Source organism: Nitrincola alkalisediminis (assembly GCF_009821115.1).
GTDB classification, from domain to species: domain Bacteria; phylum Pseudomonadota; class Gammaproteobacteria; order Pseudomonadales; family Balneatricaceae; genus Nitrincola; species Nitrincola alkalisediminis.
In genome coordinates this window covers 1-57,671 of record NZ_VYTY01000004.1, presented here as the reverse complement: position 1 = coordinate 57,671, position 57,671 = coordinate 1, and the positions used below count along the sequence as shown (strand labels likewise).

The following is a 57,671-nucleotide window of genomic DNA, read 5'->3' as shown; positions in this document are numbered from 1 at the left end:
TAGAGACGAACGATTGCTCATCCAAATGCCACTGACGAGGAGGGCCTAAGTGCTCTGCCGAAATTAAGCCCGCGACTTCGCCATCGATAAAGATTCCAGCATCAATTAAAGAGCTAATCCCCAGTTTTTTGGTGTAAAGATCACTCCATTCCAGAAGCCGCACATCCTTCTGTGTATTATCAATCGAGATCACTTCAGCTGACTTTAAGATTTTGAAATAACGAGGGATGTTCTCCCTTAGAATCACTTGCCCATCTGAGAACGATTCATCTTGTGCATGATAAGCCACGATGCAATGCAAATCATGATTATTTAAGATCCAAAAACTCGTTCGGTCCACCTCCAGCGCCTCTGATAAGGTTCGGAGCAAAAAACGAACAGCATCCGTCATATCTCCGTCAATCAGATTGGAGTTTAAGGCTAACTTCGCAATTGCAACGCGCTGCGCTTTGGCACGCGTTTCACTTTGTCTCATGACCAGATCGGCCTGAAGCCGTAACTGTACATTGACCAATAACTTTGCAAACAGAGCTAATAGCTCTTGCTCATCTCGACCCAACACAACCGAGTTTTTATTAACAATATCAAGTCCCACATACCCCAAACATTCGTGCCCATTCATGAGTGGCACGTTGATCAGGCTTTGAATACCCTGAGACTCCAACAACATACGCAGATGGCTCTCCGGTAAGGACTGTACATCACCAACAAATAAGGGTTCACCACGAAGATGGCACTCCAACCAATGACTGACATGATCCAGCGGTATGTTTTGAAGCCCGTTTATCTCTGATGAGACGCCAGCAGCACACCACTCATAGGTGTTACTGCTGGTTTGATTGTCAAAATCATAGTCGAACACATATGCACGATCGGCTTTAAAAAATACCCCAATGCGCTCAAGCGCATTATTAATGACTGCGTCACATTCATGAATAGGAAAGTTGATGAAGGATTGAGCCAAACCCAATATCAATACCCTATATTGAGACTGACGCTGAATCATTTGCATGGCGCGGCGACTTTCGAGTGCCGACCCCAAAATCCCCGCTAAAATTCGTAAAGCAAGTCGATCCGCCAAGCCCCAAGACCTATGCTGTGTGATACCGGCAAGGCCTATAAAGCCTGTTATATTCCCTTCGCTGCCGTACATCACCACATCAAGAAAGGAGGAAATACCCAACCGTGGAAACAAGTCTCGCTCTTGCGTTGCATGTGAGGGCAAAAGCTGAACATCGCCAACACTGACATACCCCTGCTTAAAGATCGTTTCTTTCCACCAGGGGACATCCTGGACATAAAAAAAGCGCAGCTCATTGCTGGGTAACGACAACCCCTCAGTTATCCAATTGTGCGTGTTTTCAATCTGCGTTAAGTCCTGACTAAACTCGAACATATAGGCTCGATCGACTTTAAACAGCGCTGCCACATCCTTAAGACATGCATTAATCGCAGCATCAAACTCTCCCTTTTCTTTTGCAATAGACAGAGCGGCCGCCGTCCTCGTCGCAATTTTTTGGAATTTAAGTTGACGCTTTATACTGAGAATCGACATGGAAGCTCACTTATGCATACGATAGTGTTTGCTCATCTTGATGCGTTTGAATCCTAGACTTTCTATAAAGCCAATCTACTCTTTTTTAAGCTAAGGCTAAAGACTCACCTTCTTAACAAAAGTCGTAGATCGCTGCATCTATTTATCTGCTCCCTACTGAAAATTTTGTTATGATGCTGTTTTTTTGTGTGGGATACCCTTCTATGTCAAAGATACTTGTCACTGGCACAGCCGGATTCGTCGGTGCGGCGGTTTCACTCAGACTGCTCAACCTTGGCCATCATGTGACAGGCATTGACAATCTCAACGACTATTACGATCCAACACTCAAGCACGCGCGTTTAACTCAACTCACCCCGTACTCGGCATTCCAATTTCAATGTCTAGATATTTCAGACCGAACAGGAATGAGTGAGCTTTTTCGCAACAGCGAATTCGATCTTGTCATCCATCTAGCGGCTCAAGCAGGTGTTCGTTACTCAATCGACAACCCTATGGCCTACATCGACAGCAATGTCGTCGGAACCATGACTGTTTTAGAAGGCTGTCGACACTCGGGTGTGAAACACCTCGTCTATGCAACCTCAAGCTCCGTCTATGGCAACAACACAAAAATGCCCTTCTCAACCGATGACCGTGTGGATACACCCATTTCCCTCTATGCGGCCACCAAAAAATCCAATGAGCTTATGGCCTACACCTATGCTCATCTGTATCAACTGCCCGTGACTGGACTGCGCTTTTTCACCGTGTATGGCCCTTGGGGCCGTCCTGATATGGCACCGATGAAGTTTGCAAAAGCCATCTACTCAGGCCAAGCCATTGATGTATACAACCACGGGGATATGCAGCGCGACTTCACTTACGTCGATGATATTGCTGAAGGCGTCATCCAAGTGCTTGATAAGCCACCCGTTGGTACAGAGCAATCCCCCCCATATCAATTGTTTAATATCGGTAATGGGCAACCTGTGCACTTAATGAAATTCATTGAGTGTCTGGAAGATGCGATTGGCAAAAAAGCGATCAAAAATCTAATGCCGATGCAACCGGGTGATGTACCTGCCACATGGGCCGACACCTCGGCCTTATTTGAGCTCACCGGATACTCACCGAATACCTCTGTTGAACAGGGAGTGAATGCCTTTATTGCTTGGTATAAAGAGTATTACAAGCACTGAAACGCTCCTCCACTGCATCTTGAGTGTTGATGAGTCAGAGCTTATGCTTGCACCATGAACAACAACATCCTCTTTCCAGTGATTTTAGCGGGTGGTCAAGGCACCCGTCTTTGGCCACTTTCCCGTATGGGTTATGCTAAGCAGTTTCTTCATTTAACATCCTCCCCACTGAGCATGCTGCAAAGCACTATCGCCCGTTTAGACAGCATCAATACGCAGCAGCCTTTGCTTATCTGCAACGAAGAACACCGCTTTATCGCTGCCGAGCAATTGCGCCAGCTCGGTCTTAAGCAGGCCAAGATCATCCTTGAACCCGTTGGCAGAAATACCGCGCCCGCTATTGCTTTGGCAGCACTACATGTCATAGCTCAAGGACAGGATCCTATCCTACTGATATTGGCAGCGGATCATTTGATTCAAAATACAGCTGAGTTTCAACAAGTCATCATCCGTGCCTTGCCGCTTGCTGAGGATGGAAAGCTAGTAACCTTCGGCATAGTACCAACCCATCCCGAGACAGGCTATGGCTATATTCAAAAAGGGCAGGCACTTGGGAGTGGTTTTAGGGTCAGTCGTTTTGTTGAAAAACCTGATCTCAGCACTGCTAAAGATTACGTTGAATCCGGTGAGTATTGCTGGAACAGTGGTATGTTTATGTTTCGAGCCAGTCGCTATCTGGATGCACTAGCCAAGTCGCGCCCCGATATTTTTAACGCTTGCCAAGCGGCCATGACGAATATTTCCTCTGATTTGGATTTTATTCGTGTACAAGCCAAAGCCTTTGCTGCCTGCCCTGAAGACTCCATCGATTATGCGGTCATGGAAAAGACACGAGATGCGGTCATGGTACCGCTAGATGCTGGTTGGAGCGATATCGGCTCTTGGTCAGCCCTTTGGGAAGTAAGCGATAAAGATGCAGAGGGCAATCATTTTAGTGGTGATGTCGTCGCTTTACATACACACAACACACTCGTTAAAGGCGACAAGCGTCTAATCGCCACACTGGGTCTGAAGAATTTAGTTATTATCGATACCCAAGATGCGCTGTTAGTTGCGCATAAGGATCAGGTGCAAGACGTTAAAAAAATCGTTGAGCGTTTAAAGGCCGAGGGTCGTACTGAACACCTAAATCACCGTGAAGTCTATCGCCCTTGGGGCGTTTACGATGCCATCGACCATGGCGAGCGTTATCAAGTCAAACGCATTACGGTGAAGCCCGGTGCAAAACTATCGGTGCAAATGCACCATCACCGCGCCGAACATTGGATCATAGTCAGTGGAACAGCCAAGGTAACGAAGGGTGATAAAACCTACCTAGTGACTGAGAACGAATCAACCTATATCCCCATCGGCCAAGTACACGCACTGGAAAACCCTGGAGTGATCCCTCTGGAGTTAATTGAAGTGCAGTCAGGTTCGTATTTAGGTGAAGATGATATTGTGCGCTTTGAGGATCGTTATGGTCGCGCTTGACGTGTTAATAAGCCAAGGCTCCTACTCTCAACCCAGAGATTGCTTCTTAAAATTTAATCGCGCCCGACAAAACAATCCATACGACGTTGTTTAAATTGACGACACAGTTCTGCTGCCTGACGAGCCTCATCCATCGAGCCAATTTGAACACGATACACCACTCGCCCTGTCGCTGAACTAAATTCCATCACATAGGCTCTCAGCTGCTCCAGCAGATCCTGATGCTCCGTTTGAATCCTTTGAGCCATACGTTCGGCATCCTCGCGCTGTGCAAGCGCAGCCACTTGAACATAGTGTCTTGGTCCTCCCACAGGAATGCTCAACCGCATCGGTGGGTATTCAGGCATGCCGCCTTGCGGATTTGCCTCAAATGATGAGGGCGGCATAGGCTTCATCTGGGTTTGTAAAATAGCGTGGCGTTCTTTCACTTGCACAAGCGCCTCGGCCGATAAATTGCTTTCTAGCTGATCCTGAGTCAGCCGTGCTTTCATGTCCCCTGAGCTGGCAGCGACAAACACCCAAGCAGCCCCCTCAATTGGATCCATCAACACAGGGCCTTTAAAATAGAGTGCTGCTAAACGCATTTGGGCCTCTGTGTCGCCCAAATACGCGGCACGTAACCACCAATCATGAGCCTGCTGGGTGCGCGGTGAATCTGGAAAGGCAAAATAATAGAGCGTCGCCAGGTTTTTCTGGGCCGATAGATGACCTAATTCAGCTGCTTTTCCATAAAAAAATTCGGCCAGTTCTAAATCAGGCTCGATGCCTATTCCGGTTCGATAGTATTGACCAAGATTAAAATAGGCGTCTGGATCGTTTTCATCAGCGGCACGGTACCACTCTTGCAGCTGACTCATGAGCTGCTGGGTGAGCACTTGATCCTCTTCAGACACGGAGGCAGAATGCCCCTCTCCCTGAACACTGCTTGCCAGGAATGAAAGCGCGCATAAAACTCCGACAATATTCGCCCACTTTAAAGACAATCCCATCATCCCACCCAATTTGTCTATAATTTAACCAGCGGTAGCCTACAAGGCTCGGCTCGGCTATAATTCGCGATCCTGATTTTAACCTCTTTTTGCAACACAGGTGACACATGGCTAAAAAGCTGTTTATCAAGACACACGGTTGTCAGATGAACGAGTACGACTCATCACGCATGGCAGACCTTCTCGGTGAAAGTCATGCACTGGAACTGACTGACTCGCCTGATGATGCCGATGTATTATTACTCAACACCTGCTCCATCCGCGAAAAGGCTCAGGAAAAAGTATTCCACCAATTGGGTCGTTGGCGCAAGCTTAAAGAGCAGCGCCCGGATCTTATTATTGGTGTGGGCGGCTGCGTTGCCAGCCAAGAAGGCTCAGCGATTCGTGATCGCGCGCCCTATGTCGATATGATTTTCGGCCCACAAACGCTGCATCGCTTGCCTGAGATGATTAATGAATCCAAAAAAGGCATCGTCGGCATCGTTGATGTTAGCTTTCCTGAGATTGAAAAATTTGACCATCTGCCCGCACCCAAAGTAGAAGGTGCCGAAGCCTTTGTGTCGGTCATGGAAGGCTGCAGTAAATACTGTACGTTCTGTGTAGTTCCCTATACACGCGGCGAAGAAGTTAGCCGTCCACTGGCCGATGTGCTCAGAGAGTGTGAGGAGCTGGCAGAACAAGGCGTGCGTGAAGTTAACCTGCTCGGTCAAAATGTGAATGCCTACCGGGGTGCCACCAACGATGGCACCGACGCCGATTTGGCTGAGTTGATTCGCCGTGTGGCCGCCATCGACGGCATCGACCGCATTCGCTTCACGACCTCTCACCCTGTCGAGTTCAGTGAAAGCTTAATTCAAGCCTATGCGGATGTCCCTGAACTGGTTAGCCACCTTCACCTGCCTGTCCAAAGTGGCTCGGATCGAATTTTGATGGCCATGAAGCGCGGGCATACCGTCTTGGAATACAAGTCTAAACTGCGCCGTATTCGCAAACTACGACCCGAGATCAGCTTTTCATCGGACTTTATTATCGGTTTCCCAGGCGAATCAGACACTGACTTCGAAGCCACAATGAATTTAATCCAAGACATAGGCTTTGATAGTTCATTCAGTTTCATCTACAGCCGTCGTCCTGGCACGCCTGCTGCCGATCTACCCGACAATGTCACCGATGAAACAAAAAAACTAAGACTGAATATTCTTCAAGATCGTATTACCCAGCAAGCCATGCAGATCAGTCGTCGCATGGTCGGGAATGTCGAGCGTATTCTCGTCAATGGCTATTCTAAGAAAGATCCTGGCCAGCTATCGGGACGCACGGAGAATAACCGAGTGGTTAACTTCCGCTGCGACGATCCCAACTTAATAGGCCATTTCGCTGATGTTCGTATTGTGCAGGCGTATGCAAACTCTTTGGTTGGCGAACTCGTATCGTCTGAACTTGATCAAACGCATTAATGCTTCGCCAGCTACTTTAGGATGATAACTTGTCAAACCAACAACCTGTAAACTTTGCGCTTGAACCTGACAACCCAGCCGCTCTTGCCAGTCTTTGTGGTCAGATGAATGAGCATCTTAAGCTGATTGAAGAGCGCTTGGGCATTGAAGTGCTCAATCGTGGCAACAAATTCCAATTGATAGGCAATAGCCTCGTCAGCCGTCAAGTCAAACCCCTGATTCAGGACCTGTATCAACAGGCGTGTAAAGGGAAAGAATTAAGCCCTGACGATATCCATCTAGGACTTCAACAAACTGGCCTCGAACAGCAACTGCCGTCCTCTGGGGTAGGTGATCGCGACTACACCATCCGTACACGCAAGATGCAGATTCGCCCGCGCAGTGAAAACCAACAACGATACGTGCGCTCAATCCAAACCCTCGATATAAATTTTGGAATTGGGCCGGCAGGAACTGGCAAAACCTATCTCGCCGTTGCCTGTGCAGTTGAAGCCTTAGAGCGCGAAGAAGTCAGCCGTATTTTATTGGTTCGTCCTGCCGTTGAAGCAGGCGAAAAACTGGGCTTTCTCCCCGGTGATTTATCGCAAAAAGTTGACCCTTATTTGCGCCCACTCTACGATGCGCTCTACGAAATGCTTGGAATTGAAAAAGTGGCCAAGCTCATTGAGAAGAACGTGATTGAGATAGCACCGTTAGCCTACATGCGTGGACGGACACTCAATGGCTCTTTTGTGATTTTAGATGAAAGCCAAAACACCACTCGCGAACAAATGAAAATGTTTTTGACGCGTATCGGTTTTGGCTCGACAGCCGTCATTACCGGTGATGTGACTCAAATTGACTTGCCCAAAGGCACCCGTTCAGGATTGGTGCATGCGATTGAAGTGCTCAAAGGCGTTGAGGGTATAGGCTTTTCACACTTCACCGCGCGTGACGTGGTACGCCATCCGCTCGTCCAACACATTGTTGTCGCCTATGATCGTTTTGAGAAACTTGAAGCGGAAAGAAGCTCACGCAAACACGAGAACCACTCATGAGTTACTTTGTCGATGTTTTATATGAAACAGACCCTAAAAACCTTCCCACGGAAGCGGACTTCGAACGCTGGCTAAAGCTCGCGATGACAGGCCGACGCTTACGAGCAGAAGTCTGCATCCGCATTGTCACAGAAGACGAAAGCCGAGAACTTAACCACACATGGCGTGGAAAAGACGCTTCGACCAACGTTTTGTCTTTTCCTTTTGAAGCGCCACCGGGCATACCCACTGATTTAATTGGTGATTTAGCCATCTGCGCAGATGTCGTTGCCCGCGAAGCCCAAGAGCAAAACAAACCCTTATTGCACCATTGGGCGCACATGGTGATTCATGGCCTCTTGCATCTTATCGGATTCGATCATATAAATGACACTGACGCCGAAGAGATGGAAGCACTGGAAATCAATCTTCTTGCTCAGCTCGGTATTTCAAATCCATACTTATCCGCTTAAGAGGACATTATGAGCGAAGAACGATCGGGATCTGCCACTAAAGGCTGGCTCGGCAAGCTAGCCCAGGCTTTTTCTGATGAACCCCCTACCCGGGAAGCCTTAATTCAAGGTTTATATGATGCGGCTGAGGCTGGCGTACTTGATAACGATGCCTTGAATATTATTGAAGGGGCCATGCAGGTTTCGGATATGAAAGTCCGAGATGCCATGGTTCCTCGCTCTCAAGTCACAATGGTGCAAATTAACCAAGCGCCTCGGGAATTTTTACCCATCATTATCGAGACCGCTCACTCACGCTTTCCCGTCTGTGGTGAAAATCCCGACGAAGTCATCGGCATTTTATTAGCCAAAGATCTGCTTAACTTTATGCTGGATGGCAATCTCGACAACTTCAGCCTACAAGACTGCATACGCCCTGCCGTCTTTGTCCCCGAAGGCAAGCGTCTGAATGTACTATTACGTGAGTTCCGTGGTGCACGAAACCATATGGCCGTCGTGGTTGATGAGTATGGTGGCGTCTCTGGGTTAATCACAATCGAAGATGTCTTGGAACAAATTGTGGGTGAAATTGAAGACGAGCATGACGATGACGATGACGAAGGCAATATCAAAGCACTGGATGAACAGAGCTACCTTGTCAAAGCCTTAACCACCATCGAAGACTTCAACGATCACTTTAACAGTCATTTTTCAGATGACGAGTTCGATACCATTGGCGGCTTAGTCACCCAACGCTTTGGTCGCTTGCCACAAAAAGGGGAACAAGTGAGCTTTGAGCACTTTAATTTCACCGTTTTATCGGCTGACAACCGTCGTATACGCTTATTACAGGTTGAACAATCATAGGCATCCGTTTGAATCTACGTCGTCTACTTCGCCCAGCGGTCAGTCTTAGTGCAGGCCTGACGGCTACCTTGGCGTTTGCACCCTTCAATATGCCTTTATTTGCACTATTAAGCCCAGCTTTGTTTTACCTGAGCATCGCTGGCATTAGCGCGAAACGGGCCATTTGGATTGGTTGGTGTTACGGCCTAGGCTTTTTTGGCGCGGGCGTCTCTTGGGTATACGTCAGCATTCATACCTATGGTTACGCCCCCGTTCCCCTTGCTGTATTGCTCACCAGCCTTTTTGTCATGGCATTAGCCACACTCTTCGCACTGCAAGGCTGGTGTTTTACGCGTTTTTATCGAATCCCACGCTATGCATGGCTAGGCTTTGTAGGTGTATGGATCATCTTTGAATGGCTGCGCAGTTGGCTATTCACAGGTTTCCCATGGCTCTATTTAGGCTATGCTTGGATCGATACCCCCTTAAGCTCTTTAGCCGCTATTCTCGGTGTTTGGGGACTCTCATTACTCTCGCTTCTCTTTGCTGTCGGGATTACGGAGGCCATACGCAGCCAACGCCCAGGGCCCGGAATCATCGCACTCACGTTACCCCTTTTAACGCTGCTCCTACCCAATGAGTGGACCACTCCCGAAGCTAAACCACCGCTTCGTGTCGCTTTAGTTCAGCCCAATATTTCCCAGCACGATAAATGGGATGGAGATAATCTGCCGCACATTCTTAATCAACAAATTGAATTAAGCATGCCGCACAAGGATGTCGATTTAATTGTTTGGCCCGAAACCGCCATCCCTTCGCTATATTTTCAAGCAGCCCCGTACGTCCAACCTTTTTTTGACTATTTAGACAGTAACGACACAACCTTGATGAGCGGCTTTCCTTTCATGACGGGCAATCCACATGATGAAAGCTTGATGATGTTTCACAATAGTTTGGGTATTTTTAGTGGCAGTTCAGGGGTTTACCATAAACAGCGCCTAGTGCCATTCGGGGAGTATGTGCCGTTTGAAAATCAACTCAGAGGGTTGATTACGTTTTTCGACTTACCCATGTCTGAATTTAGCCTGCCTCACGAAACCCAACTCACTCTACCCGTTAAGGATTGGGCCATTGCACCGCTGATTTGCTACGAAATTGCCTACCCTGAATTAACTCGCATCTCGGCACTTAACAGCCAGCTCCTCCTGACCGTTTCAAATGATGCATGGTTTGGTGACTCACTGGCAGCGTATCAACACTTACAAATTGCGCGGATGCGCGCCATCGAAAATGGCCGCTGGCTGTTGCGCGGGACCAATGATGGGATTACTGCCGTCATTCGATCCGACGGCAGCATTGAAGCACAAATACCGCGCAAGGTTGCCAAGGTATTAACCGCCGAGGTTCCCGCGATGCAGGGCAAAACACCCTATCAACACTTGGGTGTATGGCCGACTCTGTTATTCGCTCTCCTGCTCATGACGCTGGGCTGGCGGCCATGGCAGCGAATCTCGGACAAATATCACCGCACCACAGGCTGAACAGGGTTGAAGACTGCTGCTTTGAATCAGCACTTGCTCTTCATTGCAATTCAAACAGCGCAATCGACCCGGTACTGTCACTTCACCGGCTAAATACTCCGTTTCAGAATGGGAAAGCTGCTCACGCAGCAACTCATGCTGCACCCGAGTTTGATCCGCCAATTCCCATAAACGCTTGACCATGGTTTGCTCAAGGGCATTTAAATCAAAGTTCAACCACGCGGCTATGCCCTCGCCCGTTTCGTGCGCATAATAGCCGATTTGCTTGAGGTCGCGTTCAATATAGGCGCTGAGTAAATCTATCTCATCACGCGTCATTTCCTCAGCCGCCATCTCCAATTCGATTGCGTCACGGATCGTGGCCTGAACTGACTCCCATGTTTGATAGCCTGCTTCGTCGAGTTGATGACGTATGCGATCTAGGACACGGTCGTAGATACGCGACATTTTTGCAGCACTATCGCTTGTTTTTTTAAGTGGGTCGCTCATAAAGTCTCCTTCACCTGCAAGGTGATGTGATTAAGCCCTGTTTGCATCTCTGCATATATTGTATGCTATGCCGCATTGACTCATCTTTCCAATTAATCTGACATCGAGCCCTACGCGTTTATCCATAACAGCCTGTGCCGACGTCAAACAAGAGATCTGATCAGACACAATGAACGAGCACTATCAGCCACAGGCCATTGAACCGAATGCCCAGCAGTACTGGGAAGATAACCAAAGTTTCAAAGCCGTAGATGACACATCGCGCGAAAAATTTTATTGCTTGTCCATGTTCCCCTACCCCAGCGGCCGACTCCATATGGGACATGTTCGTAATTACACCATAGGTGATGTGGTCTCTCGTTACCAACGTATGCAGGGAAAAAATGTACTGCAACCGATGGGCTGGGATGCCTTTGGCTTACCGGCTGAGAATGCGGCGATCAACAATAAAGTGGCGCCCGCAAAATGGACCTATGAAAACATCGACTACATGCGCAATCAGCTCAAGCAAATGGGCTTTGGTTACGACTGGTCTCGTGAACTGGCCACCTGCCATCCCGAGTATTATCGTTGGGAGCAATGGTTCTTTACACGTTTGTTGAAGAAAGGTTTGGTTTACAAACGCGAATCAGAGGTGAACTGGGATCCCGTTGACCAAACCGTACTGGCCAATGAGCAAGTCATTGATGGTCGTGGATGGCGTTCTGGTGCTCTGGTCGAGCGTAAGAAAATTCCGCAATGGTTCTTAAAAATCACTGACTATGCGGATCAGCTTTTGGATGACTTGGACAAGCTTGAACACTGGCCTGAGCAAGTCAAAACCATGCAGCGTAACTGGATTGGGCGTTCAAAAGGCGCTGAAGTGTCGTTTAAAGTTGACAACTACGGCGATCTTCAAGTGTTTACAACACGCCCCGATACGCTGATGGGCGTAACCTACCTGGCGGTGGCCGCACAACACCCACTGGCGTTAAAAGCAGCAGAGACCTCTGCCGAAATAGCCGCTTTTATTGATGACTGCAAAAATGTCAAAGTGGCTGAAGCCGACATGGCTACCATGGAAAAGAAAGGCATCGATTTAGGAATTGAGGCGACTCACCCACTGACAGGTAAAAAAGTCCCTGTTTGGACGGCGAACTTTGTATTGATGGACTACGGCTCTGGTGCCGTCATGTCCGTACCTGCACATGATCAGCGTGACTGGGAGTTTGCCAAAAAGTATGGACTGCCGATCAAGCAAGTCATTGAACCGATCGACAATAACCTCATCGTCGATCTTGATAAAGAAGCCTTCACAGAAAAAGGCAGCTTAATCAACTCCGGCGATTTTGATGATTTGGACTTTGACCTTGCCTTTAAGGCCATCACCAATGAGTTGAGCAAACGCGGCCGTGGTCAGGTCACCATTAACTATCGCTTACGCGATTGGGGTGTGTCACGCCAGCGTTACTGGGGTGCTCCTATTCCGGTCATTAACTGTGCAAGCTGCGGCCCTGTGCCAGTTCCAGAAGATCAACTGCCCGTTGTTCTGCCTGAAGACGTTGAGTTTGATGGAGTTGGCTCTCCGATCAAAAAGCTCGCTAGTTTCATTGAAACCACCTGTCCTTGTTGCGGTGGCCCTGCTGAGCGCGAAACCGACACCTTCGACACCTTCATGGAGTCAAGTTGGTACTTTGCTCGCTTCGCCAGTCGCAACAAAGCCGATGGCATGCTAGACCCTGAACAATCGCGTTACTGGTTGCCCGTTGATCAGTACATTGGGGGTATTGAACACGCGATTCTGCATTTACTCTACTCACGCTTCTTCCATAAGCTGATGCGTGATGAAGGCCTTGTCGATTCAGATGAACCCTTCACTCGTCTACTCTGCCAAGGCATGGTGCTTGCCGAAACCTATTACCGTGAAGACGAGCGCGGTGGCCAGGTCTGGATTTCACCCACTGACGTGATCACGGAAACAGACGACAAGGGCCGCATTATCAGCGCCCGCCATAAGGATGATGGTGAGCCCGTTTTGGTCTCCGGCATGTCAAAAATGTCCAAGTCCAAGAACAACGGCATAGATCCACAAGTGATGATTGATCGCTACGGTGCCGATACCGTTCGCCTTTTCATGATGTTCGCGGCACCGCCAGAGCAATCATTGGAATGGTCAGATTCAGCCGTTGAGGGCGCTCACCGTTTCTTGCGTCGTCTTTGGAAGCAAGTGTACGACCATCTAAACCAGGGTCTTCCAACGGTTCAGCTGAACAGCGAAGCACTCACGGACGATCAACGCGAATTGCGCCGTAAAGTGCATGAAACCATTCGCAAAGTGACCGATGATATTGAACGTCGTCAGACGTTCAACACGGCCATTGCCGCCATCATGGAGCTGTCGAATGCGATGTCACGTTTCGATGACACCTCTGATCAAGGCCGTGCTGTGATGCAGGAAGCACTTGAGGCCGCCGTGGTACTCTTGTCACCGATCGTGCCTCATATCACCCATGAGCTTTGGACGCTGTTAGGCCATCAAGATGCTGTCGTAGCCGCAGCTTGGCCCGTGGCGGATGAAACCGCGATGACGCGCACAAAGGTTGAGATCGTGGTTCAAGTGAATGGTAAGGTTCGCGCTCGCATAGAAGTCGCTGCCGATGCTGACGAAGATACCCTTCTACACTTAGCCTTAGCGCAAGAGAATGTGAAAAAGCACATAGAAGGCAAAATGATCCGTAAGAAAATTGCAGTGCCGAATAAACTACTCAACATAGTGGTCGGCTAGGAGTTTTAATCATGGCGATGTCCTTGCGCATACGCCACTGGTGTTTTCTGTGCCTGCTGACTTTGATGGTCAGCGGGTGCGGTTTTCATTTACGTGGTTCGTATAGTGTTTCTGATGAGCTGTCACACGTCAGCATTGTGTCTGAATCCGTCAGTCCAGCGATGGTTCGAGCGGTCACTCAAGCGATGACGTTAAATGGCGTCGAGGTGCTGCCAGAGGCCGACATCCAGCTACTGCTCAAAAACCAGTCGGACATACGACGGACCGTGTCTCTAACACGTTTGGCCCGTTCGTCTGAGTATGAGCTAAGAACGGTGATCCATTTAAGTGTGGTTGATCGTGACGGCAATGAATTACTGCCAGAGCGCACCCTTTATGCTGAGCGCGTTTACAGTATTGACCCCGACAACATCACCGCGACAGAAACGCAGGAAATCATCCTTAAAGAGCAAATCAGACGTGAACTGGCCCAGCAAATTATGCGTCAGTACATTCGTTTAAAAAGCTCGTGAGCGGACACTCAACAAGTGACTCTTAAAAGCGACTTGCACGCATGAAACTGCGCCCAACAGACCTTCCGGCCAAACTGAGCTCAAATCCGGTGTTCCCTGTATACCTTGTATATGGGGATGAACCCTTGCTGTCTTTAGAAAGTTGCGATTACATTCGTCGTTTTCTGTCCCAGAAAGGCTTCTCTGAACGAGAGGTCTTTCACGTCGATGGGAACTTCAGCTGGGAAGGCACGCTGCAAAGCACCAATGCGCTCTCGCTGTTTTCTGAACAAAAAATTCTTGAGATACGCTTAGGCGAATCCAAAATCAACAAAGCAGATAGCCAGCACCTACAAGCCTACCTAGACAATCCAGCACCGGATACTACACTTTTATTAGTGGCAGATAAGCTAGATGCAGGCAGTAAAAAAAGTGCATGGTACAGCACGATTGATAAACGGGGCTTGATGGTCGAAATCTGGCCACTTGAGCCACAACAATTATCAGGATGGCTGATTCAACGAGGCAATGCGATTGGTCTACACCTCGACACGGAAGCCGCACAGCTTTTATCGGATCGGGTTGAAGGCAACTTACTTGCGGCTCGTCAAGAACTGGATAAGTTACGACTTCTTTGCTCAGATGGCCACATATCGGCTGAGCAAATTTTAGAAGCCGTCTCCGATAGCTCACGTTATGATGTATTTGCGTTGATGGATGCCGCGCTTATGCGACAACCTGTGCGTTGTCAGAAAATATTGCAGGTTATTCGGCAAGAAGGCGTTGAAGCCCCAGTGGTGCTCTGGGCCATCACGCGCGAAATCCGAACGCTCTATTCGTTAATACAAGGTTTATCGCGCGGTCTATCTGCGGATACACTCTGCCAAAAAGAAAAGGTCTGGGGTAAGCGTAAAGGTCCTGTTCTCAAAGCCTGTCAGCGATTACACCTAGACGATTTAGAAAAAATGCTTTCACAAGCGGCCTTGGCAGACCATGCGATAAAAGGACAAGGGCAACATGACCCTTGGTTGATTATGGCACAACTCGTATTGGCTCTGGCGGGAGCAGCCCTTCCGTTAGTCGCATTGGAGGCCTGAATGCGCATACGTATTCGACATCTACTCCTCACCCTCATCAGCCTTGCAGGGTTAGCGGGCTGCAGCGATGCAAACAATCCTGCCAAAATGACGCAAGGCGTGGATCTGTATGCTTACTATTGTAAAGAGTGCCACACCTACAGAGGTCTGGGCCCTGAGCTTCAAAACCTTCCACCGGGTGTCAATCAACTGCAAGAACACGATGTTATTCTGATCATTAAACACGGCTACCAATTTGGGCACCCAATGGGGCATTTTCCAGATTTAACCGAACATCAAGCCAGAGCCGTCGCTGAGTATGCCGTAGCCCTACGTCACGAGCAACGTATGAAAGCGCTGCAAAGCATGGAGCGCGTTGCGCCCCTTGAGCCTGCCAGCGACTAACCTACTCGTCCTCATCCTCATCGCCTGAACTGTCTTCCATGCCCAGCTCTTTAATTTTACGTGTAAGCGTATTGCGTCCCCAGCCTAATAACTCCGCGGCATCGCGTTTACGTCCCGCTGTATGCTTTAACGCTACCTCAATCATGGCTCGTTCAAATTGCGGAACGGCCTCATTGAGAATGGTTTTACGACCATTTGTTAACTGCTGATCCGCCCAATTACGAAGCAACTGTTCCCAATTACCGCTTAAGGCCAGGCCTTGATCTTGCTGATCCAACAACTCAGGTGGCAGGTCAGAAACCAGCACCTCACGCCCTGATGCCATGACCGTTAACCAACGACAGGTGTTTTCTAACTGCCTAACATTACCCGGCCAAGGAAGATCGCAAATAAACTGTTCTGTCTCGGCTTTTAACAGCTTAGGCTCAACACTTAACTCTTCAGCTGATCGAGCCAGAAAGTGACGCGCTAACCGAGGAATATCCTCACGACGCTGAGAGAGCCTTGGTATATGAATGCGAATCACATTCAGACGATGAAACAAATCCTCCCTGAAGCGACCTTCTTTCACTAAGCTCTCTAGGTTTTGATGGGTCGCGGCAATAATGCGAACATCCACTTTGACGGGCGTATGTCCCCCGACACGATAAAATTCGCCATCCGCCAGCACACGCAGTAAGCGCGTTTGCGTATCCGCAGGCATGTCACCAATTTCATCCAAGAACAAGGTTCCACCATCCGCCTGCTCAAAACGCCCACGACGCGCTGCTGCCGCTCCGGTAAAGGCCCCTTTTTCATGCCCAAACAACTCAGACTCGATCAAGTCCTTAGGAATAGCCGCCATATTCAACGGAATAAAGGGATGCTCCGCCCGAGGGCTGTGCTTATGCAGTGCATGTGCGACAAGCTCCTTGCCCGTTCCAGAGTCACCATTAATCAAGACGGTGATATTGGATTGAGATAGCCGACCAATCGCACGAAACACTTCCTGCATGGCAGGCGCTTCACCAATAATTTCAGCCGTTGTATCATCCACTACTTCAGGCGATTGAATACGCCGCTCATAGGCGTGTTCAACGGCCCTACGCACCAATGCGACAGCATCATCAACATCAAAAGGCTTCGGCAAATACTCAAATGCACCGCCACGATAGGATGCCACCGCGCTGTCCAAATCCGAGTGCGCGGTCATAATAATGATCGGCATATCTGGATTAATGGATTGGATATGATTCAATAATGCCAATCCATCCATACCCGGCATGCGGATATCACTGACGATGGCATCAGGTTGTTCTTTGTCCAGTCGCTTGATTAGATCATCGGCTGACTCAAACATAGCGGTTTTCATTCCCGCCGAGCTTAAGGCTTTCTCTAAAACCCAGCGAATAGACCGGTCGTCATCGACAACCCAGACATTACCCGGTGATTTCATTGTTTTGCTCCAGAGGAATTAGTAATTGAAAACGTGTTTGCCCTGGCTCACTGCTGCATTCAATCAAACCCTTGTGTCGATTGATAATAGCCTGTGCGATCGACAAGCCTAACCCCGACCCTTCTGCACGCCCAGTGACCATAGGATAAAAAATCGAACTCACCAAATCTTCAGGAATCCCCGGCCCGTTATCAATGATCTCGATTGAGCAAACGAGCCGGTGTCGCTCACTCCCTAAGGTCACTTGACGATGAGCCCGTGTTCTCAAGAGAATACTCGGCTCAGGTGTTGAGGCCTCCTGTAACGCCTGCATCGCATTGCGCAAAATATTCAGTATGGCTTGAATTAGCTGTTCTTTATCACCCAAAAACTCAGGAATACTTGGGTCATAATCGCGGACGAAACGAATTAAGTGATTGGACTCAACATCGACGAGGCTGCATACTCGTTCAAGGAGTGCATGGACATTGATTTCCTCAATCCGTGGTAAATTATGAGGCCCCAATAATCGATCAACGAGATTTCTGAGACGATCCGCTTCTTCAATAATAACCCGCGTGTAATCATGCAACTCAGGGTTATCAAGCTCTCGCTCTAAGAGCTGTGCAGCTCCTCGAATCCCTCCGAGTGGATTTTTAATTTCATGAGCCAAACCGCGTACCAATGATCGCGCAGTTGCATGGCGGTTGAGCAATTCCTCTTCACGTTCAATGCGCATTAAACGGTCACGGGCTTGGATTTCGAGCAGCAGCCCCGAGTTTGACAGTGGATTCACGCTGTAATCAATCAACAGCTCGTTGGATAAGATCGTTACAATCCTAGCTTCCCGCTTACTGAAGGGATGCGATGTTTTTAACGCATCTTTTAACAAGCGCACATCGTCTTCTGCAAAGACCACGCATTCCGTTAAAGGCTTACCTCTTAAACGACGATAGGAAATTTGCAGCAACATCTCAGCTGCAGGGTTCATATACTTTACCCGCAACTCTTTATCCAACATCACTACCGATGTCGTTAAGTTTTCTAACGTTTGTTTTGATGTATCTAAACTAAACATGCGGCCTCCACCTCTGTAACTTCTATTTGCAAAAAGGAGGCCACTTTTGCCTTCACGCCCCAACGCCCATTTACGGGCACTGCATGAAACATTATGGACAGGCTAAAGGTTCAAGAGCACCTACAAAGCACAAATTTAGTGCACAAAACATTTAAGCACGCACTGAAACTTTACTCAAAAAAAAACCTCCCGAAGGAGGTTTTTTATCGTTTAATAGAATTAAACAGAGTAGTACAGATCGAATTCAACTGGGTGAGTGGTCATGTTGACACGCTCAACTTCAGCACGCTTCAGACCAATGTAAGCATCCAGCATTTCTTTAGAGAATACGCCGCCTTTGGTCAAGAACTCATGATCCGCTTCCAACGCATCCAAGGCTTCAGTCAAGCTGCCGACAACGGTTGGGATCAACTTAGCTTCTTCAGCTGGCAGATCGTACAAATCTTTATCCGCTGGGTCGCCAGGGTGAATCTTGTTCTGAATACCGTCGATACCCGCCATCAACAACGCTGCAAAGCAAAGGTATGGGTTCGCTGCTGGATCAGGGAAACGAGCCTCTACACGACGTGCTTTCGGTGAAGTAGTGTACGGAATACGCAGTGATGCAGAACGGTTACGCGCAGAGTACGCCAGCATAACGGGTGCTTCGAAACCTGGAACCAAACGCTTGTAGGAGTTGGTTGATGGGTTACAAATAGCGTTCAGCGCTTTAGCGTGCTTGATAATACCGCCGATGTAGTAAAGTGCATAATCGCTCAGACCCGCATAACCGTCGCCTGCGAAGATGTTTTTACCATCTTTGGACATAGACAAGTGAACGTGCATACCAGAACCGTTATCACCAACCAAAGGTTTTGGCATAAAGGTAGCTGTTTTGCCATACGCATGTGCAACGTTATGCACGCAGTATTTCAGGATTTGAACTTCGTCGGCTTTCTTAACCAGAGTGTTACCGCGTACACCGATTTCACACTGACCAGCCGTGGCTACTTCGTGGTGATGCACTTCAATGGTTAAGCCCATTGCTTCCATTGCGTCGCACATTGCGGCACGAATGTCATGCAAAGAGTCGATTGGTGGAACAGGGAAGTAACCGCCTTTAACACGTGGACGGTGCCCAGTGTTACGTGAACCGCCTTCCAATTTCATGTTTGAAGACCAAGCCGCTTCTTCAGAGGAGATGGTATAACCACAGCCACTGATATCAGCATGCCAGTTTACTTCATCAAATACGAAGAACTCTGGCTCTGGGCCTAACATTGCAGAGTCAGCAATACCCGTAGAGGCCAAGTACTGCTCAGCACGCAAAGCAACTGAACGTGGGTCACGGTCATAGCCTTGGCCAGTCGCAGGCTCAACGATGTTGCAACGAACAATAACAGTAGGCGCTTCAGTGAAAGGATCCAGAACCGATGCACTGTCATCAGGCATCAGGATCATGTCAGATTCTTGAATTCCTTTCCAACCTGCGATAGAGGAACCATCGAACATTTTCCCTTCTTCGAAGAAGGAATCACCCATATCAGATACTGGAATGGTAACGTGCTGCTCTTTACCTTTGAAATCAGTAAAACGCATGTCGATCCACTTAGCACCGCTCTCTTTGATCAGATTCAGAGTATTCTCTGACATACGACTCTCTCCACATGTTAGCTATATGAATTTGCCGGAGGCCGGATGCAGAAAATATCCGGCGTAACCGCTTACATCAGTACAAGCAATGAACGTGCCAGTGTAAAAAACCCCGCCAAATCAGGGCTCTTAAGAGCCGACAAATTGGTAGTGATTCATTTTTTGCACCATTAAGAGGCACGATTATCAAAAACGCACCATTAACACCCACAAAACAGGTTGGCGACGATCGTATTTTGTGCAATGCACGTCTAAATCATACTGGATCAACCGCAAATTTGCGCCATCCCGGTGCAAATATAAATTTAATTGACATGTTCAAAATGTCATCAAACTTTCGTCGCTTGTTCGGGGTTAGTTGCGTATAATAATGCGCTTTAGACAAAGAACCGGTACAAACTTGTGATCGAAGACTTAAGAAATATTGCTATCATCGCCCACGTCGACCATGGCAAAACGACCCTCGTCGATAAACTGCTGCAGCAGTCCGGCACCTTAACGCGCCGTGATGAGTCCGCTGAGCGAATCATGGACTCGAATGACCAAGAACGTGAACGCGGTATCACGATTCTAGCCAAGAACACCGCCATTAAATGGAACGACTATCGTATCAATATCGTTGATACACCGGGGCACGCGGACTTCGGTGGCGAAGTAGAACGTGTTCTTTCGATGGTAGACTCTGTTCTTTTATTGGTTGATGCGGTTGACGGCCCAATGCCTCAAACGCGTTTCGTAACCCAGAAAGCTTTTGCTCAGGGCTTACACCCAATTGTCGTCATCAACAAGATTGACCGCCCAGGCGCACGCCCAGACTGGGTAATGGACCAGGTATTCGATCTGTTCGATAACCTTGGCGCAACTGACGAACAGTTAGACTTCCCTGTTGTCTACGCATCAGCGCTAAATGGTATCGCTGGCTTAGACGCGGATGACATGGCTGAAGACATGACGCCGCTGTTTGAAGCCATCATTAAACACGTTCATCCGCCACGTGTTGATCCAGAAGGCCCATTGCAAATGCAAATCTCGGCATTGGATTACAACAGCTACGTAGGTGTAATCGGTATCGGCCGTATTACACGTGGACGTCTGAAAACCAACACTCAAGTTAAAGTAATAGACAGCCATGCTCAATTGCGCAGTGGCAGAGTATTACAAGTCATGGGCTACCATGGACTTGAGCGTGTCGAAGTTCCTGAAGCGGAAGCCGGTGATATTGTCTGTATCACGGGCCTCGACCAGTTGAACATTTCAGACACCATCTGCGACCCTAACGTCGTTGAAGCACTGCCAGCACTGTCGGTTGATGAACCAACAGTTTCTATGACCTTCCAAGTGAATGATTCTCCCTTCGCAGGTCAAGAAGGCAAGTTTGTTACCAGCCGCAACATTAAAGAGCGTTTAGAGCGTGAATTAATTCACAACGTAGCGCTGCGTGTAGAGCCAGGCGACTCTCCTGAGAAATTCAAAGTATCAGGCCGTGGCGAACTTCATTTATCGGTTTTGATCGAATCCATGCGTCGTGAAGGGTTTGAACTCGGCGTGTCTCGTCCTGAAGTTATTCAAAAAGAAATCGATGGCGAAATACGCGAGCCGTACGAATTGGTGATGCTGGATGTCGAAGAGCAGCACCAAGGTTCTGTCATCGAGGAACTTGGCAAGCGTAAAGGCGACATGACCAACATGGAAGTGGACGGTAAAGGACGTATTCGCGTTACCTTTATGATCCCTTCTCGCGGACTTATTGGTTTCCGTAGTCAGTTTATGACCATGACCTCAGGCACGGGCATCATGACCTCTGTTTTCGATCATTATGGTCGTGTAAAAGACGGTGAAGTTGCCGCGCGCAATAATGGCGTTCTCGTGTCTATGGTGAACGGTAAAGTACTCGGCTTTGCGCTTTTCACCCTGCAAGAGCGTGGTCGTTTATTCGTCAGCCCAGGTATCGAAGTATACGAAGGGATGGTTATTGGTATCCACGCACGCTCAAATGACTTGGTTGTTAACCCAACCAAAGGCAAGCAGCTCACCAACATGCGTGCATCCGGTACCGATGAAAACATCGTACTGACACCACCAATTCGTTTCTCGCTTGAGCAAGCGCTTGATTTTATCGAAGACGATGAACTGGTCGAAGTAACTCCTGTTGCAATCCGTGTTCGTAAGAAGCTTCTGAAAGAAAACGAGCGCAAGCGCAACAAAAAGTAATCATTGAGCCTGCCCTTCGTAGGCAGGACACATGACCAAAAGGCAGCCTCGGCTGCCTTTTTGCGTTATGATGCGACATATCTATGATCAGTGTCTTCGGTGGAGCCAACCATGCGGGTTTTATATCCTGAAATCAGTCCCTATGCTCAACATTACCTAGCTGTCGACGAACAGCATACTCTATACGTAGAGGAGTGCGGCAACCCTCAAGGCATCCCTGTCGTCTTTATACACGGTGGCCCTGGTGGTTCAATATCACCCGCACACCGATGCTTTTTTAATCCACAAGCCTATCGAATCGTTCTGTTTGATCAACGCGGCTGCGGGCAATCCACCCCTCATGCATGCTTAGAGAACAACACCACACAGCACTTAATCAGCGACATGGAAACCCTACGCCAGCATCTCAACATAGAGCAATGGCTACTGTTTGGTGGCTCGTGGGGATCAACCTTGGCACTGGCCTATGCCCAATCGCATCCCGAACGTGTTCTAGGTATGATTTTGCGCGGCATTTTTCTATGCCGCCATCAGGATATCCACTGGTTTTATCAACAAGGGGCCAGCGCAATCTTTCCAGACTATTGGCAAGACTATATCAGCGTGATTCCCGAAGCAGAGCGTGACAATATGCTAGCGGCCTATTATCGACGCCTAACCTCTGACAATGAGCTGGCGCGCATGGCCGCCGCGAAAGCTTGGTCGATATGGGAGGGCCGCTGCTCAACCCTTCATCCAAATACGGATATTGCCGAGCACTTTGGAGATCCTCACATCGCTTTAGCCATGGCAAGAATTGAAGCACATTATTTTATTAACAATAGTTTTATGACGGATAACCAACTCATTAAAAATGCCGATGTTCTTCAAGACATCCCTATAACCCTTATCCACGGCCGTTATGATGTTGTCTGTCCAATCGAGCAGGCCTTTGCATTGCACAAAGCACTACCGAATGCACAACTGAATATTATTCGTGATGCAGGGCATTCGGCATTTGAACCAGGGATAACCGATAACCTGATCAAAGCAACCGATCAGTTTGCTCAACTCAAAGCCTAAATTTGGAACCACTACACCATGAAAGGCCTGATACAACGTGTACAGCATGCGTCCGTTCATGTCGATAAAGAATGCATCGGCAACATTCATCAGGGCTTGCTCCTCCTGCTCGGGATTGAAAAGCAAGACACAGAAGAATCTGCCGATAAGATGATCCACAAGGTGCTGAATTATCGCGTTTTTTCCGATGAGACTGGGCGCATGAATCTTAATGTCCAGCAAGTCAATGGTGGACTCTTGATTGTCTCGCAGTTTACACTCGTCGCAGATACCAAAAAAGGGTTACGGCCTGGCTTCTCAATGGGCGCAGCACCCGAACAAGGAGAAGCGCTTTACGACTACTTTGTTCAGCGCGCCCAAGCGGCCTATCAACATATAGGAACAGGGCAGTTCGGTGCCGATATGCAGGTTTCGCTACTCAACGACGGCCCTGTCACCTTTCTGCTCGAAACCTAAAGAATTAGGTAATTTTCGTATTTTTTGGCCTTTAGACAAATCTTTCTGTCTTATAGTTGGATATTTCAAAAAAAACCGCCTATTGATATAAGGTAAAATCGGCGGTTTGTACACAGTTTATATAACTCTAACTATAACGGATCAGCCAAAATTATGAGCTCACCTAAAATTTGGACCCATAAGGGGACCTTTCTGCTTGCCGCCGTTGGCTCGGCTGTCGGCCTCGGGAATCTCTGGCGTTTCCCATACTTAACAGGCGAGAATGGTGGCGGAGCCTTCATACTCATTTATGCACTCACCATTGCCGTGGTGGGCATTCCCATCCTGATTGCTGAAAGCTTACTCGGTCGTGCAAGTCGTAAAAGCCCAATCATGGGTATGAAGTACCTCACCAAATCTCATGGCACTAGCTCCAACTGGCAAATTATCGGCTGGATGGGTGCAGCAGCGGCCTTCATTATCCTAAGCTTCTACTCGGTCATTGCTGGCTGGGCGATTCACTACACTGGACTTATGTTTTCAGGATCCTTGAGCGGAGCCAGTTCTGAAACGATCGGGGCTGCATTTGGCGACCTTCTCGCATCACCTGGTCTTCTCCTGCTCTACCACACCCTGTTCATTCTCGCCTCGGGTGCGATTGTCGGCATGGGTATCCATAAAGGAATTGAAAGCGGATTACGCTTTATGATGCCAGCCCTGTTCTTCATCCTGCTGATTGTACTTGCCTATGGCATTATCGCAGGTGACGCGGTGGCAGCCATGAAGTTTTTGTTCACGTTCAATCTATCGGATCTAAGCCTTGAAGGCTGGTTACAAGCCATGGGGCAGTCGTTCTTCACCTTGAGCTTAGGCATGGGTGCAATCATGGCCTATGGTGCCTACATGTCCAGTGAAGCCTCCCTAACACGCACGGCAATTTCGATTGCTGTCGTCGATACCGTCATTGCCTTATTGGCAGGTATTGCAATTTTTGCCTTGGTCTTTGGCAGCGGGATGGAAGCAGGACAAGGACCTGGCTTGATGTTCGTCACACTGCCTATCGCTTTTGCTGACCTACCTGGCGGTATTCTATTAGGGGGAATCTTCTTCATTTTAGTGATCGGTGCTGCCTTGACCTCTGCCATCTCGCTTGTCGAGCCCGTGGCTGCATTCCTGGTTGAAAAGTACGGTTTAAGCCGCCCTACAGCCGTTGGCATTATGATTGCTGGCTGTTGGTTGCTGGGCTTAGTGACCGTATTTAGCTTCAATATTTGGTCAGAAGGCACCATTACCCATACGCTGTTTAATCGCTCACCCTTTGATGTGTTAGAGTTTGTAACAAACATTCTAATGCCGTTGGGCGGGTTACTGATTGCCTTGTTTGCAGGCTGGGCGTTGAGCCGTGATGAAGTGATTCGGGAAATGGCCACCAATGATCAGTGGTTCAAAGTTTGGCAGTTCTTGGTCAGATTTATTGCCCCAACAGCGGTTGCGTTCGTGTTTTTACGAACCATTCCACAAGTCGAAGGTTACCTGATCCCTGCCGTGGGTTCAGTCCTAATTATTGGTGCGTTTACAGCCGGTCGCTCTTTTATGGTGAATAACAAAGCCAATTAAGTTTTACTCTAGGCCAAAAAGCCGTGTCGTCATTTTAAAAAATGGACACGGCTTTTTTTAAAAATACGCGAAAGGCAGGTCTAATCAAATGAACCGTCAAACAAACATTTAAGAATGTTTTTCTTTCTGCGCTTGCTGAACACCAACCGATTTTTGCTCCCAATGATACAAAAGACTCCCATACAAAATGAACGCATAGGCGGCGAGTTCAATACCTTCCTGTATCGTGTTTTTAACCAATCTTGGCGCCGAACGATCAAAATCGTGCATAAAAATCGCTTCCCAGAGCGCACCCGTTCCGAACACTCGGCTAAAAAACAACAGCAATGCGATTCCAGTCAAAACATACGCAAATGGATAGGATTTTGCCGCCTCAGCCATCGACACCCAGAGGTTTTTGCGCCAAAAACAGGCCACTAAGATTGAGCACACGGCAACACCTGCAACCAAATATTGCCATAAACCCGGTTGCATCATATCCAACAGCGCATCCTGCTCGCGAATAAACATACAAAGAAATAAACCCGCCACCAGCACCGAAAAGCCACGTTGTTCAGGCATCATCCACATCAGCTTATAAAAAATAATTGCGGATAACCCAATAAAAATCGTTTGGCTAATCTCCGTGACGCCTTGTTCAGGCATACCATGACCAATCACCACGATATCCAGATACACGGCCAAGGGTGACCATAACAGCCCAGCGATTAAACCCAAAAAGCTCAAAATTGAATATTTGATACTGATCAAAGCCTGCGACATTCCTTACCCTCTGTCATTGTCCTGAAATAATAAAGGTGTATTTTGAAGGGGGTTCGCTGCGTTGTCGATAGATTCTTGAATCTGGCACTCGGATGAGTGCCAGATATTGTGAGTCAGATGCGTTCAGTTTTGCGTTTGAGTTTGCGCTAACTGTGCAACAATTTCCTTTTCATGCAATAGAGTGAACCAAGTGTCGACAACAGCATCGTGAATGTCCAAAAAATCAATTTGTAATTGATCGATGTACTGATGCAGCTGATCCGGCTCTGAAGACAAAAGAGGAATGTCTGCACTGGTGATATGCGCCAAACAGTTTTGTGCTGCCGTTAATGCGCGCAGATGACCAGGAAGCTGGCTCAGCTCGGCACAAACTTGAGTTAACGCACATGCAACTGCGCGAGGGAAGCGCACATCCTGCAATAAGAAACGAAGTACATCCGGCCCTCTCACGCGCAACCGCACATGTTGACGGTACATCTGAAAGCCTGTTAACGACTTCAAAACGCTCACCCATTGCAAGGTTTCAAAGGGCGTCATTTCATCCGGCGTGCGCGGCAATAAATTTTCTGAACGAACATCAATAATCCGCGTTGTCATGTCCGCCCGCTCAATCGAACGCCCCAACTGCAGAAAGGTTCTCACCTGCGTATAGCTCAACGTCCCCTCAATCATCCCATTCACAGTCTCACAACTGCGAATGACTCTATTCAAAAACGCATCGCGATTTCTGGGCGTAATCCCAGCTTCAACTTGATGACTGATGGCTAAGAAAAGCTGATTCACCTCCTCCCAAATACGCTGAGGCATCACATCACGCGTTGTTCTCAAGTTTTCTCGCGCAGCGGCAAGTGACGAAACAATCGATCCACTGTATCGACGATCTCCACAGAAGAAGCTGAGCACACTGGCCTCATCTCTCTCTGTATAGTACTTGTCAAACACCGCATCACTGCTCGTAATGGTCACTAAAGACGACCAGCCCAAGCGGGTTGCTTTAGGGAAGTCCAACAATAAATGACTGTTAACACTAATCAGCCGTGCTGTATCTTCCGCACGTTCGAGGTAGCGAGCCATCCAATACACACTTTCGGCAACTCTTGATAACATAACTCAACCCCTCTTAGTATCGACAATCCAAGTATCTTTGCTACCCCCACCTTGTGAGGAATTGACCACCAAGGATCCTTTGGTCATTGCCACACGCGTGAGTCCGCCCATGGTCACATAGGTAGACTGACCACCCGACAGAATAAAGGGACGCAAGTCAACATGACGCGGCTCCATTCCTTCATCACACAAGGTCGGAGCGGTTGATAAAGATAACGTAGGCTGCGCCATATAATTACGCGGATTGGCATTAATTAAGTCAGCGAACACTTTTCGCTCTTTTTTAGTGGAGTGAGGACCAATCAACATGCCATAACCACCCGACTCATTCGCAGGTTTTACAACTAGCTTGTCGAGATTATCCAACACATACTTGCGATCATCTTCGAACATACACAGATAGCTCGGCACATTCGGCAAGAGAGGCTCTTGATCGAGATAGTAGCGTATAATCTCAGGAACAAAGGCATACACGACCTTATCATCTGCAACCCCCGCTCCTGGCGCATTGGCTAAAGCCACTTTACCACTGCGCCACGCCCGCATCAGGCCCGGGACACCTAACATTGAATCAGGATTAAAGGCTTCAGGGTCTAAGAACATGTCGTCAATACGGCGATAAATGACGTCAACTCGTTGCAAACCGTCCACGGTACGCATGTACACGCAGTCGTCTTCACCTACCACCAAGTCGCTGCCTTCAACCAACTCCACTCCCATTTGTTGAGCTAAATATGAATGCTCAAAATACGCGGAGTTATAGATACCCGGGGTTAGAACGACGATTTGTGGATCATCTCCAGGTCTTGGCGACATAGAGGCTAGCATGTCATATAGCTGATCGGTGTAATCATCAACCGGTTGTATCCGCCCAGTTGCAAATAACTCAGGCAATACACGCTTGGTGACGTTGCGATTTTCAAGCATGTACGACACGCCCGACGGCACTCGTAAATTATCTTCTAGGACGTAGAGCGTTCCATCCTTGTCTCTGACTAAATCAGAGCCACAAATGTGTGCCCAAACACGGTGCGGCGGTGTAATCCCCACACACTGGGGTCGGAAGTTAACGGACTGCGCTAGCACTTCTGCTGGAAACACACCATCTTTGACAATCTTCTGATCATGATAGAGATCATCAATGAACATATTGAGTGCCTGCACACGCTGCTTTAATCCTGCAGAGGTTCGTTGCCACTCGTCTAGAGGAATGATTCTTGGAACAATATCAAAAGGCCAAGCGCGATCAATCATGCTGCCTTCGGTGTACACCGTAAAGGTGATCCCCATCATTTGAATTGCAACATCAACCGCCGTTTTATGATCGGCTAATTCACGTGCATCCAACTGTGCTAAATACTCACACAACATCCGAGAAACATCTCGCGGTTGCCCAGGCCCTGCAAGTAGCTCATCGTAAAAGCCATTACACGCGTAATTTTGCCAGTTTACTTTACTCATGGCATGCATTCCGTTCTATTTGTAGATGTTACAAGAATATTAGCAATTGCCATACCAACCGTTATTTTGTTGATATGGATGTGCGTTTTTTCGCTACCGCTTGTATTTGTGCACCATAATGCTCATCAAAAAACCCAGCATAAGCACCAAAACAGTGCAGAAATATATCTAAACCTATGTGTCGTTGTTTTTAGACTATAGTTCGTGTGAGCCTATTTTTTCTACCTTTATTCAGAATTCACTATGAATTACATAAATAGGCAGTATAAGTGGCATATCAATTGCTGTTCGTTCACTATACTTACTTAACGATCATTGACCGGATTAAGACGATGACCATACGTGTTGCACTGAAGCACTCTACCCGTTACGACTTCGACAGACCCGTCAACCTTTCGCCTCACTTGGTGCGCCTCAGACCGGCCCCACACAGTCGTACTCCGATTGATGCCTATTCACTCAAAGTCTCAGGTGGTGAATACTTTATAAATTGGCAGCAAGATCCCTTTGGAAACCATCTAGCTCGATTGGTGTTTCCAGAGAAGGTGACGCATTTGCATGTCGATGTTGAGCTAATCGCCCCTATGACGGTTATCAACCCCTTCGACTTTTTTATTGAAGACTATGCGCAAGCGTTTCCGTTTAAGTACCCTGACGGATTAAAAAAAGAGCTGATACCTTATTTAGAAATCACTGAGTCCGGTCCATTACTCACCCAGTGGCTAAGTGAAGTCGCCGATAAACCTACCCCTATGGTTGATTTTCTTGTCGCGATTAATCAGCGTTTAGAGCAAGACATCGACTATTTGATTCGTATGGAGCCTGGCGTACAAACGGCCGAAGAAACCTTAACGAAAGCTCAGGGGTCGTGTCGAGATTCAGCGTGGCTCATGGTGCAAATCTTACGGCACCTTGGTTTAGCGGCGCGCTTTGTGTCTGGCTATCTCATCCAGCTTACAGCAGATGTCAAAGCTCTGGATGGCCCTTCAGGTACAGAGGTTGACTTTACCGATTTGCATGCTTGGACAGAAGTCTTCATTCCAGGAGCTGGCTGGGTTGGTCTAGACCCAACATCGGGACTTTTTGCAGGCGAAGGCCACATTCCTTTGGCTGCAACACCCGAGCCCTCCAGTGCGGCCCCTATTACCGGACTCTCGGACAAGTGTGAGGTTGAATTTGACTTTGAAATGAGCGTCACCCGAGTCCATGAAGACCCACGTGTTACCAAGCCTTACACTGACGAGCAGTGGTCTAAGATCGAGGCGCTGGGTGACTATGTCGACGAACGGATTGAAGCCAACGATTTGCGTCTAACAATGGGGGGTGAGCCGACGTTTGTATCGATTGACGACATGGATGCACCTGAATGGAACACCGAAGCACAAGGCCCCAACAAGCGCCGCCTTGCAGAAGGGCTTTTAAAGCGCCTAAGACCGCATTTTGCACCTGGTAGTCTCATCCATTATCAGCAAGGAAAATGGTATCCAGGCGAACCCCTACCCAGATGGGCCTTAGCCTGCTACTGGCGCAAAGACGGTCTTCCTGTTTGGAAAAATGACAGCCTACTGGCCGACATGTATAAAGACTATTCAGTCACGCCTGACATTGCCAAGAGTTTTACAACCCGCTTGGCCAAGCGTATCGGAGTGGCCGAGAAGTGGATCATTCCCTGCTTTGAAGATGCCTACTACTACTTGTGGCTGGAACGTCAGCAGCCCGTTGATATTGACCTTCGTAAAGAAGACCTTAAAGACGATGAAAACCGTGCACGACTGGCGCGTTTATTAGAGCGTGGTTTGGATGAAATCACAGGTTTCACTCTGCCCCTGAATCGCAGCCCAAGTACTCTTAAGTGGCAATCAGGCCCTTGGCCTATTCGACGTGAGTCGCTCTACCTGATTCCTGGGGATTCGCCTATGGGTCTCAGACTTCCATTATCAGCGCTGCCTTTTGCAGGTCGCGACGACACCCAGCACCCCACCAGCTTATTTGAACATCAAGCCCCTCTGGCTGACATGCATGGAGAGGTCGCGAGTCGCTACAGCGATCTGCAAGCAAAACAAACAGGCGGTCCTTACACGCCAACACCGCTAAAGCAAGATATTCAAGAACAAACACCTGACTCGGCTGATGGACCCATCATTCACACGGCACTGTGTGTTGAACCCCGTGAAGGTAAATTGTTTGTCTTTATGCCGCCGCTACCGCGACTAGAAGATTACTTAGAACTCTTGGCACACATAGAAAAGACCGCGGCTGAATTGACACTTCCGATCTGCGTCGAAGGTTATCCACCTCCTTCCGACAACCGTTTAGAGAAGTTCTTGATCACACCGGATCCAGGGGTTATTGAAGTCAACATTATGCCTTCCAAAACCTGGCGTCAGCTTGTGAGCCGTACTCAATGCTTGTATGAAGAGGCCCGCCTAGCGCGTTTGGGTACAGAAAAATTTATGCTCGATGGTCGACACACTGGAACAGGAGGGGGCAACCATGTCACGCTCGGTGGTGAAACACCGTCAGACTCCCCTTTCTTAAGGCGTCCGGACTTACTGGCCAGTATGATTACCTTCTGGCAACACCACCCAAGTTTATCCTATTTATTTGCAGGAATGTTCTTAGGTCCAACCAGTCAGGCTCCTCGTATTGACGAAGCCCGACATGAAGCCCTATATGAGCTGGAAATTGCTTTTCAACAAATGCCTGTGGGTGAAATCCCTCAGCCGTGGATTGTAGATCGCTTGCTGCGCAACCTGTTAACCGACATTACCGGTAACACACATCGCGCCGAGTTTTGCATTGACAAACTTTACTCCCCTGATAGTCCAACAGGGCGTTTGGGTTTAGTCGAGCTGCGGGGTTTTGAAATGCCGCCTCATGCCCAAATGAGTTTGATGCAACAACTGCTCATACGCGCATTGGTGGCTCGTTTTAGCGAAACACCCTATCGCAAACCACTGGTGCGCTGGGGAACTGCTCTGCATGATCGCTGGCTTCTCCCGCATTATTTATGGGAGGACCTTAAAGATGTACTGCATGACCTGCATGAACATGGCTTTGATTTTGATCCGAGCTGGTTTGAAAGCTTCTTAGAGTTTCGCTTCCCTCAATACGGTCAGGTCATCTACGACCAAGTACAAATTGAGTTACGACAAGCCATCGAGCCTTGGCATGTATTAGGTGAAGAGGTCAGTGGCGGGGGCACCGCACGTTATGTAGACTCATCGGTAGAGCGCTTACAAGTCAAGCTCTTTGGCTATAACCCTGCACGTCATATTTTGACCTGTAATGGACGCAGAGTCCCGCTACAGCCAACGGGTGTGAATTCCGAAGCCGTTGCAGGCATTCGGTACAGAGCTTGGCAACCGCCTTCAGCGCTTCATCCAATGATCCCAGTTCATGCACCGTTGGTATTTGACTTAGTCGACACTTGGAATCAGCGCTCGTTAGGGGGCTGCATTTATCATGTTTCACACCCAGCTGGTCGCAATTACGAAGACTTCCCAGTCAATGCAAATGCAGCAGAATCTAGACGGTTATCTCGTTTCTGGGCGCAAGGTCATACTCAAGGAAAAATGGATATAGGGGTGGAAACGATCCAACCTGAGTACCCTCATACCTTAGATCTTCGCCGAGATCACAGACCTAAATGAGATTCTGATTTATACTCGTCTTATCTCACTTAGCGCCAAGAGGCAAACATCGCCTCTTGGCCCAATACGGTACCGATAATGTTCGACCCCAGCTTACTCAACTCTGAATTACAGGCAATCCTGTCTGCGTATCTTAAACAACTGAATCATCATGGCGTACACGCACATGATGAACTCTTTAGCTCAGATGATCGCATTCGAAATCAATGGCACCCTCTCCTTGAGGAGTTCAGCCAGCTAGGTACCGATACCCTGCTTGCTCGGAGTGAAGAAGCGCAAAATTTATTGCATGAGAACGGAGTAACCTTCAACTCCTATGAAGACGATCCCGGCCGCATGCGATCTTGGGAGCTGGATTGTCTTCCCTATGTAATCAGCACAGATGAATGGGAAGGACTGGAAAGAGGTCTGATTCAACGAGTACGTTTATTGGAAGCCTTAGTCGATGATCTCTATGGGCCAAGAAATGTTATTAAAAAAGGGATTTTACCGCCCGAACTCATTTACACTCACCCAAGCTATCTGTTTCCGGCTTTGAACGAAGAGGAAACACCGGATCGTCCCTATATCATTTTTCACAGCACAGACTTAATACGCAATGCCTCTGGTGAGTGGCTAGTATTGGGGGATTGGGCGCAATCTCCTTCAGGTACAGGCTATGCACTCGAAAACCGCATTACCCTTGCCCGCGCCCTACCCAATTTGTATAGAGAAGCACCAATAAAACGCTTAGCGGGTTTTTTACAAGCACAGTTGCGCTGTCTAGCCAGTTTAAACCGAGGTCAGAAAGAGCACCCCAACATTGTGTTGTTGTCTCCAGGACCTGGCAGTCCTGGCTATTTCGAGCATGCGTGGCTTGCCAACTATATGAACTTCACCCTTGCTGAAGGCGCTGATCTCGTCGTTCGTGACGGGCAAGTGTCGATGAGAACGCTCGGGGGGCTCAAACGGGTTGATATTATTCTTCGACAGATCAATGACCCTTGGTGCGATCCACTTGAACTACGAGGCGATTCTTTACTTGGGGTACCAGGTTTAATGCAAGCCGCACGCAACGGTGAGGTCGAAATTGCCAATGCTCTAGGAACAGGCGTATTGGAGCATCCCGCTTTATCTACTTTCATGCCTGAACTCTGCCAACACCTATTAGGTGAAACGCTGCTTTTAAAAAATAGAGATGCTCTATGGTGTGGAGAAGATCAACAATTAACGCGTGTACTCAATGAAACAGGACAATGGCTCATTAAAGATGTGCGTATGCCGACGCGTGTGATCAAACCCGAAAACCTATCGGTCAACGAACGCGAAATGCTGTACAAATCCATCCAACGACAACCCTATTTATTCGTTGCATTGGATAAACCGAAAGCAGCAACCGCCCCTGTTTTTAATGTCAAAACTCGCCAGTTCGAACCACAACCCGTGAACTTGCGCTTGTTTAGCCTCGTCGAACCTGATGACCTTTTTAAGCCACTGTCGGAACGCCAATACCGTATTATGCCGGGCGGACTCGCATGGATTGGCAACGCAGGTACACCGTTAATGGAAAGCCAAACCGTTAAGGATATATGGGTCATGGCGCCTGTACCGCAACCGCACATCAGTTTGTTGCGTCAAGCCAATGGTCCCATTGTTGTCACTCGAGACGGCACCGACCTCCCTTGTCGAGTGGCTGACAGCCTTTTTTGGATGGGACGTTATGGCGAGCGCTTAGACATCCGATCACGACTGCTACGCGAAACCTTTTCTCGCTTACAACAGGAAGACCAAGAAGACACTGGCACGCGCTTAATTCCCGACTTATTCGCAGCCCTTGAACTCGACTATCCAGATGTACCCAGCGAAACGAAGGCCCTGAAATCCGCCGCGACTGAAAACACTCGCTTGACACGTGCTGAGTATTTGCATTTACGAAATTGTTTATTAGAACTCTTTGCTGAACACCACAATGACGGCATGCCTTGGCTATTTAGTCACTTCCTACGAAATTGCCGTGCAGTTCGCGACCATTTAGGAGACGATGCATGGCGCACGGTCAACAACCTTCGACAACGTTTTAACGACATGCCAAGCGCTCAAAGTGCCATTATGGCACAACGGCATTTAGAGGGTGTCGTCACGAACCTGGCAGCCTTTTTTGGTCTATGCAATGAAACAATGCCGCACCATTATGGTTGGCGCTTCTTGGATATCGGCCGTTTTATTGAGCGGATATTACTATCCCTAGAACTGCTACGCTTGGCCTTGCTCACCGCTAGGCATCCTGGTATCCCTTTATGGGAAGTGGTATTGGCAACGACCGATAACTTTACCGTTTACCGTCGCCGATATCGCTCACAACTGCATCCATCCGCGATCTTGGATTTGCTTTTATTTGACGAAACCAACCCACGCTCCGTAGGATACATGTTGAAACGACTTAGCCGACAAATTGAGCGATTGCCCCATCCGAATATTTCGCCCTACCGCAACCAAGAAACGCGTTTGGTAATTCAGGCGACGAGTGCATTGCATCTTGCGGACTTAGATAACTTAGTCAACATTGATCATTCTGAGGAGGCACAAGCCGCATTGGCAACGCTGCTTGATCAATTAATTCAGCCCATGTCAGAGCTTTCCAATGCCATTTCACACAGTCACTTTAGCCATGTAGAAGCACCTCGCCAGCTAGTGACCATGCAAAGCACTGTATAAGCATGCCAAGTCTAGATACAATAGGTTACACTTTAAGCAAGAGCAACTGACACACGCTATGAAATACGAATTGCGTCACACCACTCGATACGATTATTCTGGTGATGTGACCTTAAGCCATAATGAAGCACGCCTCTTACCCAGAATAATGCCTTGGCAAGAGGTTGAATCCGCAGAGCTGTCTATTTCACCTGCCCCCGTCAGATTACGTGAACGAAGCGATTTTTTTGGCAATCGTGTCAACTACTTCTCGATGCAAGATCTACACAACACGCTTGAGGTGACAGCCAGCAGTATTATTACCACCTCGGCACGCCCCTTTCCCCCTACAGATCTTAATCAGACATGGGAAAGTGCAGTTGATCTGCTTAAAACAGGGCATAACACTCTGGATACCTATATTGATCAAGCACATCTAGAAGCAAAACTGTTTACGCTGGACTCAGATTTTATTCGTCATGATGCGTTATTAGCGGAGTATGCGCGTGCGAGCTTCACCTCCAAACGCTCGCTGATTGACGCTGTTATTGCCTTCAACCAGCAGATTTTTTCAGATTTTATTTACGACCCCGAGCACACAACAATCGCAACTCCCATACTTGATGTACTTGCGTCTCGTCGCGGTGTCTGCCAAGACTTTGCTCATCTGGCCATAGGTTGTTTACGCTCACTTGGACTGGCTGCACGCTACATGAGTGGCTACATGGAAACACTGCCACCACCTGGACAAGAAAAGCTTCAAGGTGCGGATGCGACGCATGCTTGGCTCGCGGTATATATTCCGAAATGGGGCTGGCTCGAAATTGATCCTACCAATGGTTGCTTGCCCGATGAACGTTACATCATTTTAGGTTGGGGCAGAGATTTTGCCGATGTAACGCCACTAAAGGGGGTTATGACCGGAGGCGGCAATGACTTTTTATCGGTGGCGGTGGATGTCATTCCACTGCCAAGAGCTGACGCCAATGCGGCCTAACAGGTCCATCAAAGGGTCGTCTTAGCCCGGTAAATCAGGGTGGTTATGCTGCAACAGGGAGCGCCACTCTTGATTTTGCTCTGACAGAATATGCAGTAAAGCCCGAGTCATTTCGCGCAGCTCCTTTGCTTTATCCCAAGCGCCGAGGGCCGTTTTATCGGGTTCGAGTAAGCGCACTCGATACAAAACAAAAGCATCGTTAAACGTGTCTAGCTGACTCCATACCCGACCCGACATCGCCGACATTCGTGCAACTTCATTGTGAGATAAAATGCCATGTATCGCGGCCCCCCAAGCGGGGAAAAAGGCAGTAAAAATCAAGATCCAGGATAAATTCACAAAAAAATGTACTGTTACAGCCAAAAATGTCACCGCAAAGAGCCCAAATGCCAATTTGTGCAAATAGCTGTGTTCATAATGCAACGTTTGATAGCTATTTAAGAAGTAGCTGCGATGCTCATCAACCACCTTTTGCATACCGTCTAAAAGCACTTGATTTTGGTCTGATAAACAATACCCCGCTTCTGACTTAGGCAAACCTTGAGTTTTCAAAACCCTCTGTAAGATCCAAAGTTCTGCACTTCTAAACGAAAGCGCGTTATGCTGCACTGTCCAATACGAGTGATGAAACGACGATGGAAAAACAAACTGCGGATAACCAATATTTGCATAGCGCAGTTGCTCTGCAATAAAACGATAACTCAACCAATGCCCATGCCAATCATTAAACCGCGAACGCAATACACGCCTTAAAATAAAATGCAGTAAAAAATACTCAAAAAAGACCCAAGTTAAGGTTAAGCCGTCTTGTGAAGCTGGCCATATTTTTAAGGTTCCTGCCACCGCACACAGCACTGCAAATGCAGCTGCAAAATAGATAACCCAAATATCGTGCTTATGACGAGACGAGTAAATATGCGCTTGTTGATCAGCCCAAGTAAACGACCAACCCATTGAGGAAACACAAATGTTTTGGGCGCTTATCTCAGTATTCATGGGTACGGAAGGTGCACCGGCTCCCGGCTTAAATGCAGACATCAAACGACGCAACTCTAAACGTGACAAGGCTATACAAAAAACATGAATATGCCGAATCACTCTGTCTTGAAGGGTTTCCTGCCCTGCACTCGAATGTAAAATCCGATACACCCGAAATGCTTGGCTCATTTGCGGCGGGTGAAACATAGCCTTTAGCCAAGTGCTTTGACGTTTAAGCCAGTGCTTCACATTCATCGGTTTGGGTAGAGATCCAAAGCTGAGTACAAACCAACATGTTTGCAAACAGTATTGCAAAAATGAAGGCTGTTCGATGATTTGCTGATGCTGCTGGAGTTCTTCCTGAACAGCATCAGACATTTGAAAAGGTGCCAAAATTAAGCGCAAATACTCATCAAGACGTGTTGACAAACAAGATGCATCCTTCATCTCAGAAAAGCATGCCAGTAGTTGATACGGCGAACACTCCATTGTCTGCATTTCAAGCAAACGAGCTTCGGTTAAGCGTGTTAACTCCGTCAGCTTAATAACAGGGATATCACTGTCTTTTGGCAGTGTTAGTAGAATAACGGGCGTCCGCCTCACCAAAGCATTTCGGATCAAATGAGCCGTACCACTGCGTATTTTGATGGGTTCTTGCTCATCCCAGACGGCAACCATAACATCCGAAAAGGTTAACACAACCTCATCTCTTAGATGATAGTCACTCTCATCCATATTACTCGGCATGCGCCGATGATCTAAACACACCGGTTGGCGATCATCGTCCCATTCAGGTGATGCAGATGCGGTCATCATCTCTAAAGAATAGCCATTTGCACGGGCCAAGGACCTAGCCACTTCATCGACGCCTGTCGCCACACCCGTTAATAGCCTAAATTCCGGCGAATTCCCATACAATACATGAGCATCTTGAAATACCTGCGACCCTACCCGTTGGATCTGTGCTAAAACGACATGCAACGCGTCTCTCAGATGCTCAGAGCGTTTCGTACCGTGCAGCTTCCAGTTTCGTTGCAGTCTTTCTTGCCTATGGCCTGCGACCAAGACATTCAACACAGGCCTTAATCTCAAGCTGTCGGACATTCAGTCAACCTTCTTATCTAATTGATCCAGTGTCTGAATGGCTTGATGCTGTGTCAGAAACACTTGACCACTCAAATGTTGCAAAAACAGACTCTGTTGTAATCGATCCAAAACGGGACCTTTGATTTCTGATAAATGCAATTGTACCCCTTGCTCTGACAAGAGTTCATTCACACGCTCTAACATCTCCAACGCACTGGCATCGATATGATTAATCCCCGACCCCATCAACACCAAATGTTCAACATCCGTCCGTTGCGCCAGCATATTCAACAAATAGTTTTCAACCTCTTGTGCGTTAGCAAACATTAAGCTCTCGTCTATGCGCAGGGTTAAAATGCGGTCTGAGCGTTCTACATCATAACGTTGGGTATTGCGAAAATGCTCAGTGCCTGGCACTCGACCCACTTCAGCCATATGAGGATTACTGCTGCGTCCCAGCCAAGCGGCTAACGAGGTAAGAACGCCGACAACCAACCCCACTTCTACACCAAGCACCAATACGCCAAAAAAAGTCACAATCCATGACAAGCCGTCTCCGCGACTGTAATGCCAGAGATGTCGACACTCCTGCCAATTGGCCAATCCAAGCACGGCAACAATGATAATGGCCGACAACACAGCATGCGGTAGATAGTAAAGAACACCTGTGAAATACAAAAGAATGAGCGCAATACAAGCGGCTGTCATCACGCCCGCTAAAGGGGTGACGGCTCCGGCATCAAAATTAACGACCGAGCGTGAAAGGCCACCGGTCACGGGCATCCCGCCACTAAAACCCGCCACCACATTCGCCGCACCTAAACCCAGCAACTCGCGATTGCTGTTCACACGCTGTCGCCTCATCGCGCCCAAACTTCTTGCAATGGCAATCGACTCGGCAAAGCCAATCAAACTGATTAAAATGGCTCCGGGGATCAACACCTGTATGTGCGCTACACTGATCTGGGGCAGTTGGAATTGAGGCAGTCCCTGAGGCAATGCTCCCACAATACTGACACCCTGCTCATGGAGTCCTAGCGCAAACACCACTCCCGTCGTCATCAGAATAGCCATAAGGGGGGTCATACGCGAAATGAGCAACACAACCCTAGACGACCACCCTAGAGGGGCCAGTAAAGGCAAAAGAAAACGCTTCATTAATAAAAGAAAAAATAGTGATCCAACCCCTAACATCAGTGTTGGCCAGTGAAGCGTATGGGCTGATTGAACAAGACTGCTCAGTTGCTGCCACGCCGTACTGCCTTCAACTGCAATACCTGTAATGCCTTTCAGTTGACCTAAACTGATGATAATTGCGGACGCTGTTATAAAAGCAGCCATGACAGGATGACTTAGAAAGTTCGCCAGAAATCCCATCCGCAAGACACCCATGAGTATAAGGCAGACTCCGGACAAAAGCGCCAATAGCATGGCAAGCGCAACGTACTCCTCACTCCCCCTAATGGCTAAGGGCTCAAGCGTGATGGCAATCAAGAGTGCAATGATCGCCATGGGACCGACAGATAAACTCGAACTCGTCCCAAAGAGCGCATACGCCACTAAAGGCAAAACACTGGCGTACAGCCCTACATGTAAAGGCAAGCCTGCTAAGAGTGCATAGGCTAAACTCTGCGGAATCAGCATTAGTGTCACGACCAGCGCCGCTGACAGATCCTGTACAAACAATGCTCGCTGATAGCCACCCGCTCGAATCAGCCCCCAAACACCTGAGTACAACGCATTTCCCTTTGGATGAGATGTGTTTTGCTTACGCATCCAATGACATCCAACGCGTCATATCAAGTGTAGGTGGATTCATTCAATCTGTTATCCTTGGAGGCGTTTAAAGAAATCGGGCATATCGTATCCCGCCAACTTCAACGACTCAACCAAGTGTTCACCACTGTGTTCATGTCGTAAACTCAATGCCCATAGACAACCGCAACGCGCACCTGTGCGGCAATAGGCCACTATTGGCGCTTCCGCATTGGCGAGTATTTCACCAAACTCATCGCCTTGCTCATCGGTCACTTGCCCCGAAACAACGGGTAAAAAGTACCAATCCATTCCCAAAGATTCAGCCAAAGTGCGCATCGACTCTGCACTGGGCTGCCCCTCCTCCTCGCCATCAGGGCGGTTGCAAATCAGAGTTTTAACACCCTGCTCAGCGAGGGCCCTCACCTCATCTGATGACAGCTGTGCAGCCGTGCGCAGATGTTCACTCAATTGACGCATTGGGGGTAAAGTCGTACTCATTTTATTCTCCTGTGCACGCATCACACGTTAATGCACCTTGGTTATAAATACTCTTGCAGTCCATCGGCAACCTGATCCAACCATTTTTGCAGCCACACCTGTCCTGCCGCAGCCAAACCCGGCGCACTCACGTCCATCAAGGCTTCTGAATGCTGCCATTGCCAACTGACGACTCGTTGTCCATCCGCACGCAATAAATCGGCATGGATCACCACCAACAAACGTTGAGACGTTTGATCTAAATGCCATTGATGTAAATGAATCCGTAGCCGATAGTCAGAGTCTATACCGGGCCTGTCCATATGCACACTGACCTGAGACAAGCGCCCAGATAAATAATCGATACTTAAATGCTCAATCTGTTGCGGTAAGGACTCACTCCAAATGTGATCGCGAAAAGGACTCAGCTGATTACGTCCCGATTGAAACCAAATGGCACGACCATTTAATGCGGCGGTTGACTGAGGCCGTTCTATTACCAATACCGGCGTATCTATGCCCTCGATGACACTCATCCGATTTTCTTGTAGCAACGGCATTAACTGCAACTGCACGGGCGCATTACCTGACTCGGGCAACAAAGCACAGCCACTGATTACTGTGCTAAGCAACAAGGCACTGACAATATTGCGAAGGTATTTCATGGGGTTTCTCCAGGCCCAGGAGGCCGTTTACCCGCCCCCTTCAGCCAAACATTTGTATCTCGATTTAATAATTCCAACAGAGTTTCCAATTCAGACAACACAGGTGAGACTTGACGTGCCGTGGCCTGACTGTCTCTTGAAATTAACGCCAGTTGCCGACCAGCTTGCTCTAGACTCTCTTGCACTTGGCGTCCCATTCCATCAACACTATCCGGTATACGCACTAGCTGCTGCTGCATTTCATCACTCAATTGAATCAGCGAGTGCGCCAAATCTGAATAGACTTGCAAGTCCAAGGTTTCCAACTGAGCATCAAAACTCGTTGTTAATCGAACCACACTGTCCAACAATGCACCAATTTTATCGCGCATTTCAGCGTCCGTTAATAGACTGATTTGAAATGTTAGATTATTGAGATTCTGTATCAGTTCATTCACTTGCCCCAACGACTCCCCTAACGCATCAGCAATTTGCAACAAACGAGACGCTCGACTGGTAATCACAGCCGGTGCGTCTGCGGATGTTTTTAAACGTGGACTGCCTGCCTCACCACTGCTAATTTCGACAAACAGCAAACCTGTGATACCTTGATTTTGAAGACTTGCCACTGAACTTTCTCGAATAGGAGTCTCTGGATCAATACGAAGATCTAAGCGTACACGTCCCTCCACCTCTTGATCCAAAGAAATCCGCTCAACAATCCCTACAGGAACCCCTAAGTAACGCACCGTTGCCCGCTCATTTAAACCCGCAACAGACTCGCTAAAATAGGTCACGTAAGGCTGACGTTGAAGCTGTCGAGTATCTTGGGATAACCACGCCAGCAAACCTAAACCGGCTAAGGTTAAAAACACAACAAACACACCCACCAGTGTATAGTTAATACGAGGGTTCATTAGACTTAACTCTCCAGTTCTATCGCCGCACGGCGAGCACGGGTATTACTAAAATAATGCTGAATTTCTGGGTGTACATTTTCTGACAATTCAGACATGGGCTGTTTAGCCAACACTTTTTTTTCACCTAAAAAAGCCACATGACTGGTCACTCTCCATAAAGAATCCAAGTCATGTGTCACCAGTATTAAGGTCAAATCTAACGTTGCGTGCAATTCTAACAGCATGTCATCAAAATCACTTGCCCCTGCTGGATCGAGTCCAGCGGTGGGCTCATCCAACAACAATAAGGCCGGGTCGAGCGCTAAGGCTCGCGCCACGGCGGCCCGCTTAAGCATTCCACCACTGAGTTCTTGAGGGTATTTCCAAGCCGCGATATCTGGAAGGCCCGTCAGCTTTAGCTTTAGCATCGCCAACTCTTGCAATTGCGATTCAGGTAAACGTTGATGCTCTCTTAAGGGGAGAATAATGTTCTCAAGTACAGTCAAACTGCTAAACAAAGCCCCCTGTTGAAACATCATGCCGATTTGTTTACGCAAACGCGCCATTCCCGATTGATTCAGTGATTGAAGGCTAAGCCCAAAGAGCTGAATATCACCGGCATCTGGTTGACGCAACAACGCGATCTCACTCAGTAAAACGGATTTACCGCACCCACTGCCTCCCACCAATGCAAGACGCTCACCTTTTTCCACAACTAACGACAAGCCACGATGGACCTCATGTGTTCCAAATCGTGTGCTTATATCCTTAAGATTGACAACAGTCATTCATACCCTCTGGTGTCTACCAACCTAATTGTGCAAACAATACCGAAAACAATGCATCGGCAATAATGACTAAAAAGATACCCTGCACAACACTTCGAGTCGTACTGTGTCCAACAGCTTCAGCGCCCCCTTTCGCCAGTAAACCTTGCATGCACCCCACATTGACAATCAACAAGGCAAACACAGGCGCTTTGATCAAGCCTACCCAAACATGAATAACGGCCACTTCCGTCCCAAACCTTTGCAAAAACTCAAGTGGACTCAAGCCTAATTGTAAGGATGCGACAACCATACCACCTGCAATCCCTGCAAACATAGACAATAAGGTCAATAATGGCATGACCAGCATTAATCCCAAGAGTTTGGGTAAAATGAGCCAAGCAAAGGGGTCCTGCCCCAAGCTACGTAAGGCCAAGACCTCTTGATTCATTTGCATGGTTGCCAATTGCGCGGCATAAGAAGAGCCTGAACGCCCCGCCACAATAATTGCGCAGATCAGAGGGGCCAGCTCTCTCAGCATGGTTAACGAAACCAGCTCAACGATAAAGATATTGGCGCCATAGGTCGCCAGCTGCAACCCACCTTGATAGGCAATCACCGCCCCCAGTAAAAAGGCTAAAAGAGCAATAATCGGCACGGCATGCAAGCCGTCGCGCTGCACAACGTCTAACAGCATCTTAATTTTTAATTGCCGTGGATTCAGCAGCAAACTGAAAAGCAGTGCCGACAAACGACCAAAAAATTCCAGCAATTCACGTCCATGCGCCAAGGATTGCGTCGCGCGGTAGCCAATATCCGCCAGCATATTCAACTCGGGGGCTTTTGCGGGAACCGATATCGAATACTGACTCACATAGTTTAACAAACGCTCATGTGCAGTGAGTAACCCTTTTGGCCAGACTGAGTGATTGTCTTTAATCAGTTTTAGTAAAAAAACAGCACCATTTGTATCCAATGACTGAATTTGAGAGTGCCAGTCAATCGCTCCCGACTCCAAACGAGGGAGCGTTACACGCTGAAGTGCTTGAATATGATCGGTGGTCCAGTGCCCAGTCAAACAATAGCCTTGATCGGTTCGCACCAACATTGGTCGTTCGGTTTTATGGCTGAGTGCCATGCGTATCCTCCAGGTGAGCTAAACGACGCTCCAACCTTTCTCGTATATAAGCCACATGCAAACGTAAATTATAAAACTCTTCCATATAGGACAAAGGGACCTCCGTATTGGCCACATCATCCTCAAAGTGACTCACGAGTTTCAAATCCTGTCGAATCAGTTCAATAGGCGTATCTGAGCGCATTAAGTCCGCATCGATCACACGCAACTTTTTATACCAACGATAAATACGTCGACGAACTCGCCAGCGAAGAGCCGGCGGAGCAACGCGAAAAAGCGGAATCATGATCGCCAGCAGAGGAATAATCAATATGGCTAAACGATCCACCAATGATGCCAACCAAAAGGGCAAGTGTCGATGCAGAATATTGGGGCCACGCTGAAAAAAATAGTCGGCTTCAGATGCAATGGGTAAATCAATATGATTCAAGGAAGGGAAGTATCCAGGTTCTGCCAGCAAGCTTACGCGTGTCTGATCACGCTTGGCCGCTTCAATCAAGAGCTGGACAATCGAGCGATGCGTCTCACGATGAATGGCCAAATACGTAGATGCCGCTAACAGATGAATATCCCTTTGCGGTAAATTCTTTTTTAAGTCAACCACCCCTTGATGCAACACCACTGCCGTTAAGTAAGGTAAACGACGCGCAATCGCTTGCGCACGTTTAAAATCGAGCACCTGTAGGTTAGGGTCCAACAACAAATCGGTCATTAAAGGAGCATCTGGGGACATCACAAATGCAGCAGCATCGACCTCACCTGTACGCAAGGCCTCAACGGCTTCTCGCCCGCCTAGACTGACCAGCTCAGTGCCCTCTGTGAGGGTTTCATACATCCCCACTTCGTCTAGCAATGCACTGACCAACCTCTGAGTACCGCTGCCTTCTGCACCTATGGCGATGCGTTTTCCACCCAAATCACTTAACCGCTCGACGGGCTCTATCACAGACGAACGATAAAAAACCCATAAAGGCTCCAAGGCAATGCTCACAACTGCTTGAACGTCTTGGAGGGACTGACCTTCAGGCAGGGTACCGCTCTGAACCAACGCAGCATCCACTTCTTTACGTAAGAGACGTTGCCAATTTTCAACAGACCCGGCACTGGGCAAAACCTGTAATTCAAACCCAGCCTGCTCAAATGCATCTATATATCGATGCCCCGTTTGCTCATATGCCCCACCACTCGCACCTGTTGACAGGGTAAAACGCTCAGGCGGTGCAGGCTCTACAAACGGCCATGCAATTGCAAAGAGTACAACCCCAAGAAGAATAAAAGGCAGAATGACATTCAGGTACTCAACCCCTAAACGCAAGCGTTGGCTGACTCGCATAGCCCTCTTTCCCCCTAACCATTTGTCATATTTAAGTATTCTTATGGAAGAGTACCACAGTGTTTGCGTGTATGTGTATTTGACGCTGACAGAGATCATACAATCTCTGTATGATAGCAAAATGATTTTTACTCAAATGGATTGATAAGAGCACTCAACATGTTAAGAAAAACTCGTCACCTTTTGCTTATAGCTTCCCTGTTCATGGGTTACACCAGCCTATCCTCTATGACGCTTGCGGATAGCCTTCCATCTAGCTTGCAGCAAACAATACGCTCACAGTCGTTACCCTTGGACTCGATGGGTATATGGATTAAACGTGCAAATGACACTCAGGTTTTAGCGAGTCACAATAGCGACAAGCTCTTCAATCCCGCTTCAACCATCAAAATAGCAACCACCCTCGCGGCTCTCTTGGAGCTGGGCCCAGACTACACCTGGCGCACAGAAATACGAACAACCGCTCCGATTGTGAACGGCGTTTTGCGTGGCGATTTGATTATCCGTGGTACTGGAGACCCGGGGCATGTCAGCGAAGAGCACTGGCGTATGCTGCGTGACTTACAAAGAACAACCGGACTTAAACGTATCGAAGGCAATGTTATTTTAGATGACAGCTACTTTAACCTCCCAGCGGGTGATCCAGGGGCTTTTGATGGTCAACCGTTTAGAGCCTACAACCAACTGCCTTACGCCCTGCATGTCAATTCGAATGCGCTGAAGTTCCATATTATTCCAGAGAACAGCACAAACCAGATTCGAGTTGAAGTTGAGCCTCCCTTACCTGGCCTGCGCATTAGCAATCAACTCACTCGGGGATCCGGTAGCTGTGATGCGTGGCAGCGCGGCATACGTTTCGATGTAACGGGAAACCAAGTCACACTGAGTGGGAGCTACCCTGTGCAGTGCGGTCCTTATGAGCTGCTAAGAAGCGCTGTCGATCCAGCGTATAACGCCGCTGAGCTTTTCCGTTTGCATTGGGCGCAATGGGGCGGTGAGCTCACAGGTCAGATTCGCTCTCACTCGGGTACACCTTTGGCGGGTGAACGTGTGATGGTGCATTCGTCTCGCCCACTGGGCGATCTCATCAAGGTCGCCAACAAATGGAGCCATAACGTGATGACGCGCCACATGGCACTAACACTGGGTGCCGAGCGCTTAGGTGCACCTGCGACCCTTGAAAAAGCACGAGTGGCCTTAAGCAATGCGCTCGCAAATGCAGGCGTTAACACATCTGGGTTGTATATCGAGAATGGATCGGGTCTCAGCCGAACCGCTCGCATTACCCCTAATCAACTCGGCCAGGTTTTAGACGCTGGCTGGAAAAGCCCATACCGCCCTGAGTTCATGTCATCTATGTCCATTTCGGGTGTGGATGGCACAACACGACGCCAATACCGTAACGATCCGAAAGCCGGGCGTATGCATTTAAAAACAGGACTGTTAAATCAAGTCTCTGCCATTACTGGGTACGTTCGCAGCCGTTGTGATGAGGATATTATGGTGGTATTGATGATCAATCATCCTGAAGCGCATCAAGGCCACGGAACTCGTATGCAACAGCTCATCGTCGACTGGGCATATCAGCAACCTAGACGCGATGGCAGCTGCTAATCGAGACCTATACACCTCAAAGACGGGGCAGCTCTTGCGTAATATCCAAGAGCTGCGAACGCACCCAAGTCAGTCGAGGATCATGATGGTGACGCGCATGCCAATAAATATAAAACGCCACTGGGTCTCGCTGAAGAGCCGAGGGTAAAGGCAACATTTTGAGCCTTCGACCTGCCGAAATACGTTGAGCAAGGCGCAAAGGTAATGTAAAAACTAAATCGGTGCCTTCACAATAATCTGCAACAGACATAAAGCCACTTAAGCGGAGGACAACCTCTCGCTGCAACCCAACATCCTCCAGTACTTGATCCATACTGCCCGGTCCACGTCCAGTAATCGAAACCAAGCCATGCGGAGCATTCGCGTAGGCCTCAGCCGTCATCTCTGATCGTGTGAGCGGATGATTCTCATCCATCAAACACACCACAGGCATTGTATCCAGCTTTACTCGATGAAAACTCCCCCCCGATGTCACAGGCTCTAAACCACTTAGACTCAGCTGCACATCGTCCTTATCCAACATGGAAAAGCTATCCAACTCTTGCCGCACAGTTTCCAAATGCATAAAAGGGGCTAACCTTCGCATACGCTGAACCAATTGCGGCACATAAAGCGCCAACTCTAAATCCAACCCCGTCATTTTGATCACACCGCGATCCGTCGCTGGATCAAAGACAGGCTTAGCAATCATTCGATCAATGGAGCGCAGCACCTCAGCCAACTCCAATTGCATAGACTCCGCTCGCGCACTGAGTGCATAGCCTTGAGCCGTCCTCACTAACAATGGATCATTTAAACTTTCCCTAAGGCGTGCCAAGGCGCGACTCACCGCGGGCTGACTTAAGTGCAAACGATCTGCTGCTTTCGAGACATGCTTTTCATCTAACAAACAATGCAAAACACGTAATAAATTCAAATCTAAATTTGCAAAATTCACTTTATGCATAGTCGCTATCCAAATAATGCATTAGACGAATAAGCCCGAACTCTTTACTCTACACTGAGACATTTAGACAAAGGTAGAGTATGAAATTTACGCGTTCATGGGTTAATACAACCGAGACATATGGCTGGGTCAGCATCAGTATTCATTGGCTAATGGCGCTAACAATTCTAGGAATGTACCCCCTTGGCTTGTATATCGTCTCTCTAGGGTATTATGACCCTGGTTATCGTATCTACCCAAATATTCACCGTAGCATTGGTATTTTAGTGGCGTGTTTTCTGATCATACGAATGATTTGGTCTGCTTTGATGCCAAAACCCCAGATACGTTCATCAAGCTCATTGGAAACTATCGCCGCCAAAGCCGGTCATATTGCATTGTATTTGCTGTTAATTGTTGTCGTGTTCTCTGGCTACCTACTCTCGACGGCGGATGGACGCAGTATTCAAGTGTTCGATTGGTTCAGTGTACCTGCTTTACCTTTTCTAGCAACTCGACAAGAAGATTTAGCTGGCGACATACATTTTTACGCATCAACGCTGATGATGATTTTAGTCGGTTTGCATGCGCTAGCGGCGCTCAAACATCATTATATATCGAAAGACAATACGCTCAGCCGCATGCTGGGCATCAAAGGAGACTCTCAATGATTTTTCAAAAACTCAAGCCATTTGCCTTGGTAGGTGCTTTAGTTGCAAGCCCTATTTTTGCAGCTGATTATGTGATTGACACTCAAGGTGCTCATGCCTCTATTAACTTCAAAATCAATCACCTAGGTGTTAGTTATGTCACTGGACGCTTTAACGAGTTTTCAGGCACTTACTCCTATGATTCAGATCGCCCAGAAGACACTAAACTAGAAGTCGTGATTAACACAGCCTCCGTCGACAGTAATCATGCTGAACGCGACCGTCACATTCGCAGCTCTGACTTCTTTGATGTTCGCCAATATTCAGACGCACGTTTCGTTAGCACCTCTTATGAAGACCTAGGTGATGGCAAGGGTGTTATGTCAGGACAACTGACCTTTTTAGGCCAAACCCAACCTGTTGCTATCCAAGTTGAAAAAGTGGGTGAAGGTCAAGACCCTTGGGGTGGATACAGAACAGGCTTTGTTGGTACCGCAGAACTGAATCTTCCTGACTTTGGTGCAAACTTTAATTTAGGCCCTGCAGCCGAGAAAGTGTATCTTGATTTGGTCATAGAAGGCATTCGCCAGTAAGTGATTGTCGCTCGACACTTACAGAGTTACCCACTAAAGGGTAATTCTGTATTTGAGTGATGGCGTGTTAATTTCTGCAGGCATCCGGTATAGTTCATCTATTATGAGTTATGACCCAGTGTAGAAGAGAATTAATGCCTAATCGCCCTTTTTCAATTCGATCTTTTATTCTATTGATACTCCTCACAGCATGCTCTTGTGTATCGATTAGTTATGCTCAAACCGACTTAATTTTCCCAACTGAAAATGACTTTTTTACGGATATTCCCGTCGTCACCTCAGCCACGCGATTATCACAGAACCTTACCGAAGCACCCGCATCCATAACCGTCATTGATAAGGCAACCATTACCGCCTCAGGTGCAATCACTGTTCCAGATTTATTTAGGCTAGTGCCCGGCTTTCAAACCTTCCATGTCAATACCAATAAATTTGGCGTCACTTACCATGGCTTTACAAACGACTTCCCTAACCGGTTAGAAGTGATGATTGATGGGCGTTCGGTGTACATGCCGCTCATTTCAGCACCCGATTGGAGCTCTCTTGGTCTGCATATCTCTGACATAGAGCGAATTGAAGTCATTCGAGGCTCAAATACAGCCACTCATGGCTCAAATGCGTTTATGGGCGCCATCAATATTATTACGCGTCATCCGGCCGCCGAACCACGCCTGCATCTCAGCTCGACATTAGGGTCTTTAGACACACAGATGGCACATGTACGCTTTACCGAAGCCAATGCATCCGGTCATTACCGCGTAAGCCTTAGTCATGAAAGCAATTCAGGCTCAAAACGCTTCCAAGATGGTGGCCAACGTAGTTATATGTCATTTGCAGGTAGCTTCTCTCCTACCTTGCAAGACCAAGTGGATGTCTGGCTAGGGTATGATACTGGCCATATTACGATTGGCTCACTTAAAGCCCCATCCTATCGTCTTTATAGTATATATACAGCTCGTCGAGACTATGATGCTGACTACCAACACCTTCGCTGGCGCAGAGATTTGTCTGATAAAACCCAAATCAATTTAACGGCTTATCGCAGTCATGTTCGTTTGGAGGAAGAAAATAAGTCTCTTGATGACTTATTGCACAGCCTGATTTCTCCGAGTGAGTATGCGCTCTGGCAGCTTTATCCAGATTTAGTTCGACAAAGTGCAAGTTATCGAAAGATGCAATCGTTACTTGACACAAATCCAGGCTTCAGACGCTTAGGTGAAGATGGATCAACTACTCAACACGATTTACAACTCGCGATCAATCACCAAGAGGGCAAGCTGCAAAACACCGCAGGTATGGGCTTACGTTACGACCAAGGAAAGAGCGGTATTCTATTTCAGGATGGAAATGTGAGCAGCACACGCATTCGCATCTTTGACCATCTCCAATACAGTATCAAGCCAAACCTGATACTGAATATGGGCGCCTTATTTGAAAAGCAAGAAGGCGGTTCAGCTGCACACTCTTATCGCATCGGTGGCAATTATCGCTTAACGGACAATAGCACACTTCGACTAGGGTATAGCGAAAGTGAGCGCTTACCTTCTCTCGTAGAGCGTCACCATAATTTTACACTCTATAACCCTGATGGTAGCGCTTATGACACCTCCGTGATTGCCAGCTCTAACCTGAAACCTGAACAGATAAACAGCAGTGAAATCGGCTTTATTCATAAATTCTCACATCTCCCAGGTTATATTGATCTTAGACTATTCCACGAAAAGGTGACTCAAGGTATCGCCAGTTACAATCTCGCAGTGCAAGAGGAGCACCCCAGTCAACGAGCCCGACAAAATCGCAACATTGGCGAGTGGCGCAATCAAGGGATTGAAACGCAACTAAAACTGCAGCTGAATGACGATATTTGGTTTTTAGCCAATTATGCCTATATCGATACAGACGCAGTTCAATGGACAAATGATGGTATTGGCGGTGGTTTTTTTAATCGTTCCATGCTATCACCAAAGCACACAGCGTCTCTCCTGATAAATTGGTCACCCGCTCCTGATTGGCAACTGAGCGCTTCTCATTACTTTATGGGAAACGTACATTGGCTAGAAGGCGATGACAAAAATGCCTATAATAGAACCGATGTGCGCCTATCGAAGCAATGGCGCATAGGAGCAAAGCAAGAGCTAGAAACAGTCGTAATTGTGCAAAATGCGTTCAATAAAACCTACCAAGAGTTTTACGATTACCATGATTTTGAACGCAGAACCTATCTACAACTGCGTTTAACGTACTAATTAGCGTAAGTCGCGTGATCCACAAGGATGTAATCATTTTGTTTTTTTCATATTATATCTCCCATGCACTTAGAATAATCCTACTGTTTAGCTTAACCGTTATATGTCTGAACGTCTCAGCAAAAGACCTTTCTGAAGCGGCATTACTCACGCAGATACCCATCGTGACATCGGCAACACTGATGGCTCAAACTCTGCTAGAAACGCCGTCTTCCGTAACTATCATTGATAAAGAAACCATTGAGGCCTCTGGTGCTCAGCACCTTGTAGATATCTTACGCCTTGTTCCCGGCTTTCAAGCCTTCCACATCAATAGCAACGTATTTGGTACGAGTTACCATTCTGTAAATGACCAATTTCCCAACCATCTTGAAATTATGATCGATGGACGCTCTGTTTATACTCCCTTACTGTCTACGGTTCACTGGAATAGCATTGGCTTACTACCCACTGATATTGAACGAGTTGAAGTCATTCGCGGTTCCAATACCGCAACCTTGGGTTCTAATGCATTTTTAGGTTCAATTAACTTTATAACACGCCATCCGGCAATGATGGGAAAAGCTGAAATATCAACCACCTTTGGCTCCCTTAACACTCGTCAAGTACACGCCAAGTTTTCTGAACAAAATCGTGGATTTTTCTACTCACTCTCCGGTTTTTATACTGAAAATACTGGCAATAAGCGCTTTAATGATGGCAGTCGGCGCAATGCTCTGAACGCGAGGATTGAGTTTTCTCCTAACTTGCATACACAAATAAGCTATCGAGTTGGGATAGACACGGGTTTTAATGATATTGGCTACCTCTACCCCTATCATGCCTTCCCTGAAAACGAGCGTTATATTACTCAACAAGACTACCGAACGTTTTATCAACAGCTGCGTTGGTCGTCCACGATTAGCCCAGCCTTGACCTTGCATTTTGACCATGCCTATCAAAATCTTAAATTGAAAGAGCACACACCCGATCCGTACACATTACTGAAATTTAGTAACATGAATACGCTTAAAGATGCTCAAGACTTTTTAGCGCTTAACCCAAATTACAAGGGGTATCGAGAAGATGGTGTAGCGCAAACACTCAGTACGCTTTTAGGCTTTGAATACACACCAATCACCCATTTTAGGACCTACACAGGTCTTCAACATCGCTATGAAAAAACAGTAAGCCCAGCACTCCTGCAGCAAGAACGCATTCATGCAAACAGCATACGTCTTTTCAATAACAGCGTATTAACACTTACACCCAAACTCAATCTCAACCTTGGTCTATCTTACGAACAACGCGACACGGATGATCAGGCTGAATCGACTCGACTGGGCATAAACTACTCATTCAAAGATAACACCTTAGGTCGCATAGGATTTAGTAGAAGTAAGCGCTTACCTTCTATATTAGAGCAGTCCGTCAACTTCGGGATTAATACACAGTTTGGCTATATTCCTTTAGAAGTCAGTAACACAAGTTTGAACTCAGAACAGATTAACAGTTGGGAAGTAGGCATTTTACATGCATTTACTCCTTTGAATGCATACCTAGATAATCGCCTTTTTTACGAACGCGTTACACAGGGTATTGCCACCCGCAAAACTCAGGATGACTTTCAACCCGGAAAAAAAGAAAATAATGCGGCTTGGGCAAATATGGGGATCGAAACCCAATTCAAATGGGAAGTGAACGATACCCTAAATTTGTTGATGAATTATACGTATATAGACAATAAGACATCGGAGTGGAGCCAAGGAATCTATGAAAATTTTCCTAGCCAACGATTGACTCCAAAGCATAGCACGTCAATACTGATACACTGGAAGCCATGGGATAACTGGAATTTCAGTGTTGGTCATTATCAGGTTAGCTCCGCTAAATGGCGAAAAACCTATGGCACGTTAAAAGAGCAGCCTAGCTATACGAGGAATGACCTTCGCCTTGCAAGACGCTGGTCAAGTCTTAAACAGTCTGAGGTCGAGATATCGCTGACGTTGCAAAACGTCTTAGGGAAAACATATCAGGAGTTTTACCAGGATCATCATTTCGGACGGCGAGTATTTCTTCAAATGAAATACAGCCTTGATTGAATACACAAATGGAACATGTGATGAATGGATACCTAACATTAAAAGTATCACTGAAAAAACTCTTTATGGCGCTTTGTATTCTTTTAGTGCTCTGTTTATCCATCATTAAATCCTATGCAGCTGTGAGTGTTGTTTTAAGTGAAAACACCCAAACCTACCTCAACGTTGTTTCAGCAATGGAGCAAACAAGCCATCATCCGGTACAAGTGTATTCACTGTCTGATCAAACACAGACACTTGCTTCATCACAGTTATTCATAGCGATAGGCGCGCGCGCTTGCCAAAGTGTTTTAACCGCTATTCAAAGTCATCAATACCTATTTTGCACCTTCTTACCGTCACAAGCTTATGAGCTCATTTTACAAACCACTCAAGCATCTCTTAGGCTTAGCCAAGAGCACCTTTCTGCGCTCTTCTTGGATCAACCCTTGGAACGACAGGTTCACCTAGCGCGTCTGATTAAGCCTGAAGCTCAATATTTAGGAACCCTGCTGGGCCCAAACTCACACCACTTGACAGCGCATTTTGACGCCTATAGTCGAAAGCATCACTTCACACCTATATCGGCTCGCTTGTTCGAGTCTGACAACCCTGTGCAAGAATTAACCCCGATCATTGAACAGAGTGATGTGTTTTTGTCATTACCCGACAATGCTCTTTTCAACAAAAGTGCTACACGTTGGTCCTTGTATATAGCACTCAGAAATAAGGTTCCTTTAATCGGATTTTCAGCAAGTTACGTCGATGCAGGTGCGGTGATTGGTCTCTATTCAACTCCAACACAGATAGGCCGTCAGACAGGTGAAATCCTTGATTTCTTTATGGAACACAGATACTTACCGCCACCTAGCTTTCCAAATTATTTCTCGTTAAGTGTTAATCGCAGTGCCGCTAGAACACTTCAAATCACTCTCCCTGAAGTCGATGAAATGCTGGATGCACTCAAGGCGGGTAAGTAATCATGGCAATCACTCAGTCTTCTTTAAGTAGCCGCGTTTTGTTCCTCTCTCTCGCACCCATGCTGGTCTTAACACTTATCCTAGGTTTCTACTTTACCACAACAAAACTCGATGATTCACGCAATGCCCTCATCGATAAAGGAACAGAATTGACACGTTTACTATCAGCGGCCTCTGTCTTTGGAATTTTTAGCGGGAATGTCAGTGAACTCAACCCCTTAAGCACACAACTGCTTAAAGATCCCATGATCTCAGATGTCGTCTTCCTTGATGTAGACAAAAATGTTGTTTTTAGAACAGAAGATCAAGAGCTACCCATCGATTTATTAGTCGACGAATTTACAATCATTGACGACTATTGGTACTTCATGCAGCCGGTTCGAGTCGGTCCAATACAATTTAGTGATAATCCCGAATACGCTATAGCTGATACACAGCGTGAGATTATCGGCTGGGTCATTCTCTTAGTCTCAGCTAAACCCATGATCAAACGCCAAAACCATATTATTTTAGGCAGTTTACAAATCATCATGATTGGCTTCATCATCACATTGATGTTAGCCAAATTCTTTGGTCGACGCATTACAGAGCCCATCATCGGTCTAACTGAAGTCATCAAACGACTTCAACGCGGGGAGCTAAATGCTCGTGCGCGCAACTCAGCCACATTGGAGCTCAACATGCTATCCAGTGGTATTAATCAGCTTGCTGCCAATGTTCAGTTAAGTCGCCGAGAAGCAGAACTCAGAATTGAAAAAGCAACAAAAGCGCTCTCACGCAGCCTCCACGACATTGAAACAACCAACTTAGAGCTCATAAAAGCGCGCGAAAAAGCAGATGATGCCAACCATGCAAAGGATGCATTTTTAGCACGTATGAGTCACGAGCTTAGAACGCCCTTAACCTCCGTGATCGGTTTTACACAAATGCTCAAGCTAAACAACCGTCCTGAGGAGACACAAAACTATCTACGAATTATTGATCAAACCTCGCAAACACTACTAACCATTATTGATGACATTTTAGATTTCACTCGATTAGAGTCTGACGTTATGAGGCTTGAAGAGATCAGCTTTAGCCCATCAGAATTGTTCTATAAAGCATTAGAAATGCAAGCCCCCACTGCACATGGAAAGGGCCTTGAGCTTATCTATAATCCAATAAATGCACTGCCACCCTATCTGAAAGGGGATCCAACTCGCATTCGACAAATTATTACAAACCTCGTCAGCAATGCGATAAAATTTACAGAACAAGGTGAGGTCATCATATCGCCCTACTATGATCATAAGAATGGAGGAGCTTTAAAAATATCCATTCGAGATACTGGCATCGGTATTTCTGAAGAGTACAAGCAATCGCTTTTCTCATCCTTTACTCAAGCCGATAGCAGCATCAGTCGACGTTTTGGTGGCTCAGGTCTTGGATTAGCCATTGTGAATCGACTGGTTAGTCTCATGCAAGGCAGTATTTGTGTAGAAAGTAGTGAGGGTATAGGCTCAGAATTTGTTGTTAACCTACCAATCAAAACACATGTTTTTAGAAATGAACTTCCTGAAATGCTGCCAATTAGTGTAGCAATATACGATCCTCACCCTAAAGTCTCATCAGCTCTACATTCCCAATTACAAAATGTGACTGATTACTCAAAAGAATATAGCTCGATAAAAGATCTTTTAAAAAGCAAGCAATTTTTCAGTTGCATTGTCGTTGGGTTTCCCCCAAAACTTACAAATGATCGCCTGTTGCAGATGACTCTTCGTCAAATTCGACACAAATATAAATCCATCAAATTAATTTTTATGGTTCCATCTGATCGTAAATTTTCAGTAAGAGACAAAAATACACAACTATTAAGTAAGCCTGTATCACCAAGCAAGCTGTACAGTACACTTGGATTTCGTAACATTCAGTATACAGAAGAAAATCAAATTATTCCAAGGCTCCATACACCACTGGATATTCTGGTTGCAGAGGACAACAAATATAACCGCCTACTTATAAATCGAATGCTAACAGAAGCTGGAGCTACTGTTCGGAACGCAGAAACAGGTCTAGAAGTCATAGAAAAAGTCAAAATGAGTACACCTGACTTAATCATGATGGATATAAATATGCCGGATATGGATGGCATTCAAGCATCAAAATTACTTAAGAAAACGCATCCAGAGCTCGAAATTGTCGCATTAACGGCCAATATTTCCCCTAGAGAAAGGGAGGCGTTGAATGCTACAGGTATTTTTAAAGTCTTATTAAAGCCCATAAATATTGATAAACTTTCAGATATATTAAACTCTGCTCTTGCTAAAAAAGACAGTCGTTTACCAAAAATTGAAATACGTTTTACAGAAACACGACAGCTCACCACCATCAGTGAGTTGAAGAATGAGTTGATGGATCAAATTAATGAAATAGAAGTTTCTATGAAAAACAGAAGCTACACAAAAATGGATAAAAATTTACATCAACTTAAGGGGTTTTCAGGTATATTTGAAAAACCTGAAATTGAACACTCAGCAGCAGCATTATCAGATGCGATAAAGACCAATGATATAAAAACGATTTGGAAAGCCTATTACCGTCTAAAACGCGTTGTACAAATTGAAGACACATAAAGACTGTTTAAAAGTCCCTAATAATAGGCTGACTTTCTATCAACGTTTCGAGCTTTTGCTCAATCACCAACAAGCGCTTCCGTGTCTCACGATCGTATATAAAATCATTAATACCTGAAGGTGCTGGCGGATGTTTTTCATCCCCTTCATGTATAGCTACAATTTCCCTACGCAAAAGCTCCAATTCAGGGTCATGCCCTATAGGATAACCGATAAACATATCCCATACATGGGCCTCTGTTGTGCCATCCTGGATGCCTCTCAGCAGTTTCAAGACATACCCTCGGTCGGGTCGATAACTAGGCGAGCGACCAAAAGCAAGTGCAACGCCAACTAGCCCCAGAAATAGTGCACTAATAACAAAAATAACAAAAAACTCTATCATTGCTGGGTCTGATTGAACGGATACTGCAATATAAAATGAGCGGCAGCCTGAACATCAGACCGATACATTTTTTCGATCTCGGCCATTTCAGCTAAAAACGTCTCTTTCTCTGATGCCGTCAGTGCTTTCCAATCATTCAGTAGTGGTATGTGCGAAGTTTTATCAAAGATCAATTGTATGGCCTTTAAGTCAGCATGATGTAATAAGTGTGGCGCGATATTCTCTATTAACACCTTGAGTCGTATACAGCCTTCCGTTACACCACACTGCTCCTCTAGAACACCCTTCGCTATAATTTGGATGCTTTCGATTAAGTAAGCTTTATGCTTTCTGGCGGCCTCTTCAGCCTTATCAAGCTCATCTTGAATCTTCTCTTTTCTTTCTTTTTCACTGCGAAGCTGTTTTCTGATAAAGAATAGTAGGCCAAGAATGACCAACAGAAACATAATAATTAAAAGTATCGTATTCATAAGGTGATAAAAAGTGCCTTAGCGTTACAAGAATAGTAGAGACAAGTATAAACAAAGATGGTTTAAAACCCTATGTTTTAAGATTTTAAAAAAGCAAAAAGCCCCTGACTCATGGAATCAGGGGCTTCTCTAAATAAATGCCTGGCGATGACCTACTCTCACATGGGGAAACCCCACACTACCATCGGCGATGACGCGTTTCACTTCTGAGTTCGG

At 47.2% G+C, this 57,671-nt stretch carries 45 protein-coding genes and 1 rRNA gene (1 of these 46 running past the window's edge); 25 read left to right on the top strand and 21 right to left on the bottom strand.

What is annotated here, in order from left to right:
* A protein-coding gene (locus tag F5971_RS07960) for a sensor domain-containing phosphodiesterase (protein ID WP_193494647.1) crosses the window boundary here: on the bottom strand, positions 1-1,555 show its 5' portion. Its footprint begins 1,739 nt before the window's first position; the window shows 1,555 of its 3,294 coding nt (coding positions 1-1,555); its start codon is at positions 1,553-1,555; its stop codon lies off the left edge, out of view.
* Between the two features lie 203 nt (positions 1,556-1,758).
* Here F5971_RS07960 and F5971_RS07955 point away from each other — a divergent pair, with 203 nt between their 5' ends.
* Together F5971_RS07955 and F5971_RS07950 are read left to right on the top strand one after the other, a co-directional pair.
* Positions 1,759-2,736, top strand: a complete 978-nt coding sequence (locus tag F5971_RS07955; RefSeq protein ID WP_193494646.1) for an NAD-dependent epimerase — start codon at positions 1,759-1,761, stop codon at positions 2,734-2,736.
* A 54-nt stretch (positions 2,737-2,790) separates the two neighbouring features.
* The gene (locus F5971_RS07950) at positions 2,791-4,209 is read left to right on the top strand and encodes a mannose-1-phosphate guanylyltransferase/mannose-6-phosphate isomerase (RefSeq protein ID WP_193494645.1); all 1,419 of its coding nucleotides are present in this window, start codon (positions 2,791-2,793) and stop codon (positions 4,207-4,209) included.
* Between the two features lie 53 nt (positions 4,210-4,262).
* On the opposite strand, the gene F5971_RS07945 is transcribed toward F5971_RS07950, so the two are convergent.
* Positions 4,263-5,198, bottom strand: a complete 936-nt coding sequence (locus tag F5971_RS07945) for an SPOR domain-containing protein (protein ID WP_193494644.1) — start codon at positions 5,196-5,198, stop codon at positions 4,263-4,265.
* 107 nt (positions 5,199-5,305) lie between these two features.
* Here F5971_RS07945 and miaB point away from each other — a divergent pair, with 107 nt between their 5' ends.
* The 5 genes from miaB to lnt are packed head-to-tail and all read left to right on the top strand — an operon-like array spanning position 5,306 to position 10,510.
* Complete coding sequence (miaB, locus tag F5971_RS07940; protein WP_193494643.1) at positions 5,306-6,655, top strand: tRNA (N6-isopentenyl adenosine(37)-C2)-methylthiotransferase MiaB; 1,350 nt, start codon at positions 5,306-5,308, stop codon at positions 6,653-6,655.
* Positions 6,656-6,684: 29 nt separating this feature from the next.
* On the top strand, positions 6,685-7,692 hold the full coding sequence (locus F5971_RS07935) for a PhoH family protein (protein WP_036514023.1): 1,008 nt from the start codon (positions 6,685-6,687) through the stop codon (positions 7,690-7,692).
* The gene (gene ybeY / locus F5971_RS07930; protein ID WP_193494642.1) at positions 7,689-8,144 is read left to right on the top strand and encodes an rRNA maturation RNase YbeY; all 456 of its coding nucleotides are present in this window, start codon (positions 7,689-7,691) and stop codon (positions 8,142-8,144) included. The genes F5971_RS07935 and ybeY overlap by 4 nt, the downstream gene beginning before the upstream one ends.
* A gap of 9 nt (positions 8,145-8,153) precedes the next feature.
* A complete protein-coding gene (locus tag F5971_RS07925) occupies positions 8,154-8,990 on the top strand; it encodes a CorC family transporter (RefSeq protein WP_036514028.1) in 837 nt (278 codons plus the stop codon).
* An 8-nt stretch (positions 8,991-8,998) separates the two neighbouring features.
* Entirely contained in the window at positions 8,999-10,510 is a 1,512-nt protein-coding gene (gene lnt / locus F5971_RS07920; protein ID WP_036514031.1) for an apolipoprotein N-acyltransferase, read from the top strand.
* On the opposite strand, the gene F5971_RS07915 is transcribed toward lnt, so the two are convergent.
* Complete coding sequence (locus F5971_RS07915; protein ID WP_036514034.1) at positions 10,430-10,999, bottom strand: zinc ribbon-containing protein; 570 nt, start codon at positions 10,997-10,999, stop codon at positions 10,430-10,432. The genes lnt and F5971_RS07915 overlap by 81 nt on opposite strands.
* A gap of 169 nt (positions 11,000-11,168) precedes the next feature.
* Here F5971_RS07915 and leuS point away from each other — a divergent pair, with 169 nt between their 5' ends.
* From leuS to F5971_RS07895, 4 genes are read left to right on the top strand one after another with little or no spacing between them, the layout of a single operon-like run.
* Positions 11,169-13,763 carry a leucine--tRNA ligase gene (gene leuS / locus F5971_RS07910; protein WP_193494641.1) on the top strand — a complete coding sequence of 865 codons (2,595 nt, stop codon included), beginning with the start codon at positions 11,169-11,171 and terminating at the stop codon, positions 13,761-13,763.
* A gap of 11 nt (positions 13,764-13,774) precedes the next feature.
* Positions 13,775-14,275, top strand: coding sequence for an LPS-assembly lipoprotein LptE (locus F5971_RS07905; RefSeq protein ID WP_036514037.1), 501 nt, complete (start codon positions 13,775-13,777; stop codon positions 14,273-14,275).
* 41 nt (positions 14,276-14,316) lie between these two features.
* Entirely contained in the window at positions 14,317-15,351 is a 1,035-nt protein-coding gene (gene holA, locus F5971_RS07900; protein WP_036514040.1) for a DNA polymerase III subunit delta, read from the top strand.
* On the top strand, positions 15,352-15,735 hold the full coding sequence (locus F5971_RS07895; protein WP_036514043.1) for a c-type cytochrome: 384 nt from the start codon (positions 15,352-15,354) through the stop codon (positions 15,733-15,735).
* Between the two features lies 1 nt (position 15,736).
* On the opposite strand, the gene glnG is transcribed toward F5971_RS07895, so the two are convergent.
* The 3 genes from glnG to glnA all read right to left on the bottom strand — a co-directional run bounded on the left by glnG (position 15,737) and on the right by glnA (position 19,859).
* Positions 15,737-17,170 (bottom strand): nitrogen regulation protein NR(I), encoded by a 1,434-nt coding sequence (gene glnG / locus F5971_RS07890; protein WP_193494640.1) that lies wholly within the window; start codon positions 17,168-17,170, stop codon positions 15,737-15,739.
* Positions 17,154-18,227: a nitrogen regulation protein NR(II) gene (gene glnL, locus F5971_RS07885; protein ID WP_036514046.1), complete on the bottom strand. Its 1,074-nt coding sequence runs from the start codon at positions 18,225-18,227 to the stop codon at positions 17,154-17,156. Before glnL ends, glnG begins: the two co-directional genes overlap by 17 nt.
* A gap of 219 nt (positions 18,228-18,446) precedes the next feature.
* The gene (gene glnA, locus F5971_RS07880) at positions 18,447-19,859 is read right to left on the bottom strand and encodes a type I glutamate--ammonia ligase (protein WP_036514049.1); all 1,413 of its coding nucleotides are present in this window, start codon (positions 19,857-19,859) and stop codon (positions 18,447-18,449) included.
* A 402-nt stretch (positions 19,860-20,261) separates the two neighbouring features.
* Here glnA and typA point away from each other — a divergent pair, with 402 nt between their 5' ends.
* From typA to F5971_RS07860, 4 genes are all read left to right on the top strand, one after another.
* On the top strand, positions 20,262-22,070 hold the full coding sequence (gene typA / locus F5971_RS07875) for a translational GTPase TypA (RefSeq protein ID WP_193494639.1): 1,809 nt from the start codon (positions 20,262-20,264) through the stop codon (positions 22,068-22,070).
* Positions 22,071-22,181: 111 nt separating this feature from the next.
* Positions 22,182-23,132: a prolyl aminopeptidase gene (gene pip / locus F5971_RS07870; RefSeq protein WP_036514052.1), complete on the top strand. Its 951-nt coding sequence runs from the start codon at positions 22,182-22,184 to the stop codon at positions 23,130-23,132.
* 18 nt (positions 23,133-23,150) lie between these two features.
* Positions 23,151-23,588, top strand: coding sequence for a D-aminoacyl-tRNA deacylase (gene dtd / locus F5971_RS07865; protein WP_036514055.1), 438 nt, complete (start codon positions 23,151-23,153; stop codon positions 23,586-23,588).
* Positions 23,589-23,741: 153 nt separating this feature from the next.
* The gene (locus F5971_RS07860; RefSeq protein WP_193494638.1) at positions 23,742-25,184 is read left to right on the top strand and encodes a sodium-dependent transporter; all 1,443 of its coding nucleotides are present in this window, start codon (positions 23,742-23,744) and stop codon (positions 25,182-25,184) included.
* Between the two features lie 108 nt (positions 25,185-25,292).
* Here F5971_RS07860 and F5971_RS07855 read toward each other — a convergent pair whose 3' ends face one another.
* The 3 genes from F5971_RS07855 to F5971_RS07845 form a co-directional block, all read right to left on the bottom strand.
* Complete coding sequence (locus F5971_RS07855; RefSeq protein ID WP_036514060.1) at positions 25,293-25,946, bottom strand: hypothetical protein; 654 nt, start codon at positions 25,944-25,946, stop codon at positions 25,293-25,295.
* Positions 25,947-26,069: 123 nt separating this feature from the next.
* Positions 26,070-27,053, bottom strand: coding sequence for an alpha-E domain-containing protein (locus tag F5971_RS07850; protein WP_036514063.1), 984 nt, complete (start codon positions 27,051-27,053; stop codon positions 26,070-26,072).
* Positions 27,054-27,056: 3 nt separating this feature from the next.
* The gene (locus tag F5971_RS07845; protein ID WP_036514066.1) at positions 27,057-28,514 is read right to left on the bottom strand and encodes a circularly permuted type 2 ATP-grasp protein; all 1,458 of its coding nucleotides are present in this window, start codon (positions 28,512-28,514) and stop codon (positions 27,057-27,059) included.
* A gap of 332 nt (positions 28,515-28,846) precedes the next feature.
* On the opposite strand from F5971_RS07845, the gene F5971_RS07840 reads away from it, so the two are divergent.
* The 3 genes from F5971_RS07840 (at position 28,847) to F5971_RS07830 (ending at position 35,837) form a co-directional block, all read left to right on the top strand.
* Complete coding sequence (locus F5971_RS07840; protein ID WP_193494637.1) at positions 28,847-32,167, top strand: transglutaminase family protein; 3,321 nt, start codon at positions 28,847-28,849, stop codon at positions 32,165-32,167.
* Between the two features lie 78 nt (positions 32,168-32,245).
* Positions 32,246-34,861 carry a circularly permuted type 2 ATP-grasp protein gene (locus F5971_RS07835; RefSeq protein WP_036514069.1) on the top strand — a complete coding sequence of 872 codons (2,616 nt, stop codon included), beginning with the start codon at positions 32,246-32,248 and terminating at the stop codon, positions 34,859-34,861.
* Between the two features lie 58 nt (positions 34,862-34,919).
* Positions 34,920-35,837 (top strand): transglutaminase family protein, encoded by a 918-nt coding sequence (locus tag F5971_RS07830; protein WP_036514072.1) that lies wholly within the window; start codon positions 34,920-34,922, stop codon positions 35,835-35,837.
* A gap of 21 nt (positions 35,838-35,858) precedes the next feature.
* Here the strand turns inward: F5971_RS07830 and F5971_RS07825 are convergent, their stop codons facing one another.
* Genes F5971_RS07825 through F5971_RS07790 form a run of 8 tightly spaced genes read right to left on the bottom strand, consistent with a single transcriptional unit; the run spans position 35,859 to position 44,917 of the window.
* The gene (locus F5971_RS07825) at positions 35,859-37,919 is read right to left on the bottom strand and encodes a hypothetical protein (protein ID WP_193494636.1); all 2,061 of its coding nucleotides are present in this window, start codon (positions 37,917-37,919) and stop codon (positions 35,859-35,861) included.
* Positions 37,920-39,677 carry a SulP family inorganic anion transporter gene (locus F5971_RS07820; RefSeq protein ID WP_193494635.1) on the bottom strand — a complete coding sequence of 586 codons (1,758 nt, stop codon included), beginning with the start codon at positions 39,675-39,677 and terminating at the stop codon, positions 37,920-37,922.
* Between the two features lie 51 nt (positions 39,678-39,728).
* Positions 39,729-40,157 (bottom strand): protein tyrosine phosphatase family protein, encoded by a 429-nt coding sequence (locus F5971_RS07815; protein WP_193494634.1) that lies wholly within the window; start codon positions 40,155-40,157, stop codon positions 39,729-39,731.
* Between the two features lie 41 nt (positions 40,158-40,198).
* The gene (locus tag F5971_RS07810) at positions 40,199-40,801 is read right to left on the bottom strand and encodes an ABC-type transport auxiliary lipoprotein family protein (RefSeq protein WP_036514079.1); all 603 of its coding nucleotides are present in this window, start codon (positions 40,799-40,801) and stop codon (positions 40,199-40,201) included.
* Positions 40,798-41,697 (bottom strand): MlaD family protein, encoded by a 900-nt coding sequence (locus F5971_RS07805; RefSeq protein WP_051514641.1) that lies wholly within the window; start codon positions 41,695-41,697, stop codon positions 40,798-40,800. Before F5971_RS07805 ends, F5971_RS07810 begins: the two co-directional genes overlap by 4 nt.
* 5 nt (positions 41,698-41,702) lie before the next feature.
* Positions 41,703-42,467, bottom strand: a complete 765-nt coding sequence (locus F5971_RS07800) for an ABC transporter ATP-binding protein (RefSeq protein WP_193494633.1) — start codon at positions 42,465-42,467, stop codon at positions 41,703-41,705.
* A 16-nt stretch (positions 42,468-42,483) separates the two neighbouring features.
* Complete coding sequence (locus F5971_RS07795) at positions 42,484-43,584, bottom strand: MlaE family ABC transporter permease (RefSeq protein WP_193494632.1); 1,101 nt, start codon at positions 43,582-43,584, stop codon at positions 42,484-42,486.
* Positions 43,568-44,917 (bottom strand): TAXI family TRAP transporter solute-binding subunit, encoded by a 1,350-nt coding sequence (locus tag F5971_RS07790; protein WP_051514643.1) that lies wholly within the window; start codon positions 44,915-44,917, stop codon positions 43,568-43,570. Before F5971_RS07790 ends, F5971_RS07795 begins: the two co-directional genes overlap by 17 nt.
* A 159-nt stretch (positions 44,918-45,076) precedes the next feature.
* On the opposite strand from F5971_RS07790, the gene dacB reads away from it, so the two are divergent.
* Positions 45,077-46,531 (top strand): D-alanyl-D-alanine carboxypeptidase/D-alanyl-D-alanine endopeptidase, encoded by a 1,455-nt coding sequence (gene dacB, locus F5971_RS07785; protein WP_081763934.1) that lies wholly within the window; start codon positions 45,077-45,079, stop codon positions 46,529-46,531.
* A gap of 16 nt (positions 46,532-46,547) precedes the next feature.
* Here dacB and F5971_RS07780 read toward each other — a convergent pair whose 3' ends face one another.
* Positions 46,548-47,477: a LysR family transcriptional regulator gene (locus F5971_RS07780; RefSeq protein ID WP_036514082.1), complete on the bottom strand. Its 930-nt coding sequence runs from the start codon at positions 47,475-47,477 to the stop codon at positions 46,548-46,550.
* Positions 47,478-47,557: 80 nt separating this feature from the next.
* Here F5971_RS07780 and F5971_RS07775 point away from each other — a divergent pair, with 80 nt between their 5' ends.
* From F5971_RS07775 to F5971_RS07750, 6 genes are all read left to right on the top strand, one after another.
* On the top strand, positions 47,558-48,127 hold the full coding sequence (locus F5971_RS07775) for a cytochrome b (protein WP_036514085.1): 570 nt from the start codon (positions 47,558-47,560) through the stop codon (positions 48,125-48,127).
* Positions 48,124-48,699: a YceI family protein gene (locus F5971_RS07770; RefSeq protein WP_193494631.1), complete on the top strand. Its 576-nt coding sequence runs from the start codon at positions 48,124-48,126 to the stop codon at positions 48,697-48,699. Before F5971_RS07775 ends, F5971_RS07770 begins: the two co-directional genes overlap by 4 nt.
* Before the next feature lie 134 nt (positions 48,700-48,833).
* The gene (locus F5971_RS07765; RefSeq protein ID WP_193494630.1) at positions 48,834-50,945 is read left to right on the top strand and encodes a TonB-dependent receptor plug domain-containing protein; all 2,112 of its coding nucleotides are present in this window, start codon (positions 48,834-48,836) and stop codon (positions 50,943-50,945) included.
* Between the two features lie 38 nt (positions 50,946-50,983).
* Positions 50,984-53,026: a TonB-dependent receptor plug domain-containing protein gene (locus F5971_RS07760; RefSeq protein ID WP_193494629.1), complete on the top strand. Its 2,043-nt coding sequence runs from the start codon at positions 50,984-50,986 to the stop codon at positions 53,024-53,026.
* Between the two features lie 20 nt (positions 53,027-53,046).
* Positions 53,047-53,985 (top strand): ABC transporter substrate-binding protein, encoded by a 939-nt coding sequence (locus F5971_RS07755; protein ID WP_157682418.1) that lies wholly within the window; start codon positions 53,047-53,049, stop codon positions 53,983-53,985.
* Between the two features lie 2 nt (positions 53,986-53,987).
* A complete protein-coding gene (locus F5971_RS07750; protein WP_036514102.1) occupies positions 53,988-56,600 on the top strand; it encodes an ATP-binding protein in 2,613 nt (870 codons plus the stop codon).
* Between the two features lie 7 nt (positions 56,601-56,607).
* Here F5971_RS07750 and F5971_RS07745 read toward each other — a convergent pair whose 3' ends face one another.
* The 3 genes from F5971_RS07745 to rrf all read right to left on the bottom strand — a co-directional run.
* Complete coding sequence (locus F5971_RS07745; protein WP_036514105.1) at positions 56,608-56,985, bottom strand: hypothetical protein; 378 nt, start codon at positions 56,983-56,985, stop codon at positions 56,608-56,610.
* Positions 56,982-57,455: a DUF2489 domain-containing protein gene (locus F5971_RS07740; RefSeq protein ID WP_193494628.1), complete on the bottom strand. Its 474-nt coding sequence runs from the start codon at positions 57,453-57,455 to the stop codon at positions 56,982-56,984. The genes F5971_RS07745 and F5971_RS07740 overlap by 4 nt, the downstream gene beginning before the upstream one ends.
* Before the next feature lie 139 nt (positions 57,456-57,594).
* Positions 57,595-57,671, bottom strand: a 5S ribosomal RNA gene (rrf, locus tag F5971_RS18815); the annotation flags it as partial.

What these genes read in the sequence shown, in the direction of transcription:
- F5971_RS07800 (WP_193494633.1), bottom strand. Translation starts at nt 42,467, where the DNA reads ATGACTGTTGTCAATCTTAAGGATATAAGCACACGATTTGGAACACAT.
- F5971_RS07805 (WP_051514641.1), bottom strand. Translation starts at nt 41,697, where the DNA reads ATGAACCCTCGTATTAACTATACACTGGTGGGTGTGTTTGTTGTGTTT.
- F5971_RS07745 (WP_036514105.1), bottom strand. Translation starts at nt 56,985, where the DNA reads ATGATAGAGTTTTTTGTTATTTTTGTTATTAGTGCACTATTTCTGGGG.
- glnA (WP_036514049.1), bottom strand. Translation starts at nt 19,859, where the DNA reads ATGTCAGAGAATACTCTGAATCTGATCAAAGAGAGCGGTGCTAAGTGG.
- F5971_RS07780 (WP_036514082.1), bottom strand. Translation starts at nt 47,477, where the DNA reads ATGCATAAAGTGAATTTTGCAAATTTAGATTTGAATTTATTACGTGTT.
- F5971_RS07895 (WP_036514043.1), top strand. Translation starts at nt 15,352, where the DNA reads ATGCGCATACGTATTCGACATCTACTCCTCACCCTCATCAGCCTTGCA.
- F5971_RS07905 (WP_036514037.1), top strand. Translation starts at nt 13,775, where the DNA reads ATGGCGATGTCCTTGCGCATACGCCACTGGTGTTTTCTGTGCCTGCTG.
- F5971_RS07830 (WP_036514072.1), top strand. Translation starts at nt 34,920, where the DNA reads ATGAAATACGAATTGCGTCACACCACTCGATACGATTATTCTGGTGAT.
- F5971_RS07845 (WP_036514066.1), bottom strand. Translation starts at nt 28,514, where the DNA reads ATGAGTAAAGTAAACTGGCAAAATTACGCGTGTAATGGCTTTTACGAT.
- F5971_RS07945 (WP_193494644.1), bottom strand. Translation starts at nt 5,198, where the DNA reads ATGGGATTGTCTTTAAAGTGGGCGAATATTGTCGGAGTTTTATGCGCG.
- F5971_RS07925 (WP_036514028.1), top strand. Translation starts at nt 8,154, where the DNA reads ATGAGCGAAGAACGATCGGGATCTGCCACTAAAGGCTGGCTCGGCAAG.
- F5971_RS07750 (WP_036514102.1), top strand. Translation starts at nt 53,988, where the DNA reads ATGGCAATCACTCAGTCTTCTTTAAGTAGCCGCGTTTTGTTCCTCTCT.
- F5971_RS07825 (WP_193494636.1), bottom strand. Translation starts at nt 37,919, where the DNA reads ATGTCCGACAGCTTGAGATTAAGGCCTGTGTTGAATGTCTTGGTCGCA.
- F5971_RS07855 (WP_036514060.1), bottom strand. Translation starts at nt 25,946, where the DNA reads ATGTCGCAGGCTTTGATCAGTATCAAATATTCAATTTTGAGCTTTTTG.
- leuS (WP_193494641.1), top strand. Translation starts at nt 11,169, where the DNA reads ATGAACGAGCACTATCAGCCACAGGCCATTGAACCGAATGCCCAGCAG.
- F5971_RS07850 (WP_036514063.1), bottom strand. Translation starts at nt 27,053, where the DNA reads ATGTTATCAAGAGTTGCCGAAAGTGTGTATTGGATGGCTCGCTACCTC.
- glnL (WP_036514046.1), bottom strand. Translation starts at nt 18,227, where the DNA reads ATGTTTAGTTTAGATACATCAAAACAAACGTTAGAAAACTTAACGACA.
- F5971_RS07740 (WP_193494628.1), bottom strand. Translation starts at nt 57,455, where the DNA reads ATGAATACGATACTTTTAATTATTATGTTTCTGTTGGTCATTCTTGGC.
- F5971_RS07955 (WP_193494646.1), top strand. Translation starts at nt 1,759, where the DNA reads ATGTCAAAGATACTTGTCACTGGCACAGCCGGATTCGTCGGTGCGGCG.
- ybeY (WP_193494642.1), top strand. Translation starts at nt 7,689, where the DNA reads ATGAGTTACTTTGTCGATGTTTTATATGAAACAGACCCTAAAAACCTT.
- holA (WP_036514040.1), top strand. Translation starts at nt 14,317, where the DNA reads ATGAAACTGCGCCCAACAGACCTTCCGGCCAAACTGAGCTCAAATCCG.
- F5971_RS07815 (WP_193494634.1), bottom strand. Translation starts at nt 40,157, where the DNA reads ATGAGTACGACTTTACCCCCAATGCGTCAATTGAGTGAACATCTGCGC.
- glnG (WP_193494640.1), bottom strand. Translation starts at nt 17,170, where the DNA reads ATGAAATCACCGGGTAATGTCTGGGTTGTCGATGACGACCGGTCTATT.
- F5971_RS07810 (WP_036514079.1), bottom strand. Translation starts at nt 40,801, where the DNA reads ATGAAATACCTTCGCAATATTGTCAGTGCCTTGTTGCTTAGCACAGTA.
- F5971_RS07775 (WP_036514085.1), top strand. Translation starts at nt 47,558, where the DNA reads ATGAAATTTACGCGTTCATGGGTTAATACAACCGAGACATATGGCTGG.
- F5971_RS07915 (WP_036514034.1), bottom strand. Translation starts at nt 10,999, where the DNA reads ATGAGCGACCCACTTAAAAAAACAAGCGATAGTGCTGCAAAAATGTCG.
- F5971_RS07835 (WP_036514069.1), top strand. Translation starts at nt 32,246, where the DNA reads ATGTTCGACCCCAGCTTACTCAACTCTGAATTACAGGCAATCCTGTCT.
- pip (WP_036514052.1), top strand. Translation starts at nt 22,182, where the DNA reads ATGCGGGTTTTATATCCTGAAATCAGTCCCTATGCTCAACATTACCTA.
- F5971_RS07755 (WP_157682418.1), top strand. Translation starts at nt 53,047, where the DNA reads ATGAATGGATACCTAACATTAAAAGTATCACTGAAAAAACTCTTTATG.
- F5971_RS07770 (WP_193494631.1), top strand. Translation starts at nt 48,124, where the DNA reads ATGATTTTTCAAAAACTCAAGCCATTTGCCTTGGTAGGTGCTTTAGTT.
- F5971_RS07765 (WP_193494630.1), top strand. Translation starts at nt 48,834, where the DNA reads ATGCCTAATCGCCCTTTTTCAATTCGATCTTTTATTCTATTGATACTC.
- F5971_RS07950 (WP_193494645.1), top strand. Translation starts at nt 2,791, where the DNA reads ATGAACAACAACATCCTCTTTCCAGTGATTTTAGCGGGTGGTCAAGGC.
- miaB (WP_193494643.1), top strand. Translation starts at nt 5,306, where the DNA reads ATGGCTAAAAAGCTGTTTATCAAGACACACGGTTGTCAGATGAACGAG.
- dacB (WP_081763934.1), top strand. Translation starts at nt 45,077, where the DNA reads ATGTTAAGAAAAACTCGTCACCTTTTGCTTATAGCTTCCCTGTTCATG.
- F5971_RS07795 (WP_193494632.1), bottom strand. Translation starts at nt 43,584, where the DNA reads ATGGCACTCAGCCATAAAACCGAACGACCAATGTTGGTGCGAACCGAT.
- F5971_RS07820 (WP_193494635.1), bottom strand. Translation starts at nt 39,677, where the DNA reads ATGCGTAAGCAAAACACATCTCATCCAAAGGGAAATGCGTTGTACTCA.
- dtd (WP_036514055.1), top strand. Translation starts at nt 23,151, where the DNA reads ATGAAAGGCCTGATACAACGTGTACAGCATGCGTCCGTTCATGTCGAT.
- F5971_RS07860 (WP_193494638.1), top strand. Translation starts at nt 23,742, where the DNA reads ATGAGCTCACCTAAAATTTGGACCCATAAGGGGACCTTTCTGCTTGCC.
- F5971_RS07790 (WP_051514643.1), bottom strand. Translation starts at nt 44,917, where the DNA reads ATGCGAGTCAGCCAACGCTTGCGTTTAGGGGTTGAGTACCTGAATGTC.
- F5971_RS07840 (WP_193494637.1), top strand. Translation starts at nt 28,847, where the DNA reads ATGACCATACGTGTTGCACTGAAGCACTCTACCCGTTACGACTTCGAC.